59 protein-coding genes (1 of these 59 only partly in view) are annotated in these 55911 nt (G+C 60.2%); 47 read left to right on the top strand and 12 right to left on the bottom strand.

What is annotated here, in order from left to right:
• The 20 genes from D8U71_RS06870 to D8U71_RS06770 form a co-directional block, all read left to right on the top strand.
• Positions 1-378: the final stretch of a DUF2213 domain-containing protein gene (locus D8U71_RS06870; protein WP_130887458.1), read on the top strand. The gene continues 750 nt to the left of window position 1, outside the view; the window shows 378 of its 1128 coding nt (coding positions 751-1128); the start codon falls outside the window, past its left edge; the stop codon is at positions 376-378.
• A gap of 9 nt (positions 379-387) precedes the next feature.
• Entirely contained in the window at positions 388-867 is a 480-nt protein-coding gene (locus D8U71_RS06865) for a hypothetical protein (RefSeq protein ID WP_130887457.1), read from the top strand.
• Position 868: 1 nt separating this feature from the next.
• On the top strand, positions 869-1828 hold the full coding sequence (locus tag D8U71_RS06860; protein ID WP_130887456.1) for a major capsid family protein: 960 nt from the start codon (positions 869-871) through the stop codon (positions 1826-1828).
• Positions 1829-1838: 10 nt separating this feature from the next.
• Entirely contained in the window at positions 1839-2234 is a 396-nt protein-coding gene (locus tag D8U71_RS06855) for a hypothetical protein (RefSeq protein ID WP_130887455.1), read from the top strand.
• Between the two features lie 50 nt (positions 2235-2284).
• Positions 2285-2806 (top strand): DnaT-like ssDNA-binding protein, encoded by a 522-nt coding sequence (locus tag D8U71_RS06850; protein WP_130887454.1) that lies wholly within the window; start codon positions 2285-2287, stop codon positions 2804-2806.
• On the top strand, positions 2803-3843 hold the full coding sequence (locus D8U71_RS06845; protein ID WP_130887453.1) for a hypothetical protein: 1041 nt from the start codon (positions 2803-2805) through the stop codon (positions 3841-3843). The genes D8U71_RS06850 and D8U71_RS06845 overlap by 4 nt, the downstream gene beginning before the upstream one ends.
• Positions 3843-4229 carry a hypothetical protein gene (locus D8U71_RS06840; protein ID WP_130887452.1) on the top strand — a complete coding sequence of 129 codons (387 nt, stop codon included), beginning with the start codon at positions 3843-3845 and terminating at the stop codon, positions 4227-4229. The genes D8U71_RS06845 and D8U71_RS06840 overlap by 1 nt, the downstream gene beginning before the upstream one ends.
• A gap of 11 nt (positions 4230-4240) precedes the next feature.
• The gene (locus D8U71_RS06835; RefSeq protein WP_130887451.1) at positions 4241-4666 is read left to right on the top strand and encodes an HK97 gp10 family phage protein; all 426 of its coding nucleotides are present in this window, start codon (positions 4241-4243) and stop codon (positions 4664-4666) included.
• The gene (locus D8U71_RS06830; RefSeq protein WP_130887450.1) at positions 4663-5079 is read left to right on the top strand and encodes a phage tail terminator-like protein; all 417 of its coding nucleotides are present in this window, start codon (positions 4663-4665) and stop codon (positions 5077-5079) included. The genes D8U71_RS06835 and D8U71_RS06830 overlap by 4 nt, the downstream gene beginning before the upstream one ends.
• Positions 5080-5151: 72 nt before the next feature.
• Entirely contained in the window at positions 5152-5805 is a 654-nt protein-coding gene (locus tag D8U71_RS06825; RefSeq protein WP_130887449.1) for a phage tail protein, read from the top strand.
• A gap of 3 nt (positions 5806-5808) precedes the next feature.
• Positions 5809-6192, top strand: coding sequence for a phage tail assembly chaperone (locus tag D8U71_RS06820; RefSeq protein ID WP_122602516.1), 384 nt, complete (start codon positions 5809-5811; stop codon positions 6190-6192).
• A gap of 62 nt (positions 6193-6254) precedes the next feature.
• Positions 6255-6503: a DUF1799 domain-containing protein gene (locus tag D8U71_RS06815; protein ID WP_130887448.1), complete on the top strand. Its 249-nt coding sequence runs from the start codon at positions 6255-6257 to the stop codon at positions 6501-6503.
• Between the two features lie 10 nt (positions 6504-6513).
• Positions 6514-9489 carry a phage tail tape measure protein gene (locus tag D8U71_RS06810; RefSeq protein WP_130887447.1) on the top strand — a complete coding sequence of 992 codons (2976 nt, stop codon included), beginning with the start codon at positions 6514-6516 and terminating at the stop codon, positions 9487-9489.
• The gene (locus D8U71_RS06805) at positions 9489-9827 is read left to right on the top strand and encodes a phage tail protein (RefSeq protein WP_130887446.1); all 339 of its coding nucleotides are present in this window, start codon (positions 9489-9491) and stop codon (positions 9825-9827) included. Before D8U71_RS06810 ends, D8U71_RS06805 begins: the two co-directional genes overlap by 1 nt.
• Before the next feature lie 9 nt (positions 9828-9836).
• Entirely contained in the window at positions 9837-10586 is a 750-nt protein-coding gene (locus D8U71_RS06800; protein ID WP_130887445.1) for a phage minor tail protein L, read from the top strand.
• A gap of 1 nt (position 10587) precedes the next feature.
• Complete coding sequence (locus D8U71_RS06795) at positions 10588-11370, top strand: C40 family peptidase (protein WP_130887444.1); 783 nt, start codon at positions 10588-10590, stop codon at positions 11368-11370.
• Between the two features lie 492 nt (positions 11371-11862).
• On the top strand, positions 11863-12294 hold the full coding sequence (locus tag D8U71_RS06785; protein ID WP_241664207.1) for a transcriptional regulator: 432 nt from the start codon (positions 11863-11865) through the stop codon (positions 12292-12294).
• Between the two features lie 104 nt (positions 12295-12398).
• Positions 12399-12743 (top strand): hypothetical protein, encoded by a 345-nt coding sequence (locus tag D8U71_RS06780; protein WP_130887442.1) that lies wholly within the window; start codon positions 12399-12401, stop codon positions 12741-12743.
• Positions 12744-12822: 79 nt separating this feature from the next.
• Positions 12823-13386 (top strand): tail assembly protein, encoded by a 564-nt coding sequence (locus D8U71_RS06775; protein WP_130887480.1) that lies wholly within the window; start codon positions 12823-12825, stop codon positions 13384-13386.
• Positions 13383-13649 carry a hypothetical protein gene (locus D8U71_RS06770; protein WP_130887441.1) on the top strand — a complete coding sequence of 89 codons (267 nt, stop codon included), beginning with the start codon at positions 13383-13385 and terminating at the stop codon, positions 13647-13649. Before D8U71_RS06775 ends, D8U71_RS06770 begins: the two co-directional genes overlap by 4 nt.
• On the opposite strand, the gene D8U71_RS28560 is transcribed toward D8U71_RS06770, so the two are convergent.
• Positions 13606-13851, bottom strand: a complete 246-nt coding sequence (locus tag D8U71_RS28560) for a hypothetical protein (protein ID WP_130887440.1) — start codon at positions 13849-13851, stop codon at positions 13606-13608. The genes D8U71_RS06770 and D8U71_RS28560 overlap by 44 nt on opposite strands.
• 129 nt (positions 13852-13980) lie before the next feature.
• On the opposite strand from D8U71_RS28560, the gene D8U71_RS06760 reads away from it, so the two are divergent.
• The 5 genes from D8U71_RS06760 to D8U71_RS06740 are packed head-to-tail and all read left to right on the top strand — an operon-like array spanning position 13981 to position 20213.
• The gene (locus tag D8U71_RS06760; protein ID WP_130887439.1) at positions 13981-17547 is read left to right on the top strand and encodes a phage tail protein; all 3567 of its coding nucleotides are present in this window, start codon (positions 13981-13983) and stop codon (positions 17545-17547) included.
• 8 nt (positions 17548-17555) lie between these two features.
• Positions 17556-17867: a hypothetical protein gene (locus tag D8U71_RS06755; RefSeq protein ID WP_056786843.1), complete on the top strand. Its 312-nt coding sequence runs from the start codon at positions 17556-17558 to the stop codon at positions 17865-17867.
• On the top strand, positions 17867-18547 hold the full coding sequence (locus tag D8U71_RS06750; RefSeq protein WP_130887438.1) for a hypothetical protein: 681 nt from the start codon (positions 17867-17869) through the stop codon (positions 18545-18547). The genes D8U71_RS06755 and D8U71_RS06750 overlap by 1 nt, the downstream gene beginning before the upstream one ends.
• Before the next feature lie 20 nt (positions 18548-18567).
• Positions 18568-19818, top strand: coding sequence for a hypothetical protein (locus D8U71_RS28555; protein ID WP_241664206.1), 1251 nt, complete (start codon positions 18568-18570; stop codon positions 19816-19818).
• Positions 19815-20213, top strand: coding sequence for a tail fiber assembly protein (locus tag D8U71_RS06740; RefSeq protein ID WP_130887437.1), 399 nt, complete (start codon positions 19815-19817; stop codon positions 20211-20213). The genes D8U71_RS28555 and D8U71_RS06740 overlap by 4 nt, the downstream gene beginning before the upstream one ends.
• A gap of 66 nt (positions 20214-20279) precedes the next feature.
• Here the strand turns inward: D8U71_RS06740 and D8U71_RS06735 are convergent, their stop codons facing one another.
• Entirely contained in the window at positions 20280-21020 is a 741-nt protein-coding gene (locus D8U71_RS06735) for an FkbM family methyltransferase (RefSeq protein ID WP_122707025.1), read from the bottom strand.
• A 161-nt stretch (positions 21021-21181) separates the two neighbouring features.
• On the opposite strand from D8U71_RS06735, the gene D8U71_RS06730 reads away from it, so the two are divergent.
• Entirely contained in the window at positions 21182-21604 is a 423-nt protein-coding gene (locus D8U71_RS06730; protein WP_130887436.1) for a cell wall hydrolase, read from the top strand.
• 12 nt (positions 21605-21616) lie between these two features.
• Here the strand turns inward: D8U71_RS06730 and D8U71_RS06725 are convergent, their stop codons facing one another.
• The 3 genes from D8U71_RS06725 to D8U71_RS06715 form a co-directional block, all read right to left on the bottom strand.
• On the bottom strand, positions 21617-21949 hold the full coding sequence (locus D8U71_RS06725; protein WP_130887435.1) for a hypothetical protein: 333 nt from the start codon (positions 21947-21949) through the stop codon (positions 21617-21619).
• Positions 21950-22038: 89 nt separating this feature from the next.
• Complete coding sequence (locus tag D8U71_RS06720; RefSeq protein WP_130887434.1) at positions 22039-23211, bottom strand: tyrosine-type recombinase/integrase; 1173 nt, start codon at positions 23209-23211, stop codon at positions 22039-22041.
• Between the two features lie 268 nt (positions 23212-23479).
• Positions 23480-24559, bottom strand: a complete 1080-nt coding sequence (locus D8U71_RS06715) for a patatin-like phospholipase family protein (RefSeq protein WP_130887433.1) — start codon at positions 24557-24559, stop codon at positions 23480-23482.
• A gap of 291 nt (positions 24560-24850) precedes the next feature.
• Between D8U71_RS06715 and D8U71_RS06710 the strand changes: the two genes are divergently transcribed.
• Genes D8U71_RS06710 through D8U71_RS06695 form a run of 4 tightly spaced genes read left to right on the top strand, consistent with a single transcriptional unit; the run spans position 24851 to position 27452 of the window.
• The gene (locus tag D8U71_RS06710; RefSeq protein ID WP_024013515.1) at positions 24851-25159 is read left to right on the top strand and encodes a PepSY domain-containing protein; all 309 of its coding nucleotides are present in this window, start codon (positions 24851-24853) and stop codon (positions 25157-25159) included.
• Positions 25159-25470: a PepSY domain-containing protein gene (locus tag D8U71_RS06705; protein WP_016775413.1), complete on the top strand. Its 312-nt coding sequence runs from the start codon at positions 25159-25161 to the stop codon at positions 25468-25470. Before D8U71_RS06710 ends, D8U71_RS06705 begins: the two co-directional genes overlap by 1 nt.
• Before the next feature lie 3 nt (positions 25471-25473).
• On the top strand, positions 25474-26142 hold the full coding sequence (locus D8U71_RS06700) for a response regulator transcription factor (protein WP_110603823.1): 669 nt from the start codon (positions 25474-25476) through the stop codon (positions 26140-26142).
• Positions 26139-27452, top strand: a complete 1314-nt coding sequence (locus tag D8U71_RS06695; protein ID WP_122699451.1) for a sensor histidine kinase — start codon at positions 26139-26141, stop codon at positions 27450-27452. The genes D8U71_RS06700 and D8U71_RS06695 overlap by 4 nt, the downstream gene beginning before the upstream one ends.
• A 200-nt stretch (positions 27453-27652) precedes the next feature.
• On the opposite strand, the gene D8U71_RS06690 is transcribed toward D8U71_RS06695, so the two are convergent.
• Complete coding sequence (locus D8U71_RS06690) at positions 27653-29800, bottom strand: methyl-accepting chemotaxis protein (RefSeq protein ID WP_016775410.1); 2148 nt, start codon at positions 29798-29800, stop codon at positions 27653-27655.
• Between the two features lie 503 nt (positions 29801-30303).
• Between D8U71_RS06690 and D8U71_RS06680 the strand changes: the two genes are divergently transcribed.
• Together D8U71_RS06680 and D8U71_RS06675 are read left to right on the top strand one after the other, a co-directional pair.
• A complete protein-coding gene (locus D8U71_RS06680; RefSeq protein ID WP_056791374.1) occupies positions 30304-31620 on the top strand; it encodes a Na+/H+ antiporter NhaC family protein in 1317 nt (438 codons plus the stop codon).
• 201 nt (positions 31621-31821) lie between these two features.
• A complete protein-coding gene (locus D8U71_RS06675; RefSeq protein WP_016775408.1) occupies positions 31822-33504 on the top strand; it encodes a methyl-accepting chemotaxis protein in 1683 nt (560 codons plus the stop codon).
• Positions 33505-33638: 134 nt separating this feature from the next.
• Here D8U71_RS06675 and D8U71_RS06670 read toward each other — a convergent pair whose 3' ends face one another.
• Positions 33639-34574, bottom strand: a complete 936-nt coding sequence (locus tag D8U71_RS06670) for a LysR family transcriptional regulator (RefSeq protein WP_130887431.1) — start codon at positions 34572-34574, stop codon at positions 33639-33641.
• Between the two features lie 113 nt (positions 34575-34687).
• On the opposite strand from D8U71_RS06670, the gene D8U71_RS06665 reads away from it, so the two are divergent.
• The 3 genes from D8U71_RS06665 to D8U71_RS06655 all read left to right on the top strand — a co-directional run bounded on the left by D8U71_RS06665 (position 34688) and on the right by D8U71_RS06655 (position 36362).
• Positions 34688-35173, top strand: coding sequence for a DMT family transporter (locus tag D8U71_RS06665; protein ID WP_122508353.1), 486 nt, complete (start codon positions 34688-34690; stop codon positions 35171-35173).
• 3 nt (positions 35174-35176) lie between these two features.
• The gene (locus D8U71_RS06660; RefSeq protein WP_016775406.1) at positions 35177-35629 is read left to right on the top strand and encodes a DMT family transporter; all 453 of its coding nucleotides are present in this window, start codon (positions 35177-35179) and stop codon (positions 35627-35629) included.
• 565 nt (positions 35630-36194) lie between these two features.
• Entirely contained in the window at positions 36195-36362 is a 168-nt protein-coding gene (locus tag D8U71_RS06655; RefSeq protein ID WP_016775405.1) for a metallothionein, read from the top strand.
• 22 nt (positions 36363-36384) lie between these two features.
• On the opposite strand, the gene D8U71_RS06650 is transcribed toward D8U71_RS06655, so the two are convergent.
• A complete protein-coding gene (locus D8U71_RS06650; protein WP_041477230.1) occupies positions 36385-36657 on the bottom strand; it encodes a hypothetical protein in 273 nt (90 codons plus the stop codon).
• Between the two features lie 49 nt (positions 36658-36706).
• Complete coding sequence (locus tag D8U71_RS06645) at positions 36707-36934, bottom strand: DUF6555 family protein (RefSeq protein ID WP_016775403.1); 228 nt, start codon at positions 36932-36934, stop codon at positions 36707-36709.
• Positions 36935-37080: 146 nt separating this feature from the next.
• Here D8U71_RS06645 and D8U71_RS06640 point away from each other — a divergent pair, with 146 nt between their 5' ends.
• The 10 genes from D8U71_RS06640 (at position 37081) to mnmH (ending at position 50523) form a co-directional block, all read left to right on the top strand.
• Positions 37081-37845: a helix-turn-helix transcriptional regulator gene (locus D8U71_RS06640; RefSeq protein WP_130887430.1), complete on the top strand. Its 765-nt coding sequence runs from the start codon at positions 37081-37083 to the stop codon at positions 37843-37845.
• Positions 37846-37984: 139 nt separating this feature from the next.
• Entirely contained in the window at positions 37985-38158 is a 174-nt protein-coding gene (locus tag D8U71_RS06635) for a DUF1427 family protein (RefSeq protein ID WP_073471384.1), read from the top strand.
• A 31-nt stretch (positions 38159-38189) separates the two neighbouring features.
• Positions 38190-39146, top strand: coding sequence for a zinc-binding alcohol dehydrogenase family protein (locus D8U71_RS06630; RefSeq protein ID WP_130887429.1), 957 nt, complete (start codon positions 38190-38192; stop codon positions 39144-39146).
• 172 nt (positions 39147-39318) lie between these two features.
• Positions 39319-41322: a type VI secretion system tip protein TssI/VgrG gene (gene tssI, locus D8U71_RS06625; protein WP_130887428.1), complete on the top strand. Its 2004-nt coding sequence runs from the start codon at positions 39319-39321 to the stop codon at positions 41320-41322.
• Positions 41319-42185 carry a DUF4123 domain-containing protein gene (locus D8U71_RS06620; protein WP_130887427.1) on the top strand — a complete coding sequence of 289 codons (867 nt, stop codon included), beginning with the start codon at positions 41319-41321 and terminating at the stop codon, positions 42183-42185. The genes tssI and D8U71_RS06620 overlap by 4 nt, the downstream gene beginning before the upstream one ends.
• Positions 42182-45766, top strand: a complete 3585-nt coding sequence (locus tag D8U71_RS06615) for a toxin VasX (RefSeq protein ID WP_130887426.1) — start codon at positions 42182-42184, stop codon at positions 45764-45766. The genes D8U71_RS06620 and D8U71_RS06615 overlap by 4 nt, the downstream gene beginning before the upstream one ends.
• Positions 45756-46871, top strand: coding sequence for a hypothetical protein (locus tag D8U71_RS06610; RefSeq protein WP_130887425.1), 1116 nt, complete (start codon positions 45756-45758; stop codon positions 46869-46871). Before D8U71_RS06615 ends, D8U71_RS06610 begins: the two co-directional genes overlap by 11 nt.
• 201 nt (positions 46872-47072) lie before the next feature.
• Positions 47073-48212: a hypothetical protein gene (locus D8U71_RS06605; RefSeq protein WP_241664204.1), complete on the top strand. Its 1140-nt coding sequence runs from the start codon at positions 47073-47075 to the stop codon at positions 48210-48212.
• A gap of 173 nt (positions 48213-48385) precedes the next feature.
• On the top strand, positions 48386-49420 hold the full coding sequence (selD, locus tag D8U71_RS06600) for a selenide, water dikinase SelD (RefSeq protein ID WP_125927237.1): 1035 nt from the start codon (positions 48386-48388) through the stop codon (positions 49418-49420).
• Complete coding sequence (gene mnmH, locus D8U71_RS06595) at positions 49420-50523, top strand: tRNA 2-selenouridine(34) synthase MnmH (protein WP_125927236.1); 1104 nt, start codon at positions 49420-49422, stop codon at positions 50521-50523. Before selD ends, mnmH begins: the two co-directional genes overlap by 1 nt.
• 109 nt (positions 50524-50632) lie before the next feature.
• Here mnmH and D8U71_RS06590 read toward each other — a convergent pair whose 3' ends face one another.
• Positions 50633-51307 (bottom strand): hypothetical protein, encoded by a 675-nt coding sequence (locus D8U71_RS06590; RefSeq protein ID WP_024013504.1) that lies wholly within the window; start codon positions 51305-51307, stop codon positions 50633-50635.
• Positions 51308-51589: 282 nt separating this feature from the next.
• On the opposite strand from D8U71_RS06590, the gene D8U71_RS06585 reads away from it, so the two are divergent.
• Positions 51590-52288: a glutathione binding-like protein gene (locus D8U71_RS06585; protein ID WP_125927235.1), complete on the top strand. Its 699-nt coding sequence runs from the start codon at positions 51590-51592 to the stop codon at positions 52286-52288.
• Positions 52289-52538: 250 nt separating this feature from the next.
• The gene (gene hemB / locus D8U71_RS06580; protein WP_130887424.1) at positions 52539-53513 is read left to right on the top strand and encodes a porphobilinogen synthase; all 975 of its coding nucleotides are present in this window, start codon (positions 52539-52541) and stop codon (positions 53511-53513) included.
• A 96-nt stretch (positions 53514-53609) separates the two neighbouring features.
• Here the strand turns inward: hemB and D8U71_RS06575 are convergent, their stop codons facing one another.
• Complete coding sequence (locus D8U71_RS06575; RefSeq protein WP_024013501.1) at positions 53610-54053, bottom strand: hypothetical protein; 444 nt, start codon at positions 54051-54053, stop codon at positions 53610-53612.
• A 122-nt stretch (positions 54054-54175) separates the two neighbouring features.
• Positions 54176-55702, bottom strand: coding sequence for an FAD-dependent oxidoreductase (locus D8U71_RS06570; protein ID WP_024013500.1), 1527 nt, complete (start codon positions 55700-55702; stop codon positions 54176-54178).
• Between the last annotated feature and the right edge of the window lie 209 nt (positions 55703-55911).

Here is a 55911-nt window from a genome sequence, read left to right as displayed (position 1 = left end):
AAGAAAGACGCCGAGATCGACGCCCTCAAAGCCAGGCAGCTCAGCGATGCCGACATCGACAAGCGCGTCACCGCCCGCGCTGACCTGATCAGCAAGGCCAAGTCGATCGCTGACGCCGACTACACCGGGAAGACCGACGCCGACATCCGCAAGGCTGTCGTGGTCGCCAAGCTGGGTGATGCGTCCGTGGCCGGCAAGGCTGATGCCTACATCGATGCGCGCTTCGAGATCCTGGTCGAGGACGCTGCCAAGAACCCGGCCAATGATCCGTTCCGGCAGCACATGATCCATCAGGACAGTAAGCCAGGCGAAAACCCGGCTGAAGCCGCCCGCGCGAAGATGCTGGCCGACTTCAACTCCACTCAGCCCGCCAAGTAAGGAGCTATCATGGCCGCTTATCAAACGACTTACCCTGATCGTCCAGCCAAGGGCCTTCATGGCGCCTCGGCGAACGAAGAGATCAAGAACGACATCAGCCGCACCATCGAAAACGCTGCCGGCGTCCGCTTCGGCGAACCAGTCCAGCGCGGCGCCGGCGACCATGGCGTTGTTCCATTCGCAGCCGGCGGCAAGTTCGTCGGCATTGCCAAGCTGACCCCGGCCGTCCCGGCCGTGAAAGCAGGCTCGACACTGGTCGACGGCTACCCGCAGTACTTCACCGCGTCCATTCGTGAGCGCGGCCAGATGTACGTGACGGTCAGCACGCCGGTGGTCGATGGCGATCCGGTGTACTACGTGACCGCCACCAACACCTACACCAACGCTGCCGGCGCCGGCATTGTTGGCCCGATCCCGAGCGCGTTCTTCGACACCACTGGTGCCGCCGGCGACATCGTGGAAATCTCCCTCAAGAACCGGAGCGCATAACATGCGACAAGCATTCGCAGACGCTCAAGCAGCGTTGCCATTCGTTGTAGCCCAGGGCCGCAACATCGAAACCGCGATCTATGAAGCTCGCTACCCGGAATACAGCTATCGCGACCTGATGCCTGTCGTCACTGAAGGCAACCAGTGGGCGATCGGCACCCAGTTCTACAGCATGCAACTCGCGGGCGAAGCCAAGTTCCTGTCCGGCGCCGCCAATGACATGCCGTTCAACAACGTTTCGTGGGGCGAAGGCTCGCACGACTACGCAATGATCGGCTCCGGCTGGGAGTGGAATCTGGAAGAGGTCAACCAGGCCGCTCTGTATGGCCGCAACCTGAATGACCTGAAAGCCATGTCGGCAAGTCGCTCCACCGAGCGCCTGCTCTACGACATCGCCACCACCGGTAGCACCGAGAAAAACTGGCGTGGCTTTGTCAACCAGTCCAACGTGCAGACCATCACCGCTGCGGCCACCGGCACTGGCAGCTCCACGCTCTTCGTCGACAAGACACCGCAGCAGGTCCTGAACGACCTCAACACTTTGCTCAAGGTGGTGCCGCAGGCGTCGAACAACGTCGAGCTGGCCGATACCCTGGCCTTGCCTCTCGAAGTGATGGACTACATCTCGACCACCTTCGTCGGCACCGAAGCGAACAGCCCGACCATCCTGGAGCGCTTCCGCACTTCCAACGTGTACACCGCGCGCACCGGTCGCCCGCTGACCATCCTGACGGCCGACTCGCTGTCGACCGCAGGTGCTGGTGGCGGTGGTCGTATCGCCGCGTACCGTCGCGCTTTGGACGTGATCCGCTTCCACCTGCCAATGCCTCGTATGGTGCTACCGGTTCACCAGAAGACCATCATGGGCTTCGAGACCGGCATCATCGCGCGTACCGGCGGTGTTGAAGTTCGCCTGCCAGGCGCCATGGCGTACATGGACGGCGTGTCCGAGCCTGCCTAAGGGGGTTGTCATGAAAGTGAAAGTCACCAACAGCGGTACCTGCCCGCGCGGCCTCTGGTCCATGGGCGCGATCAAGATGATCGGCATCGGTGCAAGCCGGGAACTGACCCTGACCGAGGCAGAGCTCGAGCAGGCCAAGAAAATCGATGTCCTCAGTTTTGAGGCTGTCGAGGCTCCGTCCGGCGACGAAAAGGCTGAACTGCTCGCCAAGCTGAAGGCGCTGGGCATTGATGCCGCTGGCAACAGCAAAGTCGAAACCCTGCGCAAGAAGCTGGAAGAAGCCGAGACTGCTGCCGCTGCCGAAAAGCAGAAGGTCGTCGACGAGCTGAAGGCGCTGAACGTTGAGTTCGACGCCGAAGCAAATCTGGAAGCCCTGCAGGCCGCACTGGCCGCCGCCAAGGCGTAACACCCCGCAAAACCGGAGCGCATGACGCTCCACCTATTCGAGATATCCCGATGCCAGACTTTTACGGAACCGTCGCAGCTGCCGACGCCTATCACGCTGCGCGCGCGAATGCCGCGTGGACAGGCGATGACGTGGTGAAGCAGGCCGCGCTGATTCGGGCATCGGTCTACATCGACGGCCGCTACCGGAAGCTGCTGGCTTCTGGTGTGTGGCAGTCATTGTTCCCCGGCGTGAAGACCGAGGGCAGAGGGCAAGCCAGGGAGTGGCCGCGCACCGGTGCTGAGGATTACGAGGGGCATGCAATCCCATCCGATCAAGTGCCGGTTGAGGTTGAGCAGGCAACGTACGAAGCCGCACTGCGTGAATTGGTCGAGCCGGGAAGCCTGAGTCCTGACTTCGTGGCCGCGTCCACGGTGAAACGTCAGAAGGTCGGCCCGGTTGAGGAGGAATTCTCTGTCGCGGCGGGCGCAGATGGCGCGGCGTCGGTCAGGCCGGTGATCAGCATCATCGACGAGATGATCTCGCCTGTGCTGGTGGCCCGCTACACGCTTCCTGCGGTGTTTGTGGTATGACCCCGGCGCAGATCATCCAGGCCATCGAGGGGATGGAGCCTGCGATGCAGAAGGCCTACCTGGACCAGATCAAGCTGGTGGTAGGCGCAGCAACGGTGGCTGAAGTTGAGCGACTGATTACCGAAGAGGACGAAAACGGGCTGGCAGCGCTGCTGAGCCTGGGAGCGCTGGCGGCCTTCCTCGAGCTGGCTCGAAATGTGTACATCGCAGGCGCCAAGTTCGAGATCAAGGCAATCGCGATCCCGAAAGATCTGGGGCGATTTGAATTCGACGTCCGCAAGCCTGAGCCAGAGCAGTGGCTGGTGGAAAAAGCCGCCGAGATACGACGCGACGCCGATGTGAATGTGCGGGAGGCGATTCGGGCTGTTATGGGTTCGCGCAGTCGCGCTGTTGCTACGCCGTCGCTGCAGGTCGAAGTAGGCGCCACGCCAATGACCCGAAGCCCACGGCAGGCGGCGCTCGATTTACTTGGACGAGTAAGCGCGCAAACAGGATCCCGCTCAGGCGGTGTGATTGGCCTACCCGGAAACTACGCGCAATACGTCATCAATGCCCGCCAGCAGTTGCTGAGCGGAAACCCTGACGAAATGCGCAGCTATTTGCAGCGCAAGCGCCGGGATCGCCGCTTCGATGGCATCGTGAATCGCGCGATCAATGCGGGCCAGCCTGTTGCTCAAGCTGACGTCGACAAGATCGCTGGTCGGTACGCAGATCGTCTTATGAAGACCTACGCCGAAATGCTTTCCAAGGCTGAGGCGCTGGAATCCTTCGGTGCCGGCCGGGATCAGGTTTACGAGCAGTTGATTGCTCAGGGGCTTGATCGAGATTCGGTGACTAAGACTTGGCGCGATCGGGCTGACAAGAAGGTCCGGCACACGCATTCGGTCATGGGCGGGCAGGAAGTGCAGAAGGATCAGCCATTTCAGAGCCCGAACGGGGCCCTGTTGCGGTACCCAGGTGATTCTGCACTTGGTGCTGGCTGGAGTGAGCGCGCCAACTGCCGGTGTTCAGCCATCTACAAAATAAGGCGGAAGTGATGCCAGACATTTATGACCGCGCCAAGGCTACGGCAACCCGCATGCTCGCGCCCCGCAGCAAGGGTGGGAAAGGCCTTGAACTGGTCTTGCGCCGCGAGATCATCGGCGAATACGACCCAGACTCACCTCAGATTCCCGGCGAGCTGGTGGTAAATGGCTCCGGCTTCCGCGAGGAGTACGACAACCAGTACATCGATGGGACGCTGATCGTTCGCGGTGACGTGAAGCTCCTGGTGTCGCCGGTTCAATTGACTGGCGAAGACATGCCTGCACCGCAGAGCAACGACAAGATCACATTCGACGGCACGGTGTACACGGTGATAGCCGTCGCTCCGTGGAACTTCGCCGGCCTCACGGTCGGCTTCGAGCTACAGGTGCGCAAGTAATGGCGAATCACATGACCAGCCGCTACGGCGGCCAGCAGGGCAGCTTCGCTGAGAGCCTGGCGGCGTTCGCCGAGCAGGCCAAGGAAGCGATTGATGACGTGTTCCGCGAGGTAGTGATCGAGATCGGCTCCTCTGTGATTCGACTGTCACCGGTGGACACCGGGCGCTTCAAGGGCAACTGGCACCTGTCAATCGACAATATTGAGAGCGTCACCTTTGATGAGGTTGACCCAACCGGCCAAGACACCATCGCGTCACTGATCGCCTCGGCTAGCGACCTTCGGGCAGGCCAGGCGGCGTACATCATCAACAATCTCGAATACGCGATACCGCTTGAATATGGCCACTCGGCAAAGGCGCCGGCCGGCATGGTGCAAATCACTCTTGCCCGCTTCCAGCAGATCGTCGAAGAAGCCATCAGGAACAACCAGGTATGAGCCACAACATCATTGCTGCGGCTTTCGAATCGCGCCTGCTGGCCTGGGCCAAGGCCCGCACCAAGCCGATCAAGGTTGTCGTTGAGAACGAGACCTACACGCCGGCAGCCGGCGAGACGTACCTGAGAGCGTTCACGCTGCCAGCGGTCACCGGGAGCAACACGCTGAGCGGCGATCACCGGGTCTACACCGGTGTGTTTCAGGTCAACATCGTGACTGCATCCGGCAAGTACCGCACCGAGGCGAGCGGCATCGTTGACGAGCTGGCCGCGCTGTTCCCGCTGAACCTTCGCATTCCCCGCGCCGGACTTGTCGCACTGGTGATGACGCCGGTTGCGCCCGGGCCGGGAATACCAGACGGCAACACCTTCACGGTATCGGCTTCGTTCCAATACCGGTCCGACACCAACTAATCCGCCCGTTGGGCAAACCCAGAACCCGCCATTGAGCGGGTTTTGTCATTTCTGCACAGAGGAACATTCTCAATGAGCGCCATTCTTCCCAACGGCTCCATTCTCGAAATCGCAGCTACTTTCAGCGCACTGAAACCTGTAACTGCCATCAGCAACGCGAATCCGGCGGTTGCTACGGCCGCCGCGCACGGCCTTGCCGACGGCGACATTATCGTCGTGAACTCCGGTTGGACCCGCCTGAACGATAAGGTCGCCCGCGTGGCCGAATCCGACACTGGCACCTTCGAGCTGGAAGGCATCAACACCACCAACACCATTGTGTACACGGCTGGTGCAGGCGCGGGTTCGGTTCGTGCGGCGAGTGGCTGGGCTCAAATCAGCCAGATCACCGGCAGCACCAGTGCGGGCGGCGAGCAGCAATTCACAACCTTCGGCTTCCTTGAAGAATCCGACGACCGCCAACTGCCGACCACCAAGTCGCCGATGAGCATGAGTATCACTGTGGCGGACGACCCAAGCTTGCCGTACGTGGCGGCTGTTGAAGCGGCCGACGATGATCGAGCGCCTCGCGTATTGCGTTTGACGCTGCCGAACGGCTCGGTGATTTATTACAACGCATACGTCTCCATCACTGCCACCCCGACACTCGACCGCAACAACATCATGACCCGCACCATCACCCTGTCGCTGGCCTCCCGTCCAACTCGTTACGCGGCGGCGGTGTAAACCATGGCCAAGATCAAGATCTCCCAGAACCCGACCTTCAAGGCGAAGGTCGCGATCCCGCGCGTCGGCGCTGATCCGGTCAGTGTTGAATTCGAGTTCAAGTACATGGACCGGCTGGCCTTGGCCGCGCACTTCGATAAGTGGAACGCGGCGCGCGACGAGCATGCGAAGAAGGTGCAGGAAGACGACATGAGCTGGCAAGAAGCGACCGGTGCCGAAATCGCGCTCCAAGTTGGTCAGCTCAAGGACATCGTTGCGAGCTGGGCTTTCGACGAGAAGCTGTCGGACGAATCTCTGACTGCGCTGGTCACCACCTGCATCGGCGCGCCTCAGGCCGTGCTGGAAGCGTACCAAACTGCCTATCAGCCGGCCCGCTTGGGAAACTGACCGGCGCCGCCCGTGCCATTTATGAGCCAGGCCCATCAGAAGCTGCGCTGGCGGCGTTCGGCTTGACCTTAGCCGACATTCCCGCCGTCGAGTACGAGGTCTGGCCAGACAACTGGCCGGCCTTTCTGCTGTTCGAGGCGATGTCGACGCAGTGGCGTGTGGGCATGGGTGGAGCGACCGGGCTGGACTACAGCGCCCTGCCGCCGGTGGCCTCGATGCTGGGCATGAAGCGGCGCGAAATCCCTGAAGTCTTCCACGACATTCGAGTCATGGAAGCAGAAGCCATGCTCGTGATGAGCGAATCGAAATAACGGAGCCCGCATGACTTCTATTGCTGAACTCGGCATCAAGGTCGATTCGACCGATGCTGCGCAGGCGAGCTCCGACCTCGACAAGCTTACGGCGGCGGGCGCACGGGCTGAGAAAGCCGCAGAAGGCGTCTCTAAAGGTGCTGACAAGGCCTCGACATCGATCAAGAATCAAAGGGACGAGCTGAGCGATCTGCTTGGGCAGATTGACCCGACCGTTAAGGCGTTGGGGCGTCTGGACGAGCTCGAAAGCAGACTGGCGAAGCACAAGGGCATCGGTTTAGATGCTGCGACGTTCAGCGAGTACCAGGCCAAGATCAATCAGGCTCGCACCGAGCTGACGCGCTTTGATGACTCGCTTTCGCGAACTGGGAATACTGCGAAACAAAATGCCGCAGCGTTGCGTGGCGTTCCTGCGCAATTTACCGATATTTTCACGTCTATTGCCGCAGGCCAGCCGATCACAATGGTTGCCTTGCAGCAAGGCGGACAGCTTAAAGACATGTTCGGCGGGATCGGCCCTGCGGCTCGAGCTCTCGGCGGCTACATCCTTGGACTCGTAAACCCTTACACCGTTGCTGCTGCTGCGGTGGGTGCGCTGACCCTTGCCTATTACAAGGGGAGCCAGGAGGCCGACGAGTACAACAAGGCGATCATCTTTACCGGCAATTCCGCCGGCACAAGCGCCACTCAGCTTGCATCAATGGCTGAGCAGGTAAGCGCAACGGTCGGCACCACAGGCGCTGCTGCCGAGGTGCTGGCCAAGCTGGCAGGCAACGGCAAGATTGCCAGTGGCAGCTTCGAAGAGATCACCGAAGCCGCCCTGCAGATGGAGAAGGCCACCGGCAAAGCCATCGACGAAACGATCGCCGAGTTCGCAAAGATCGCCAAGGACCCGGTCGCCGCAGCGAAGGAGCTCAACGACCAGTACAACTTCCTCACTGCCTCAGTCTACTCGCAGATCGTGGCGCTGAAGGAGCAGGGCGACACCATCGGGGCGGCGAAGCTACTCACCGACACCTATGCTGATACGATCAAAAATCGAACCGGTGAGGTGACAGCGAATCTCGGCCTGATTGAGGGCGCCTGGCAAAAAATCAAAGCAGCAGCGGCCGACGCGCTGGACGCGACTCTGGATGTTGGTCGTACCCAGTCGATTGATTCTCAGATCGCCAACTACCAGAAAATCCTTGATGGGCGTAAGTCCGGCGGCTTCCTCTCGTCGTTTTTCGGCGACGAACTGGGCGCCAATAGCCAGTCCACCAAGTTCCTTGAGCAGCAGATCGTCCTGCTGCGAAAGCGCAAAGAGGAAATCACCGCAGGCGCCAAGGCTGACGCTGACCGGGCGAAAACCGAGCGCGACGGTATCGACGCAAGCCTGCGACTCAAGGCAATCAGCGATTCGAACCTCACCAACGAGGAGAAGCGCAACAAGCTGATCAAGGAGTACAAGCGAGACGTCGAAGCGCTGCGTAAGGCGAATCCGAATGATCCGCTGGTGCAGGAAGCGGTCGTCACGAAGACGATCCAGAACATCAAGGACAAGAACAAGGACCCGAAGGCAGCGACCTCGGCGGTCAATCTGACCGAGTTCAACGACTCGAAAAACCAGCTGTCGCTGATCCTCGGCGAATACGAAAACGCCCAGAAGGAACTGGAAGCCGCGCAGAAGGCCGGACTGGTCACGCAGGAAGATTACCTGCTCAAGCGCCAGGCACTGATTGGCAACGAGCGCGACGAGGTAACCGCCGCGTATCAGGCTGAAATCAGTTCGTTGGAGGCGGCGAAAGGCAAGGCCAGCACCTCGGCAGAGCAACGCATTCAGCTCGACCAAAAGATCGCTGATGCCAGGGCCAACATGGTCAAGGCTCAGAAGGAAGCCGACAGTGAGCTCGAAGTCATCGCGACGAACGAGCAGGGCCGGCTCGCCAAGCAGGCGCAGGCGATCAAGGTCTACACCGATGCCCTCGACCAGCAGAACGTCGCCCTGCGGCGCGCTGGCGGTCGTGCGGCCGAAGGTGTTGGTCGTGGCGATCGTGAAAACGCGATCAACGGCGAACTGAACGGCATTGCCGATCGAGCCAACCAGCAGCGTCTGGATCTGGCGCGTGACCGGGCCGATAAGGCGCGCAACATGAGCGCCGAGGAGTACCAGGCCAAGCTGGATGCGATCAACAGAAGCGAGACGGACCTGAGCAAAACAGTGCTCAGCAACTACGAGCAGATGTCGGCCGCGCAGAGCGATTGGCGCAACGGGGCAACCTCGGCGTTCAGCAACTATCTGGAGCGCGCGCGCAACATCGCCGGCCAGACTCGCGACCTGTTCAGCAATGCCTTCAGCTCGATGGAAGACGCAGTCGTCAACTTCGCCATGACCGGCAAGCTTTCGTTTGCTGACTTCACCAAGTCGATTCTGGCGGACATGGCGCGCATCGCGACCCGCCAGGCCAGTTCGGCGCTGCTGAGCAGTCTGGTCGGCGCTGGTGCGAGTTACTTCGGTGGTGGCGGCGCGGCAACCTCGGCAGGCTCCACTGCAGCGGGCTACAGCGGTGACTTGTCAGGCTTCACGCCGGGCAGCATCCAAGCGAATGGTGGTGCATGGTCTGGTGGCGTTCAGATGTTCGCCAATGGCGCGGCGTTCACCAACTCCGTTGTGAGCAAGCCGACAGCCTTCGGCATGACAGGCGGGCAGACCGGCGTCATGGGCGAGGCAGGGCCAGAGGCAATCATGCCACTGACCCGCACCGCTGGCGGCCAGCTGGGGGTGCGCGCGATCAGCGGCGGCGGAAGTGGTGGCAGCAACGTTTACAACTTCCCCGTCGCGGTATCGGTACAAACCCAAGGCGCTGGCGGCGCGGCCAGCACAGAGGACACGACGCAGCTTGGCAAAGGCATTCAGCAGGCGGCGAAAGCCGAAGCTGAAACCGCGATCGCCCGAGCGCTGCAGCCTGGCGGCTCAATCTGGAAACTCACGAACGGGAGGGGCTGATGGCCATCGAGACATTCAACTGGCCGACCCAGCACGGTGACTCGCCCGAGATTTCCTATCGGGTGCGCACCTCGCAGTTTGGCGGCGGCTACAAACAGGAAGTTGGCGACGGGCCGAACAACAAGGAAGACGCGTACCCGATCACCTACAGCGGCCCTCAAGCCAAGGTGCTGGAGATCATGGCGTTCCTTGATCGGCACGCCGGCGCGAAAGCCTTTCTGTGGACCACGCCCTTAGGACAGCTTGGCCTGTTCACCTGCAAGAACCCCGTGCCCACTCCGGTGGGCGGCGGCGTTTTCAAACTCACCGCCACTTTCGAGCGGGCATTCCATCCATAAGAGGCAATCATGCCGCTGATCAGTGATATCCAGGTGCTTGAGCCTGGCAGCGAAGTGCTGCTGTTTGAATTGGACGGCACGGACTATGGCGCGGATGTTCTCCGCTTCCACGGGCACGCGATACCGCACACGCCGGCCGAGTTGATTGCCGCCGGCGCCAATGCGGACCAACTGTCGGCGAAGGCGATCTACTGGCAGGGCAACGAGTACAGCTCCTGGCCGATGCAGATCGACGGCATCGAGGCGAACGGCGACGGCACGGCTGTTCGGCCCACGCTCTCAGTGGGCAACGTGAATGGGCGCATCACCGCGCTCTGTCTGGCATTCGAGGATCTGCTCGAGTTCAAGTTGACCATGCGCCACACGCTGGGCACGTATCTCGACGCGGCGAACTTTCCCGCCGGCAATCCGTCGGCAGACCCAACTCAAGAAACGATCGAAGTCTGGTACATCGACCAGAAGACGAACGAGGACGGGGAGACGGTCAGTTGGGAGCTGGCAAGCCCGGGCGACGTTGGCAATGAGTCGATCGGCCGCCAGGCCACGACGCTTTGCCATTGGTGCCTCACCGGCGGATATCGCGGGCCGAACTGTGGCTACACCGGGCCCTACGTCACGAAGGACGGCGTCATTACCGACAATCCCGAGCTTGACCAATGCGACGCCACGCTGGGCAAGGGTTGCATCCCGCGCTTCGGCGAGGGTAACCCGCTGCCGTTCGGCGGCTTCCCGGCTGTTTCCCTGATCGCACGGAGCTGACATGCGAAAGCACATCTTGAACGCGATCCAGGTGCACGCGGAAGCCGAGTACCCGAAAGAATGTTGCGGGCTGCTGCTGGCGATCGGGCGCAAGCAGCAATACTTTCCCTGCATCAATGTCTCGACCGAGCCGAACGACGAGTTCCGCATCGATCCGGAGGAATACGCGGCAGCCGAGGACATCGGCGAAGTGATCGGGGTTGTTCATTCGCACCCAGACGCAACCAGCAGGCCGTCGCCGCGTGACCTTGCCATGTGCGAAGCAACGGCGATGCCCTGGCACATACTCAGTTGGCCGGAGGGCGATCTGAGAACTGTCATGCCATCTGGCGACGTGCCTCTGCTGAAGCGGCCATTCGTGCACGGGGCCTGGGACTGCTGGCAGGTGTGCGCCGACTGGTACAAGCGCGAGTGGGGGCTGGAATTCGAAGCCTTCAAGCGCGCCGATGGCTGGTGGGAAAGCAAGGACAACGCCAGCCTGTACGAGGCGAACTACGAGGCCGCCGGCTTCTACCGCGTCGATCAACCGCAGCGCGGCGACATGATCGTGATGGAAGTGGGGCGCACGGTTTATCCGAACCACGCCGGCATATTCCTCGGCACCGATCCGTCTTTGCCAGGTGAGGATGCGGCAACGTTCGGTCCGGGTCCTTTCCTGCTGCACCACCTGTACGGCAGGCCGTCAGAGGTCATTGTCTTCGGCGGGCCGTGGCTCGAACGCACGCGACTGGTGCTGCGTCATAAAAATTCGTCTCTGACGAGCGCGACAGCGCTTAAAAATTGACTATTCTCAGCAAAGTAATTTACCGCCTGTCGCGTCGTGATCGCTTATGGATCGGCGAACGCCGCGTTAGACGGGCACTTGAGAACTGAGCAGCGCGGGGCTCCTCACACAAATATTGACAATGTTTTGTTGCGCACTAGTATTGCGCAACCTATAAATATTATAGGTTCATATGAGCACTAATTCACCGTTGTGGACGCCGCGGCAGCTTGAGGATCTTGTGCATGTGCTTGCTCGGGACTCTTCAAAAGTGGTTTTTACTGATCATTTTCTCCTGAGGTTGGCTCAACGAGGGGTGACAGTTGGTGAGGCGCTGAGGTGCTTGCAACGCGGGGCCATAATCAAAGGTCCAACGTATAGCGCAGAACATAAAAGCTTTGAGTTCAGAATGTGCGAGCCTCCGCCGAGGGATATCGTCTGCGTGGTTGCGGCGGTCAAGCCTGTTCTTGATCCTGGCGAGGTGTTCGCCGTCACCGTATGGGAGGTGAACTAATGTACGAATATACAGGGAGCGGCCTGGAGGGCATCTACCTGAAAAACGGCTATACGATCGTTGAATCATCGTATGGCAAGGGTGTGAAAATCCAGGACGTGGAAGGTCTGCATCGCGCGATTGCAGTCGACATTGTTAAGCAAAAAAAACCCATGACGGGGCACCAGTTCCGGTTTCTACGGAAAGAACAGGATTTGGTGCAGGAAGAAGCGGCAGCGCTTTTTCGAGTTGACGTGCAAACGATCGCGAACTGGGAAAAGAAGGGCAGCGAACCGGTGCCTGGCGCGTCGGATATCGCGATGCGCGCGTGGTACTCGGCATATATTCATGCCAATTACGGTCCGGTCAAAGTGGAAGCCGGTGCGGCGCCTGATGAGGGCGGCACATTTCAGCACTGCAAAGACCAATGGATCGAGGCTCACGCCGCTTGATTAAGTCAGTGAACAAAATTTCTGAAGCCCGGCCCAGCGCCGGGCTTTTTCTTTTCTGCCCGCGCCAGTGATATCGTGCACCCTTTCCCACAGGAGTGACCTGCATGAAATTGATCGTAGGAGCGCTCGCGGTAGCGCTGTTGGCTGGGTGTGTATCCCCTGGGGATCTTCAGAAAAATGACCCGAGCTTCAAGGCAACAACCGCGAAAGATCCCAAGCGTTATGCGCTGTGTGTTTTCCCGAAATGGCAGGACGCCAGAAGCGATGCCTCAATGTCCGAGACAGAAAACGGATACAGATTGCTGGTCGCAAGCAATAATATGACCGACGAGCTGCTGGATATACGCAAAGCACCGAAGGGCAGTACCGTAACGCTGTATCAGCGCATGGCATGGTCGCCGGGCTATGGCCGCGGAGACATGAAGCAGGCGATAAAAGATTGCCTTTGAACACCCAAAAAACAGCCGCCGAAAGGCGGTTTTTTTATGTCTGGAGAAAACCGTGACAGCAACTTCACATCGCCGCCCAATGATGACAACCATTCTTCTATCGGGTCCGCTGATTAAGCTGTTCGGCCGAGTTCACTACCGCGAACTGGGCAGTCGTTCCGTAGGGGAGGCGTTAAAGGCGCTGAAGTACACGCTGGAGGGGTTCGACGCAGCGATCAAAGACTTGGAGCGGCGCGGTCTGCGCTTCGCCATTTTCCGGAACAGAAAGAACGTACCTGAGAAGGATTTTGCGCTGGGCGGCGCTCAGGAAATCCGCATCGTGCCGGTGGTTGGCGGCAGCAAGCGTGCCGGCCTGCTTCAAACGATCATCGGCGCAGTCCTGATTGCTGCATCGTTCATTCCGGGGTTTCAGGCTTTGGCCCCGGTGGGCATTGCACTCGCTGCCGGCGGTGTCATCCAAATGCTCAGCCCCCAAGCGTCTGGCTTGAAGCAAAGCGCATCCCCCGAAAACTCCCCGTCCTACGCCTTCGGTAGCGCCAAGAACACCACTGCCAGCGGCAACCTGGTACCAATTTGCATCGGCGAACGCCGGTGGGGCGGGATGATCATCTCAGCATCGATCCTGGCAGAGGACAAAGCATGACCAGGGTGACCTACAGCATCACCATCCACGACCTGCATCGACTTGAAGGTGGAGTGGTTTGTGGCGACGAATCGGTGGTGGCCGTTCTGGACAACGGGCGCGAAATCCATCGAGAGCGCTTCTTTGGCAAATGCACATCGCCAAGCGGCTACACGCGAAAGTATTGCGGCAAGCCAGGCCTTACCGCCACTCTTATCTCTGGCAACTGCCGCATGGGTTTTAGCTTGAGTGAGCCGACAGCGGCTGCTCCAGCCCACCCATAAAATCATCTGAACCAAGCCGGTGAGATCCGTATTCGACGTGATACCTAGGCCCTCGAGATTTGGCCTCGGCTTCAGCAGCCTCTTTTGATGCGTAGATGTCGACGAATCGCCATGGCGAGCTTTGCACGACACCCCAACCCAGCACGCAGTCTGCGTTGTCCGGGTCTTTCGGAAGGTTTACTGCGAGGCTTCTGATTGACATGGCAGCTCCTTGTTTGTGAGAGGTCAGAAAATTACTCTCCCAAAGCACGTGGTCGCTACTGGCATTTCATCCACGCTGTATGGACACCCACACCGCCCGCGAGGCGGTTTTTTATGCCTGGAGGAAAACATGGGCGCAGCAGCACAGATCGATATCCACGGCGAGAAGGGCGGCAGCAGCAAGCCGAAGTCGCCGACCGAAGCCAGCGACAGCCTGCGCTCGACCAACCTTGCGAAATTGCTGATTGCCGTGGGCGAGGGCGAATTCGACAGCGTTCCGACCGATTACGACATCTACCTGGACAACACGCCGATCCGCGATGCCAGCGGCAACTACAACTTCCCGAACGTGAAGTGGGACTGGCGGCCGGGCTCGGTGGATCAGACCTACATCCCGGGCATTCCGTCTGTTGAGAACGAGACGTCGCTGAACATCGAACTGCGCAGCGATTCGCCGTGGGTACGCTCGATCACCAACACCCAGCTTTCGGCCGTGCGCATGCGCTTGGCCTGGCCAGCGCTGCAACGCTCCGATGACCAGGGCAATGTCGGCGGTTACCGCATCGAGTACGCAATCGACGTGGCCACCGATGGCGGCGCCTATCAGCAGGTGCTGGTGGACGCAGTGGACGGCAAGACCACCACGCGCTACGAGCGCTCGCGCCGCATAGATTTGCCGGACGCCACCACTGGCTGGCAGATCCGTGTGCGCCGCCTGACGCCGAACCAGAACACCAACAAGATCGCCGACACGATGCTGGTGGCCGGTTACACAGAGGTCATCGACGCCAAGCTGCGCTACCCGAACACTGCGCTGCTCTACATCGAATTCGACGCTGAGCAGTTCACCAACATCCCGGCCGTCACCGTGAAGTGCAAGGCGCGCCGCTGGATGGTGCCGAGCAATTACGACCCGATCGCCCGCACCTACACCGGGACGTGGGACGGCTCGATGAAATCGGCCTGGACCAACAACCCGGCGTGGATCACCTACGGCATTTGCACCGAAGACCGGTTCGGCCTGGGCAAGCGCATCAAGCCGTTCATGGTCGACAAGTGGGAGCTGTACCGCATCGCTCAATACTGCGACCAGCTGGTGCCGAACGGACTGGGCGGGCAGGAGCCGCGCTTCCTCTGCGACATGAACCTGCAGGGCAAAGCGGATGCCTGGTCGCTGCTGCGCGACATCTCGGCGATTTACCGGGGCATGACGTACTGGGCGCAGGGTCAACTTGTGATGCAGGCCGACATGCCACGCGCGCAGGATTTCGACTACGTGTTCACCCGGTCGAACGTGATCGACGGCAAGTTCTCCTATGGCAGTGCATCTGCGAAGACCCGTTACACGCGTGCGCTGGTCAGCTACGACAACCCGGCGAACAACTACGACACCGATGTAATCCCGTTCGCTGACCTGGATCTGCAACGTCGCTACGGCGACCGGCCGACCGAGCTGAGCGCCATTGGCTGCACCCGCGCATCAGAGGCCCAGCGCCGTGGCAAGTGGGCGATCCTCAGCAACAACCAAGACCGCACGGTTTCGTTCAAGACTGGCATGGAGGGTGTAATCCCGCTGCCCGGTCACATCATCCCGGTGGCTGATTCTCTGCTGGCTGGCCGTGAAGTTGGCGGCCGGATCTCGGCGGTGGCGGGGCGGGTTATCACGCTCGATCGCGACACCCAAGCCAAGGCCGGCGACCGGCTGATTATCAACCTCCCGGGCGGCCGCGCCGAAGGCCGCACAGTGCAGAGCGTCAGCGGACGTGCCGTGACCGTCACAGTCGCCTACAGCGAACCGCCGGTTGCACAGTTGCAATGGGCGCTCGATGCCGATGATCTGGCGATCCCGCTGTATCGCGTGCTGCGCACCAAGCGCACCACCGAGGGCGATTACGAAATCAGCGCGCTCCAGTTCGAGCCGAGCAAGTTCGCTTTCATTGACACCGGCGCACGCCTGGAAGAGCGCCCGATCAGCGTGATCCCGATCACCGTCGTTCCGGCGCCGGCGAGCGTATCACTGTCGTCGACGTCGTCGGTGGTGCAGGGGCTGGCCGTGGCCACCATGACGATCAGTTGGCCAGCTGTCGATGGCGCGGTCGGCTACGACGTGGAATGGCGCAAGGACAGCGGCAACTGGATCAAGCTGCAGCGCACCGGCATGACCAACGTGGACGTGGTCGGCATCTACGCCGGTGCTTATGTGGCCCGGGTGCGCGCGGTGAGCGCGTTCGATATCACATCGCCGTGGCGAAACTCGATCCTGACCAACCTCAGCGGTAAGCAGGGGCTGCCCCCGGCGCTGGCGTTCCTGACTGCCACGCCGCTGCTGTTCGGCATCTACCTCAAGTGGGGATTCCCTGCTGGCGCCGAGGACAGCCAGCGCACGGAGATCTGGTACGGGCCGACGACCGATCTTGAGGCCGCGACCAAGCTGACAGACCTGGCCTATCCGCAGAGCGATTTCTCCATGCTCGGCCTGCGCGCCGGCGTGACCTTCTATTTCTGGGGCCGCATCGTTGACAAGATCGGCAACATCGGTCCGTGGTATCCGATCGGTCTTGGCGTGCAGGGGCAATCCAGCTCCGATGCTGCTGCCATTCTGGAGATGATCGCCGGGCAAATCACCGAAACGGAACTGGGACAGGATCTGCGAGACGAGATCGACAAGATCCCTGGCCTGCAAGCTCAAATCGATGCGCTTGACGGCTTGAAGGGGTACGACCCCGAAGCCACCTACGACGAGTATGACCTGGTGGTGCAGGGCAAGCGGATCTACCAGGCCACCGGGCCGGTGCCTATCGAAACCCCACCGCCGAATCCGCTCTACTGGCTCGACGTTGGGCAGACAGTGGAGACGGCGAACGGTCTTGCCCAGCAGGTGGCGACCAACACCGCCGAGATCATCGAACTCGACGGGGAGGTCACAGCTCAAGCCACAGCCTTCGAAGCCCTTCGCGCCTCCTATCGAGACGATGACGGCGCTGGCGATCTCGCGGATGCGATCAAGAGCCACGCCAGCACCGCAGCGATTGCCTCCGAATCGAAGGTTCGAGCTTCCGAGAACGAAGCAACGGCAAGGCGCATAACAACCTTCGACGCAAAAATCGGAGAGAACGCGGCGAACATCACCGAGCTTGAGCAGGTGGTGGCCACGAACGAATCGGCGACCGCGACGAAGATCGACCAGTTGAATGTTTCCGTCGGGGAGAACTCGGCAGCGATTCAACAAACCTCGACCGCCTATGCGGACACCGCTGGCAAGCTGAGCACGATGTGGTCGGTGAAGATGCAGGTCACGGCGAATGGGCAGTACGTCGCGGCGGGCATTGGCCTCGGCATCGAGAACACCGGTGCTGGGCTGCAAAGCCAGTTCTTGGTCAGCGCAGACCGCTTCGCCATCGTCAACACCATTGCCGGCGGCGCCATATCGGTGCCGTTTGCGGTGGAGGGTGGGCAGGTCTTCCTGAATACCCTGTTTGTGAAAGATGCCTCGATCGGAAACGCCAAGATCGGTTTCTTCATCCAGTCGGACAACTACATCGCCGGCGTTCAGGGCTGGCGCATCGACAAGGCTGGAAACTTCGAGTTGAACAGCCCGCTGGGCGGTGGCGCTCGCCAAGTCATCAACAACAACGGCGGCAAAGTGTTCGACGAGAACGGCGTCAAGCGCTACCAGTGGGGGAACTTGAACGCATGAGCTTCGGCATAAGGATATGGGGCGCCGATGGGGCGCTCCAGCTGGACGAGAACTCATTCACGATTCGCGTCGTGCTTTCAGTGCAAGTGACTTTCGCGCTTGGAGCCAGCAAAGGAACGCAGGATTTCGCCGTTCCCGGCGTAGGCCCTGGCAACGGAACCGCAATCGTGATCCCGATCGGTACCTATTCGCAGAACCAAATGCAGTTCGAAACCGAGATGCTCGACGGAGTCGTCCGCGTCTACAACTACACCCGGACGTACGCGGCGAGTACCACGTCCTCCGGAACCATGCGCTTGATAGTAATGAGGTGGAGTTGATGAGCTACGGCGTTCAGTTCACAAACAACAATAACGTCGTCACTTTGGACTCAGAATTTGCGCGACTGATGGTCATCGCTTCAGGGCGATACGCACCAAACCAAGAGTCTGGGCTTGGCTCGGTTACCACGTTTGCACGCCCCGTCACCTCGCAAGAACCTCCGCTCGTATTCGTGCGACCTGACACTATCAACGGGGTAGCAGGACTTTGCCGGATGAGTCTTCTCGGTTCTGCGGGTAACTGGACTGGCTTTTATGTCAGGGCATACGACGTCAGTGTTGCCGGCCTGAATGGGCGTTATTTCGTCGCCGCCTTTGGTGCCCAGCCTGTTGCTCAATACGGGATGCGTTTGTGGGACGGCGCCGGGAAGCTGCTGTTTGACTCCGGCACGCCGAACGCAACGTTTACCCGCGCGTTTCAGAACTGGACGTATGTTCGCTATGACACCACTCCTCAGGGCCTCACGCGAATCTTCTATAGCGTTCCGTTCAACTTCCCTGAGAACGAGTACATGTTGCTCAACACATTCGGCATGCCGATGACTTCCGGAAGCGGTATCCCTCGCGATCTTTATTGCTGGTGGGATTTCCCAAACAACACGCTCTACGCCATCACCATTGCGGCATCGAACCCCTTCGCTTTCTTCCTGCCGGCAGTGTTCGCAAAACAAGCCGCATAACTCTTTTATAGGATGCACCCATGCCCTGGTACAAAACGGGAACGGTCTCTGTCACCCAAAATTCCAATGCGGTGATCGGCACAGGTACGGCTTTTATTGCCAACAGTCGGGTTGGTGATGGTTTTCGCGGCCCGGACGGTCGTTGGTACGAGGTGACCAACATCGCCAGTAATACCGCGCTGTCGATCTCGCCGAACTACGAAGGCCCGACAGTGGCTGGCGGCTTTTACGCCATCATGCCGGTGCAGGGATACCAGAAGGATCTGTCCGACCAGGTGCGCGCCATCCTCAATGACTACGGCGACAAACTGGCGGCACTCGGGACTACCGGCAATTACGAAATTCTTCCGCTGACCAAAGGCGGTACCGGAGCTACTGATCTTGCAAGCGCGCGCGAGGCGCTTCAGATTGATGACGTGCAGCCCATCAGCAAAGGCGGCACTGAGTCGAATACCGTCGCCGGTGCTAGGGCCAAGCTTCAGGTTGGGCCACGCCGCAACCTGATCATGAACCCGCTCTTCAACGTCAATCAGCGTATTTACGCCGCCGAGGCAACCACGGCCGCTGGTCAATACACGTTCGACCGCTGGCGCATTGTCACCTCTGGACAGAGCCTTTCCTCCCAAGTCAACAAGAATGGTCGAACTGTAAATCCGCCATCAGGTGGGCTGGAACAGGTAATAGAAGGGAGCTTCATTAGCGGGGGGATTTACACCTTGTCCTGGGAAGGGACTGCTACAGCAACAGTCAACACTGTAGTGGTCGCAAACGGCGCTCAGGTAACACTGACCGCCGGATCAAACTGCACGATCAGGTTCATCGGCGGAACGCTGTTCTATCCGAAGCTTGAGCTGGGCAGTCTGCCAACGGGGTACGAGGACCGGAGTTATGGGGAAGAGTTGATTCTCTGTCAGCGCTACTACGAGAAGTCCTATCCGACGGACATCAAGCCAGGAACAATTTCTGGATTTGCCCCCCCAAACATTTCCAACGGTATGACCCTTTCTTGCTCAGGATCAGGGACTCGGGCGATGGGGCGCACGAAGTTCTCGGTTGAAAAGAGATCCACCCCAACTCTGCGATATTGGGATCAGCAGGGGATCGTAAATGCTTTTACTGTAGGTAATTCCGATGGCGGAGTTCAGACCAATGGATTCACGGGAGATACATTTCGCACTGTACAGGCAAGCACGGCGTACATCTGGGCGCACTGTGCTCGTAATGCTGGTGAAACATTTCTTTGCCACTGGGAGGCGTCTGCCGAGCTATGAATTACAAGCAATCAGAAGGCGAAAGTGTCACCACTGACACCGGGTTCTGGATTCCAGCGGACCCGGAAAATACGGAATGGCAGGCCTACCAGCTATGGCTGGCTGCAGGTAATGCGCCGGAGCCAAGGTTCAGCGAGGAAGAGTTGAAAGTTCAGAAACTTATTGAGGCTTCGCTTGAAATTTCGCGGCTGCGCGCAATCGCAGATTACAACATCAAGCCTTTGCAGGATGCTGTCGATATTGATGAGGCTGATGCAGAAGTCTTGGCTAGCCTGAAGCTCTGGAAGAAATACCGAGTCGATCTCAGTAAGGTCGAAGCGCAGATGGGATATCCACTCACGATTGCGTGGCCTGTCTCCCCACTGGAAGCCAAGCCAAACTCAGATCCATATTGAGCGGCACTGCAATTTCACAAAAGGGGTATTGGGGATTCTGGTTGGAATGCCCAATACAGTTTTTGGTTATTTAAGGAAAAATAATTTCTTTATGGATTCACCTAGGCTGCGGCCTTCGTGAATGTAAAACGTGTTTGTGGTGGGTCCATTCATTGGTAATAACTTATTCTCAGCGTGGTCATAGCGACGCGCAACATATCCCAAGGACTTCATAATTGTAGATACATTGTGCCAGTCTGAGTTTTCTACCATTATCACTGGCTTAGAGCGCTCAATTGTTCTTCTCAGTCCGCGAAGAACCAATGACTCGGCGCCTTCGACGTCAACCTTGATCAAGTCAGGAGATAATTTTAAATCGTCACCAACCCTCAAGTCGCATTTGACTTTTTCAAGTCTTGTAAGTCCGCCTCGCTCCAAGAATTTTTGCTTGACCCAAGGCAGTTCGTAATATGAGTCAGTGATAGAGGCCTCTTCTATGAACGCCTCATCATTTGAATATGGTATGTTTAGATAAAAGCTACCGCCTGTATCGGCTAAGCCGTAGGCGTTTATTTGTATGTTTCCGGGTACTTCGCTCGCTAGGCTATTTAATTCCCCTATGAGTATGGGGTTTGCTTCATACGAGTGAATTGTCGCGTCTGGAAAAAGGATTCGGAAAGATATGATGCTTTGGCCAAGATTTGCACCTATGTCGAGTATTGTGTTGATGCGTCTTGAGCCTATTGTGAAACCATAAAAATCAGTGTCATGAACTTCTTTGGTTTTCCATCGATGCATCACTGCTTCTGATAAGTGCTTTAGTTCCATGAGCGACTCAATCCTATTTTATTTAACAGAATAAACCTCAGAGTGCCACTGTACGTCTAATTCTTGCTGGTGAAAAGAATGTCTATCACAACGCAGCAGCTGCTGCAGATCTTTTTCTATGCTCGCCAAGCCGCGGGCTTTTTTTCGTCTGGAGAAAAGCGATGCCTGTTACCGAAAAAGACCGCGACATCCTCGCCCGCACACTTTGGGGTGAGGCGCGCGGCGAAGGCACGGCGGGGCAGATTGCCGTCGCCTGGACGATCCGCAACCGCGTGTTCGATGGAAAGGAGAAGTCGTGGTGGGGTGAAGGCTACGCTGGCGTCTGCCAGAAACCGTACCAGTTCAGCTGCTGGAACAAGACCGACCCGAACTACCAGTTCCTGATCGGCGTGAAGCAGATCCCGTTCCGTGAGCTGGCGCAGTGCCGTCTCGCTGCTGACCAAGTGATCGACGGCAAGGTGCCGGATCCTACCGGCGGCGCCACGCACTATTACGCCACCAGCATCAAGGCGCCGGCCTGGGCAGCGAAGGCCAAGCAGACGTTGAAACTCGGTCACCACGTCTTCTTCAAGGACGTGCCGTAATCCGAATCCGGCTCACTCTTCCTCCTCGCTATCGCGAAGCTCCCGTAGCAGGCGCTGGTTTTCATTGAACAGATGGCTTCTGTTGTGCTCAACGTTGGCGAATCTGCGCCTTTCGCTCAATAAATCACCATCGGCGCGGTGCAGCTTCGCCTTGAGAGAATTCCTCTCCTGTATTAGTGCGTCATTGTCACAGATCAGACCCCGAACGTTTTCCAGTGCGCGCTCGAGCTGGAGGGCGAGGGCTTCGAATTCATTCTCATACATCCGCAGCTGATGCCGACAGGTTTCGAGCGGGGTCGGATTGCCGAGCCAATCATCTGTGTCTTCTATATAAAGGGGGTCCACGGGCATGCCTTGCTGGATACTGTTTGCATATACAGTAATCGAGGCGCTGCCAGCGGGCGAGGTTTAGGCGACGGGCTGCAGTCCTGTAATCATTTCGGGGTAACTAGATCGGCCCATTCTTGCATCATGGCTCTGCGTTGCTCCAAGTATGCTGCGTGGTTGTAAACGTCGCGGATGAAGCTGCTGTCTGCGTGCGCAAGCTGACGCTCGATCCAGTCTCGGTTATAGCCCCTACCGTTCATCTCGGTTGAAAAGAGATGGCGGAAACCGTGTGGAGACTGCTTTCCGGTCAGGCCGCAGGCATCCAGAACGTTGTTGGCATAGTTGGTGCCGATCGGCATTGTCGAGTCACTGCGATTGACGAAAACGTAACGAAGGTGGCCCGTGATCGGCAGCATTGCTTTTAAAAGATCGACCGCTTGAGTAGGCAGGGGCACCGAGTGGTCTCTGCGCATTTTCATTTTGGCGGCGGGGGTCGTCCATACAGCAGCATCGAGATCGATCTCCGACCATTCGGCGCGACGCACCTCTCCCGGGCGTGACGCGGTGTAGATCATCAGCATGAATGCCGCTCGAAGCTGCTGACCTGATGATGATTCTTGAACGGCCGCTATCGTTTTCGGCATTTCGCTGAAAGGCAGGAAGGGGTGAGGCTTGTGCTGGCCCATGCGCTCAGTGACTGCGTGCATCTCTGCGGTAGGGTTTACGTCGATCAACCCAATTGCAATGGCATAGCTGAAAACCTGGCCTGTTCGCTGACGCACCTTGACGGCGGTGGCCACCGAGCCGCGCTTCTCAATCTTGCGTATCAAGCTGATGACGTCAGCGCGCTTGATGGAATCGATCTGCCGCGCGCCAAACACCGGCAGCACATCCAGTTCCATGAGGTTGCTGATGATTCGGTATGTCCCAGGCGAAATGCTCCCTTTCCTGAATGCCAGCCACTCGTCGTAAACACGACGAAAGGTCCGGCCCCCGGCCTCGATCATCTCGGCCTTTTTCTCCCTTCTCGAATTGCGCGGGTCAATCCCGCTGGCAATGTCTTCCCGTGCGGCGTCTCGACGCGCGCGCGCTTCCTTAAGGCCTGTATCCGGGTAAGTCCCGAATGAAATCCGCGCCTGTTTACCAAGCCAAGTGAATCGAAAGTGCCAGCTTTTTATGCCGCTGGTGGCTATATAGAGGGAAAGCCCAAGGGAGTCGGCGATTGTGTATGCCTTGTCCTTCGGCTTGGCCTGCCTGGCCGCTGTGTCCGAGATCGCCACTAGTACATCCTCTGCTTTCAATTCTCAATGTACTGGATGATGTACTAAGTCTTTGCCACTGGGAAGGTATCGCGTGGTACGCGGTGATACTCGAATGCGGCCAGTTACGGTGGGTTTGAGGTTGTTCTTGAAACGGAGGGGTTTTAGGCGGGAGGCTACCGTGGAATCTTTGAAGATTTCCACGGTATTTTCGGCTCTGTTCAGATGGCGTTCGCCGCAGCGATTCGGGCAGGCGGCGAGTTTATCAGCTTGTCTTTGGCCGTGCTGACTAAAGGGTCAGCAAGCGCTCGGCGAGGCGACCATTGGCCGTCAGTTCGAGAAATTCGTCGCCCAGTCGGCGGCTCTCGTCCATCGCCGTGTGCCAGTATTTCTGTCGGCTCGGCGCATCGCCCATGAAGCGTTTGAAGTCGTTGCGATCGGGCAGTTTGCCGTAGGGCAGGCGCGCCAGATATTCCTTCGACGGCGCGACCAGCAGCACATCCTGCAGACGCTGCACCGAAGCGCGGCGCCATGGCAGGGTCTTGTCGAACCAGCCGGGAATCACTCGATCGGTGAAGTGCGGATAGAGCACGATACCGTCGCCGCTGTAGGGCAGGTCGAGGTGGTAGTCGAGCAGGCCGCCGTCACGGAACGTACCCGCGCCGGCGCCGGGCAGGTCGCGCACGCCTTCCATGACCATCGGGATCGATCCGGAAGCGAGCAGGGCCTGGCGCAGGTTGCCGGTGTTGAGGGCAACGAAGCGCGAGGGGAAATCGGTCAAGGCATCAAGCGGCGGCGCCAGGCGCGGATCGTGGATGATCAGCCGTTCGAAGTGCCGCGACAGCCGTGCACGACCGCGCAGGTTGTCGGCGATCACCGAACCCAGCGCCAGACCGAGGCGCCCGCGATGGTCTTCGGCGAGGCGGCCCTGGCTTTTCACCACCATGATGTTCAGTCGGTAATCGGCGTTTTCGAGGATGCTCGCATCGCGGCCGTCGAGCAGATCATTGAGCATGCGCTGCGAGCTCTGGCTGATCTCGGCCATGCTCACGCCTTTGTTGAAATGCTGCTCGGCGTACAGCTCACCGAGGCGGCGAATGCCCTCGGCGGCGTCCGGCAGGCAGGCGCTGGCGAAGCGCCAGGAACCCACCGAGGCGCCGATCAGCGAACGCTCGCGCGGCGCACTCGGCAGCCACTCGCCGAACAACGCCAGATCGAGCCCCTGAATCCCCAACGCCTTCGGCCCACCGGCTGCACCGGGCAGGGTGCCGACGTCCGCGGCGTGCAAACCCTGCGCACGAATCCGCGCCATGGCCCGTGGGCCGGCCTTGAGGGTGAGGGCGGGAAACTTGATGTGGATGGCGGTCATACCGGTCTCGATCGTTAGCAAGCTGGCGATTATAAGCACATGTTGCAGGCCCATGCAGGAGTGAGCCTGTCCCACAACGGGGCAGACGCAAAACCAGTGTGGGAGCGAGCCTGCTCGCGAAAGCGGCGGGTCAGAAACATCGTTGCAGCTGACACTCCGTCTTCGCGAGCAGGCTCGCTCCCACAGGGGACCTTGCCAGCAATGGGGCACAATGATGGCCATTCAGTTTCAGTTAAGTTGACCCCGCTATGGTGCCCACCGTAAGCAACATATAAGAATTCGGAGACACCCATGAAAACCCTGACTGCCCTGACCACTGCCTCGATCATCTGCCTCACCGCCAGCACCGCATACGCGCGCGATCTCGGGCCTGACGAAGCGCTTCGTTTGCGCGACGCTGGTACTATCGTTTCCTTCGAGAAGCTCAACGCCATCGCCCTGGAAAAACATCCCGGTTCGGAAATCACCGAAACCGAGCTGGAGGAAGAGTACGGCAAGTTCATTTACCAGATCGAACTGCGCGACCCGAAAGGGCTGAAGTGGGATCTGGAGTTGAACGCGGTCGATGGTGAAGTGCTCAGGGATCATCAGGATACGTAATGAAGCTGAATAGTCGCGCCACCCGCCTGACGGCGCTGGCGCTGGTGTTGTTGTGCAGCACGGCCATGGCTCGCGACCTCGATCAGGACGAGGCGCTGGCCCTGCGTCGCGATGGCGTGATCCTGCCGCTGGAGCAAGTGCTGCAGCAGGCCATGGATCGCTACCCCGGCGCCAAACTGCTGGAAGTCGAGCTGGAAGAAAAACACGACGTGTACATTTACGAAGTCGAATTGCTGACGGTCGAAGGCGTGGCGCGCGAGCTGCACCTGAAGGCCGATACCGGCGAGTTAGTCAAAGACAAGGAAGATTGATCGATGCGCTTGCTTCTGGTGGAAGACCACGTACCGCTGGCCGACGAATTGCTCGCCGGTCTGCAGCGCCAAGGCTACGCGGTGGATTGGCTGGCCGATGGTCGTGACGCGGTGTATCAGGGCAGCAGCGAGCCCTATGACCTGATCATCCTCGACCTCGGCCTGCCCGGCGTGCCGGGGCTGGAGGTGTTGGCGCAGTGGCGCGCCGCCGGTCTGGCGATTCCGGTGCTGATCCTCACCGCGCGTGATTCCTGGGCCGAGCGCATCGAAGGGCTGAAGGCCGGCGCTGACGATTACCTGACCAAACCGTTCCACCCGGAAGAACTGTACCTGCGCATTCAATCGCTGCTGCGCCGCTCCAAGGGCCAGGCCAACCAGCCGACCTTGCAAGCCGCCGGCCTGCATCTGGACGAAGGCCGCCAGTGCGTGGTTCGCGATGGCGCCGACATCCAGCTGACCGCCGCTGAATTCCGTCTGCTGCGCTATTTCATGCTGCACCCGGAACAAATCCTCTCGAAAAGCCACCTCGCCGAACACCTCTACGACGGTGAGACCGAGCGTGACTCCAACGTCCTCGAAGTCCACGTCAATCACCTGCGGCGCAAGCTCGGCAAAAGCGTGATCGAAACCCGTCGCGGTCAGGGTTACCTGTTCGGCGGGCAAGCTTCATGAGATCAATCCAGCGCCGTTTGAGCCTGGGTTTGATCAGTGTGATGGTGATCGTCGGTCTGGTACTGGCGCAAACCAGCCTGTGGTTGTTCGAAGTCGGTTTGCAGCGCTACCTCGAAGCCGGCCTGCGCAACGACAGCGAAAGCCTGCTGGTGGCGCTGGTGCGCGGCCCGCAAGGTTTGCAATTGGATGAGCGGCATCTCTCGCCGGCCTATCAGCGGCCGTTTTCCGGGCATTACTTTCGCATCGATTTTTCCGACAGCCACTGGCGTTCGCGCTCGCTGTGGGATCAGGAACTGCCGCTGCTGCAACACCCGGGGCTGCACAGCAACCTGCAACTGGGCCCGGGCGGGCAACGCTTGCTGATACTGCGCTCGGACTATCGGCGCCTGGGTCAGTCGATCTCGATCAGCGTCGCCCAGGATTACACGCCGGTCAGCGACAGCTTCCAGCGCATGCGCCAGATCGGCCTCGGCCTGGGGCTGGCGGCGTTGCTGCTGATCCTGTTCCTGCAACGCCTGACCGTGCGCCGCGCGCTGAAACCGCTGGAACGCGCGCGCGAGCAGATCGCTCAGTTGCAACAGGGCCAGCGCTCGCAACTCGACGATCAGGTGCCGGTGGAACTGGAGCCGCTGGTGGCGCAGATCAACCACTTGCTCGCCCACACCGAAGACAGCCTCAAGCGCTCGCGCAATGCCTTGGGCAACCTCGGCCACGCGCTGAAAACCCCGTTGGCGGTGCTGCTCAGCCTGGCCTCCAGCGACAAGCTCGATGACCATCCCGAGCTGCGCAGGATTCTCAAGGAGCAATTGGAACAGGTGCAGCAGCGCCTCAATCGCGAACTCAATCGCGCGCGGTTATCCGGGGATGCGCTGCCCGGCGCGTTGTTCGATTGCGATGCCGAGTTGCCGGGGTTGCTGGCGACCTTGAACATGATTCACGGCGAGCATCTGGCCTTGAGTTACGTCGCACCGCCGGGCTTGCAACTGCCGTGGGACCGCGAGGATTTGCTGGAACTGCTCGGCAACCTGCTCGACAACGCCTGCAAATGGGCCGATGCCGAGGTGCGCTTGAGTGTGATCGAAAGGTCTGACGGCTTTGCCCTGAGCGTGGAAGATGACGGCCCGGGGATTCCCGAAGAGCAGCGCACTCAGGTGTTCAGCCGTGGCACGCGACTGGATGAGCAGACCCACGGGCATGGGCTCGGCCTTGGGATCGTGCGGGATATCGTCGATACGTGGGGTGGCTTGCTGGTGCTGGGCGAAAGCGAGTGGGGCGGGTTGAAAGTGGTGATTGAACTGCCTAAGCGGTGAGCCCTTGAAAAGCCCCTCACCCTAACCCTCTCCCAGAGGGAGAGGGGACTGATTGTGTTGTTCTTGAGAGATGCACCCACTTGAAATCCGAGTCGAACTCAGGACTTGAATGGCATGAAGATCGGCTCCCTTTCCCCGTCGCCCCCCTTGGGGGGAGAGGGCTGGGGTGAGGGGGGATTGCAACTGACACCCCGCACTTGTCAAACGCGAAACTGATCCATCAACCGCTGCTGCTGATTCGCCAGGCTGTTGAGTGACTGACTGACCCGCGCCGACTCGTTCGCCTGTCCGGACAGCGATTCGGTCACATCGCGAATCGTCGCCACGTTGTTATTGATCTCCTCAGCCACCGCGCTCTGCTCTTCGGCAGCACTGGCGATTTGCAGGTTCATGTCGCTGATCACCGTCACCGCATCGCCGATCTGCCGCAGCGCCGTCACGGCCTGGCCCACCTGCTCAACGCTGCCCTGGGCCTGACGATGGCTGTTGCCCATCGAGCCGACCACTTCCTGCGTGCCGTTCTGCAGTTGCTCGATGACCTGGCGGGTTTCCTCCACCGACTCCTGAGTGCGGCGCGCAAGGTTGCGCACCTCATCCGCGACCACGGCAAAACCGCGTCCGGCTTCACCGGCGCGGGCGGCTTCGATGGCGGCGTTGAGCGCCAGGAGGTTGGTCTGCTCGGCGATGGCGCGGATGGTTTCCAGCACCGTGCCGATCTTCTCGCTGTTCGCAGCCAAGCCTTCGACCTGAACCATCGCTGCGCTCATGTCGGCGGCGAGGGTGTCGATGCTTGCGGTGGTGCGGTCGATCACGGTCAGGCCCTGACGGGTGGCGCGGTCGGCGTCCTTGGCAGCTTCGGCGGCCTGCGCGGCACTGCGCGCAACGTCTTGCGCGGTGGCGCTCATTTCGTGGGACGCGGTGGCGACCTGATCGACCTGACGATATTGCTGCTCCATGCCGGCGCTGGTCTGGGTGGCGATGGCCGAGGACTGGTCAGCGGTGTTGCGCGCATCCTGCACCGAGCGCTTCACCTCGGCGATGATCGGCTGCAACTTGTCGAGGAACTTGTTGAACCAACCGGCCAACTGGCCAAGCTCGTCCTGCTTGTCGTAGGCCAGGCGCCGGGTCAGATCGCCTTCGCCGCTGGCGATGTCTTCAAGCATGTGCGCCACACCGAGGATCGGCTTGGTCACGCTGCGCGCCATCAGCCACACCAGCAGCAGACCGATCAGCGCGGCGAGCAGGCCCAGGCTCAGTTCGATCAGTGTGCCCGAGGTATTGCTCGCATCCAGTTGCTGTTTGAGCGCTTCGGCGCGGCTGACCAGGACTTTCTCCGGCACATCGAGCAACACGCCCCACGCCGGTCCGTCGGGAATCGGCTGGAACGGCGACAGCACTTTCAACTGGCCGTTGCTGTGCAGGCTGCTCACGCCAGTGCTCGCGGCGAGCAGGCGCAGCAACTCGCTGCCGCTGGCCTGATCCACCGCATCCAGGCGCTGGCTGAGTTTGCCGGCATCCGGGCTGTAACCGGCGAGCAGGCCGGCGGGGCTGACAATACTCACGGCGGTCTGCCCGTCGTAAAGCTTGCGGCTGGCGTTCTGGCTGATCGCTTGCAGGCTGTTGAGATTGATGTCGACCGACAGCGAGGCGATGACTTTGCCGTTGACCTGCAGCGGGAAGACGATACTGGTCATCAGCACTTTGTGGCCGTCGATGACATAGAAGTACGGCTCGATCACACACGGTTTGAGCGTGGTGCGCGGGCAGGTGAACCAGGCGTTGGCGGCCTGACCGCTGGGGCCGGTGCTGGTGTCGCTCATGTCGCTTTCCGGCAGCGCCATCGAGGTGACTTTGCCCGGGGTCGGCTGCGACCAGTACAGGGCAAAACGGCCCTTGTCGTTGCTGCCCAGCTCAGCCTGATCGGCGAACAGTTCGTCCTTGCCGTCCAGCGCATTGGCTTCGAACACCAGCGACAGGCCGAGCAGGTCCGGGTTGGCTTGCAGCGCGGATTTGACCTGACGGGTCATGTCCTCGCGCAGATCGAAGGCATCGAGAAAACGCTTCTCGGCCTGCTCACGCAAAAACAGTACCTGCCGCGAGAAGCCGTGGCCGTACTGATAGGCGTCCATGAATTGCTGACGAATGCCGGCGGCCTGCACTTCACCTTGCGACTCGATCCGCGCCTGCGCCGACTCGGTGAGCATCTCCATGCTCGAGGCCTTGACCAGCGCCGAGCTGTGTTCCATGCGATACAGCGAAAGACCGACCAACAGGGTCACGATACCGGCCAGGCAGAGGCCGGCGAGCAGGGTGATTTTCCATTGGATGGAAAGTTGTCTGAGCGACATGGAAAACATCCTTATCCGATAAATATCTGAGACTTTGCACTGTAGCGGCCGCGTTTCGGCTTTCTTTATGTCGTGAACGCAATATGACCGATTGCCGCATGCGGGGCCTGTGGTCCTGTGGTCCTGTAGTCCTGTAGTCCTGTAGTCCTGTAGTCCCGTGGTCCCGTGGTCCTGTGGCGAGGGGATTTATCCCCGTTCGGCTGCGAAGCAGTCGTGACACCTGCGTATAGGGTTATGATCGTTCCCACGCGCAGCAAAGGAATGCCTCAACGGACGCTCCGCGTTCGGCTCTGGAAGGGACGCGGAGCGTCCCGGGCTGCATTCCCACGCAGAGCGTGGGAACGATCAATCCCCTCGCCACAGGGCTTTGACAGCGCCGCCACTCTGCGGCACAGTGCGCGCCCTCTAACAAGACCCTCTGTACACCTCCGCCGGCCAACCCCGGGCGGACTCATCCTGTCTGGCGGTGTGTTTTCACCCGCAGTGTTTTTTGAGGTAGTGAAATGAATGCAGTCATAGCAGCCGTCGGCGTCATGCTGATCCTCAGCCTGTCGCGCGTGCATGTGGTGATCGCGCTGATCGTCGGGGCGCTGGTCGGTGGTCTGACCGGCGGTCTGGGCATCGACGCAACACTCAAGGCGTTCAACAGCGGTCTGGGCGGCGGCGCGACCGTGGCGCTGTCCTACGCCTTGCTCGGCGCTTTCGCCGTGGCGATTGCCAAGTCGGGCCTGGCCCATGCGCTGGCCGACAAGGCCCTGGCCATGGTGGATCGGCAGCATGCAACCGGCGGCGGTAACGTCAAATGGCTGCTGATTGGCTTGCTGTGGGTAGTAGCGATTGCCTCGCAGAACATTCTGCCGATCCACATTGCATTCATCCCGCTGCTGGTGCCGCCACTTCTATATGTACTGACCAAGCTGCAACTCGATCGCCGTCTGATCGCCTGTGTCATGACCTTCGGCCTGATCACCCCGTACATGTTTCTGCCGGTGGGCTTCGGCAACATCTTCCTCAACGAAATCCTGCTGGCCAACGTCGCCCGCAGCGGCGTCGACATCAGCGGCATCAATGTCACCCACGCCATGGGCATTCCGGCACTGGGCATGGTTTTCGGCCTGGCGATCGCGTTCATCAGCTATCGCAAGAAGCGCGTTTATGACCTGGCCAAAATCGAACAGGTCGAGCAGACGGCGGTGCACTACAACCCGCTGAGCCTGATGATCGCCGGTGTGGCCATCGCTTCGGCATTCGTGGTGCAGTTGCTGCTGGACTCGATGATTATCGGCGCTCTGGTCGGGTTTCTGATTTTCTCGGTGTCGGGCATCGTCAAGTGGCGCGAGACCGATGATCTGTTCACCGAAGGCATGAAAATGATGGCGATGATCGGCTTCATCATGATCGCCGCCTCAGGCTTTGCCGAGGTGATGAAGGCCACCGGGCAGGTGCAGACGCTGGTCGAATCGTCGGCGGCCTGGATCAATCACAGCAAAGGCGTCGGGGCTTTGTTGATGCTGCTGGTGGGCTTGCTGGTGACCATGGGCATCGGTTCGTCGTTCTCCACCGTGCCGATTCTCGCAGCGATTTTCGTGCCGTTGTGCGTGCAACTGGGCTTCAGCCCGATCGCCATCGTCTGCATCGTTGGCACTGCCGGCGCGCTGGGCGATGCCGGGTCGCCGGCCTCGGACTCGACCCTCGGCCCGACCTCGGGTCTGAACATCGACGGCCAGCATCACCACATCTGGGACACCGTCGTACCGACCTTCCTGCACTACAACCTGCCGCTGCTGGTGTTTGGCTGGGTGGCGGCGATGGTTCTGTAAGAATCCACAACTGCCCCATGTGGGAGCGAGCCTGCTCGCGAAGGCGTCGTGTCAGTCGACACACAGGTTGCTGAGCCAACGCTTTCGCGAGCAGGCTCGCTCCCACAGGGGGGGCGGCGATGTTTCAAGACTCAACTTTTGCTCCGGCGTGCCGTTAAAGCCTTTAACCACGCCAACAAAATCAAAAGAGTGAGTCCCCCGATGCGCCTGAGTCTCAAGGCTAAAGTCCTGTCCCTTGCCGTTCTGCCGGTGCTGCTCTTTGCGCTGGTCATCAGCGTGACCACGCTGTTCATCCTCCAGGAACAGGCGCGCAAGGAGGTCGAACAGACCCGCGAGCGGCTGCTCAGCGACGCCAAGGCCACCCTGCAAAGTTACGTCGCCGTGGCCATGACCACGATCAAACCGCTGTACGACGCCGCCGCACCGGGCGATGACGCGGCGCGGGCGCAGGCGATCAAATTGCTCTCGGGCATCCGCTACGGCAAGGATGGCTACTTCTTCGGCTACGACTCCGAGACCGTGCGTCTGTTCAAGGCCAACGACCCCGACGGCGTGGGCAAAAGCTTCAAGGACAACCGCGATCCGAACGGCGTCTACGTCAACCTCGGCCTGGTCAAAGTGGCCAAGGACGGCACTCACTATCTGCAATACAGCTCGCCGCTGCCGGGTAACGCCAAGGTGCTGGTGCCGAAGCTCGGCTACACCGAATACCTGCCGAAGTGGGACATGGCGGTCGGTACCTCGGTCAACCTCGACGGCATCGAAGCACAAGTGGCGCAGGTCGAGGCGCAAGTGCAGGAGCGCGTGCAAGGCGTGGTGCTGAGCATTGTCGGCGTTGCGGTGCTGGTGCTGCTGGTGATCGCGGCGGCGGGCATGCTGCTGGCCAACACCATTCTGCGCCCGCTGACCCTGATGAAAGCCAACCTCGACGACATCGCGGCGGGCGAGGGCGACCTGACCCGGCGCCTGAACATCACCAGCCAGGACGAACTCGGCGAACTGGCCGGCTCGTTCAACCGCTTCGTCGACAAGATCCACGGCCTGGTGCGGCAGATCACCGAGATGACCACGCAACTCACCGGGCTGGTCACCCAGGTCTCGGAACAGGCGCAGCGTTCCGATCAGGCCATGGAGCGTCAGCGCCACGAAACCGATCAGGTCGCCACGGCGATCAACGAAATGTCCGCCGCCGCCCAGGAAGTCGCCAAGAGCGCACAGAACGCCGCCGTCGCCGCGCAGCAGACCGACGAAGAAGGCCAGAGCGCCAAGCGCGTGGTCGCAGGCAGCATCAAGCAGATTCATGCGCTGGTCGACGATATCCGCAACAGCGGCGTGTCGCTGGACAGCTTGCAGCAGGACGTCAGTTCGATTGTCGGCGTGCTTGGGGTGATCCGTTCGATTGCCGAGCAGACCAACCTGCTGGCGCTCAACGCCGCGATCGAAGCGGCGCGCGCCGGTGAGGCCGGTCGTGGCTTTGCGGTGGTCGCCGACGAAGTACGCGCACTGGCCAGCCGCACGCAGATCAGCACCCAGGAAATCCAGGGCATGATCGACCGCTTGCAGGCCGGCACGCAGCAGGCAGTTGAGGCCATGCGCCGTTCCAGCGAGGCCGGCGACGGTACTTCGCAGCAAGCCAATCAGGCCGGTGCATCGCTGGACGCGATGGCGCAGTTGATCGCCACGATCAACTCGATGAACGCGCAGATCGCCAGCGCAGCGGAAGAGCAGACGGCCGTGGCCGAAGAGATCAACCGCAGCGTGCATCAGATTGCGGTGGCGGTCGACAGCGTCGCCGATGAAACGCAACTGGGCGCGCAAACGTCGCGCAGTCTGGCGGAGCTGGGGCAGCGGTTGGGCAAGCTGGTGGGGCAGTTCCGTATCTGACGCAATTCTGGAGCCCTGCATAAACCCTGTGGGAGCGAGCCTGCTCGCGAAAGCTGTGTATCAGACGCTGCTCTGATATCAGACGGACCGTATTCGCGAGCAGGCTCGCTCCCACAATTGGATTTGTGTGGGGCTTAAGGTCTGTCCCAATAGGGCACTTCGCCAAAGCACTCGACAAAAAAATCAATCACCGTCCTCACGTTCACCGATAGCCGTCGGCTCCCCGGCCACAGCACGGCGATCTGCTGCGGTTCCAGGCTGTTCGACACCTGATACTCCCTCAGCACCGGCACCAGCGTGCCTGCGCGTACCGCTTCGCCAATCAGCCACGATGGAAACATCACCAGCCCGAGGCCTTGCTGGGCGGCCTGGGTCAGGGTGTCGGCGTGGTTGCCGGTGATCGGGCCTTTGACGGTGTACGGCGTCCAGTCCTCGCCATCACGGCGGAAAAACCAGCGCTGCTGACCGGCCGCGCCTTTGTAGGCCAGGCACTGATGCTGCGCGAGTTCGTCCGGATGCTGCGGCGTGCCATGGAGTTTGAGATAGGCCGGGCTGGCGGCGACCTGAAAACGGTGCGGCGCCAGAATGCGTGCCTGCATGCTCGAATCGTGCAGCGCGCCGATGCGAAACAGCAGGTCGGCGCCTTCCTGTAGCGGGTCGACGTAATGGTCGGTTTGCTGGATATCCAGTTGCAGCTTCGGATAGCGCGCGCAGAGCTGGCCCAGCCAGGGCGTCAGATGGCGCTGGCCGAACACCACCGGGGCGTTGATGCGCACCAGTCCGGTGGGTTCGCTTTGCTGTTCCTGCAACGCCTGTTCAGCTTCTTCCAATTGCACCAGCAGTAACCGCGCATGGTGGCCGAGCGTGCGTCCGGCTTCAGTCGGGGTGACGGCGCGGGTGTGGCGGTAGAGCAATTGCTGGTTGAGCGCCTGTTCCATCAATTGGATCTGCCGCGAAATGGAGGAGGGCGCGACCCCTTCGCGGCGGGCGACTTCGGAAAAACTGCCGTGGTCGAGGACCGCCACAAACAGCCTTAACGCTTTGAATCCGAGTTCGTTGAGCCCGTGCATGCTGTGTCTCGCTGTGCGTGTTGCGCAAAAGTGTTGTCCGGATGCTCCCATTTATCGCACAGCGGCGCCAGCCGATAATCCGCGCCATTGTTTTTGAGCGTGGAAGGTTATGTATGCAGACGTTGAATGAAGGCGTGGTTGCTGCACCGGTGAAAAGATCGGTGTTGCGTCTGCTGTTGCTGCCGCTGGTGATTCTCGCTGGCATGGGCTTGTCGGTGGAGGCCGGATTGCTGGGGCCGCTGGGTGAGCAGGTCGGGCATTTGTGGGCGACTTTGAGCATCTTCGGCGTGGGTTCGGCGATCCTGTTTTTGCTCTTGCTGTTCGCCGGCCCACAGAAAGGTCCGGCACTGACCGAGTTGCCGCGCTGGCAGTTGATCGGCGGGTTTCTCGGGCCGATCTACGTGGTGGTGCTGACGCTGGCGACGCCGCATATCGGCATCGCCATGACGATGATTGCGATTTTGTCCGGTCAGGTCGGCAAGAGTGTGCTGATCGACCATTTCGGCTGGTTCGGCGCGACGCGCAAGAAGGTCAACGGCGAGCGCTGGCTGGCGTTGGGCTTGATTGTGGTGGCTTTGGTTCTGATTGCGCGGGGGTGAGTGATGGGTCTGGTGATTTTGTTGGCGGTGGTGGTGTTGGCCGGTGCGGTGTTGAGTGTGCAGGCTGCGATCAATGGGCGTCTGGGTGAAACGGTGGGGGTGCTGCGTAGCAGTCTGCTGACCTTTGCGGTGGGCGCGGTGGTGACCGGGTTGTTGATTCTGTTTTTCGAGCCGGCGCAGGCGGTGAGTCTGCTTGAGGTGCCGAAGTGGCAGTTGACCGGGGCGCTGTTCGGCGTGGTGTACATGATGGTGATGGTGGGTGCGGTGCCGGTGGTCGGGACGGCTGTGGCGACGGTGGCGGTGATTGTCGGGCAGTTGGGGATGGGGATGTTGATCGACAATTTTGGCTGGTTGGGGAATCCGGCGATCGGCTTGTCTCCGAGCCGGATGCTGGCGATGGTGTGTCTGGCGGTGGCTTTGGTGTTTATGTATCGGAGTTCGCGGCAGGCGCAGTGATTTTATTTGTATGACTGTGTACATATCCGTTGCTGCGGGTGTTGCTTCTGGCGGTTGCGCTGTGTACGACTGCGTCGTTCGGTCGCTGCGCTCGCACGTCCGGATCAATCCCTCCACTCAGCCTGCCGACGGGCTCTGAGATCAAGATCAAAAGCGGTACTCGAGCTTGCGCTCATTGTTTTGAGTGGTTAGGAGCGGGTGGTGTCTGGCTTTGGTTTTGTGCTGGGATTCGCCCCTCACCCCAGCCCTCTCCCGGGGGAGAGGGCGCCGATTTTCGGGCTTTTCAAAATTTGCGTTCGACTCGGTATTCCACGTCGGCGGGTTTCTCGCAATCATCTCGGTCAGTTCCCTCTCCCTCCGGGAGAGGGCTAGGGTGAGGGGCTTTTGATGTCTGCGCAGGTCTGTGCTGCGCGCAGTTGTTCTGTGGGAGCGAGCCTGCTCGCGAAAGCCATCTCTGCGTCGCCCAATCTCTCAACAGTTGGCCAGCCTGCAACACCACCTTCTACACTGTCCCATATGGCTAGCTCGCAAGCCTCAGACAACCACCACGCAAGGAGTCTGTCCCATGTCCGATAAAAAATGCGACTGCCCGGGCTGCAACTGCACGATCAAAGAAGGCGAACATTCCTACGCTGTGCACGGCAAACACTATTGCTGCGAGGCTTGCGCTCATCACCACAAACACGGTGAAGAGTGTGCGATGAAGGGTTGCGGTTGCGCTCATCCGAAATAAGCGCGGCAAAAAAAAGTGGAGCCTAATCAGGCTCCACTTCCATTTTCAGACTGTCGTCTTCCTGTCGCTCAAAGTGCCTCACCGTGCCTTGCAGTGTTCGCCCTTCGACCTTGACCACCACAACCTTGGCTTGGTGGAGGTCTTCCGGTACCGGTGCCTGGACGCACAAGGTGAAGCGATAAGGGTCATCCGCGACCGTTTCCAGTGCGACTTGGCAATTCACCGTTTTGGTGATCTGGCCGAAGAAGGTGGTCAGGCCGTAGTCCAGTCGGGCCGGGTGATAAGTGTCGGTCATCGGTCGATTCCCCCTGTCGATTGCCAAGCCTGCGATGAAGGCGGTGGGGTCAGTTGGTCTGGCGCCAGGTAACGTTTTCCAGACCGAATTTTTCTGCCATCGGTTTGCTGGTCTTTTGCACTTTCTCGCGGCCGAAACGCGGGATGCGACCTACGCCCGCGTCGCAGCTTGCCCAATGCCAGGCTTCGGCGTTGTCCATTTTGTCCGAGCGGATAATGAACGACTTGGGGGTGCCATGCAGTGTGTAGTCGATGACGTAAAGTTTTGCGTTGTTCATAAAGCCCGAATTCCTCCCTGTGGTATTAAACGGATCGCGCTGTGCCGGGAAAATTCATTCGGATTGTCCGACGGTAGCTATCGTTGGCGAGGGCGGGGCAGGCTGGTTACCATGGCGGCTTCGCCAACCCCCTGTGAACGCTCGCCATGGCCCTCGCCGCGCCCCCTGATCTGACCGACACCGATGTGCCCGTGCAACCGCTGGCGCGAACCTATCCGCGTGGTTTGTTCATCGAGCCGCACGAGCATGTCTGGGGGCAGTTGCTGTATGCGATGAGCGGAGTGATGTGGGTCGAAACCCCGCACGAAGCGCTGGTGGTGCCGCCGCAGCGGGCGGTGTGGTTGCCGCCGGGAGTGCCGCACGGGATTCGTGTGGTGTCGGATTTGCAGATGCGCAATATCTACCTGCGCCCGGCGCTGGCGGCGACCCTGGATGCGACGGTTCAGGTGATCGAAGTCGGCGGGTTGCTGCGCGAGTTGATCGTCGGGCTGGTGGCGCAGGGCGATGCCGGCGAGGCCGAGTATTACGAGGCACTGGTCGGGCTGGCGTTGCTGGAACTGCGCCGGGCCAGGCGTTCGCAACTGAAGATTCCGCTGCCGGATGAGTCCGACCGGCGTCTGATGAATCTGTGTCAGGCCGTGATGGCCGCGCCGTCGCTGGAGATCCCGTTCGAGCAGCATGCGCAGAACGCCGGGGCCAGCGTGCGTACGCTGGCGCGGCTGTTCAAGGACAGCCTCGGCATGGGCTTCGCCGAATGGCGGCGCCAGGTGCAGCTGGCGACGGCGGCGGCAGCGTTGATTCAGGGCGTGGCGGTGAGCGTCATTGCTCGCGACCTGGGTTATTCACCGAGCAGCTTCAGCGACATGTTTCGCCGAGAGCTGGGGGTAGCGCCTTCGCAATTTGCCGTGTAGGACAAATGTCTGATTTGTGAGCTCCCACAAGGTTCTTTGTGAATTGGGGTTTTTGTCCGAAATTCAGAAGTCCTTGGCCGATACCCCTCCGCCCGTTTCCCTAGACTCTGCCCATCACTTATCGCGGCGGAGTTCCCCCATGAACTACCTCATTTCTCTGGCCATCGGCCTGGGCGTCGGCCTGCTCTACGGCGCGCTCGATTTCCGTTCTCCCGCACCACCGGCGATCGCGCTGGTCGGTCTGCTCGGCATGTTGGCCGGTGAGCAGTTGTGGCCGCTGGGCCGGCAACTGGTCGCTGGCTGGTTGTCCTGAATTTTCCCTTTTCCTTTCGGTGGATGTGCCCATGAAAGCGTTGCAATTCGATCAGACCGGCGACCTGTCTTCCCTGCGTTTCGTCGACGTTCCGACCCCGGTGCCCGGCGCCGATGAAGTGCTGGTGCAGATCAAGGCTGCCGGCCTCAATCCCAGCGATGTGAAAAACGTCCTCGGGCGTTTTCCTTACACCACGCTGCCACGGATTCCGGGGCGGGATTTTGCCGGGGTGGTGGTCGAGGGGCCGCAAGCGTTGATCGGTCAGGAAGTCTGGGGTACCGGGCGCGAGCTGGGCTTCTTCGCCGACGGCGCCCATGCGCAATTCGTCAAATTGCCGGCCAGCGGCGTGGCGCACAAACCGGCGCATTTGAGTTTTGCTCAGGCGGCCAGCCTTGGCGTGCCGTACACCACGGCGTGGGATGCGCTGGAACGCAGCCTGGTCAGCGCCGATACGCGTTTGCTGGTGATTGGCGGCGGGGCGGTGGCCACGGCGGCTTTGGCCCTGGCAAAAGTGCGCGGCGCGCAATTGCTGGCGGCGGCGCGCCGGCCCGAGCAGGTCGCCGATCTGCAGCAGCAGGGCTATCAGACGATTCAACTGGATAAGCCAGAAGACCTCGGTGCCCAGGTCAACGCGGTGTATCGCGGCGGCGCCGATGTGATCTTCGACACCACCGGTTTCTGGCTACCGGCCTCGGTGGCGGCACTGGCCACCTTCGGCCGCATCGCCATCATCGCCGCGCCGGTCGACGGCCACGTGCAATTGCCGGCGCTGGCGCTGTATCGCAAGGGCGGCTCGGTGGTCGGGATCAACTCGTTGTTGTACGGCGTTGAGGCGTGCGCGGCGATGCTCGAGCAGTTCGGGCGCTTCTTCGATGAGGATCGCTTGCCACTGCCGCAGGGCCTGGTGGAGGTGCCACTGGCTGAAGGGCCGGCGCGCTATGCAGAGGTCAATCAGGGTGGTGGCGACAAGATCATTTTGCTGCCCTGACCACAGGGGAAAGGCATAGGATCCGGGATCATTTCCGTAGGATCCCGGCCGTTTCTCTGTGGGCCATGTCCTTTTCGCTCGCAGGCCGGCAAAACAGGGAAAGGTCTGACTTCACCCATTGCAGTGCACCGTTGCACAGTCCCGTCTTTCACTCAGACACAGGGACAGGTGGATGCGCATCGCTGGCAGGCCCGTTGTTTTCACTCTCGAGATAGAAGGCGTTTCCCACGATCTTCAAGTGTTCGGTTTTCGCACCCGGGAAGTGCTCAACCAGACCTACGAACTGGATCTCGAGCTGGTCAGCGAGCGCCCCGATCTGGATCTCGAAGGCTTACTGCATCGGCCGGCCTTTCTCTGTTTCGGTGCCGACGGTAGCGGCATGCACGGGCTGGTCTATCGGGTCGGCCAGGGTGATTGCGGTGTTCGGCTGAGCCGTTACCAGATCACCTTGGCGCCACACCTTGCCTACCTCGCGTATCGGCGCAATCAGCGGATTTTCCAGAACCTGAGCGTGCCGCAGATCATCGCCAATGTGCTGGGCGATCACGGTATGCAGGCCGATGCCTGGCATTTTCAGCTCAGCGCCGAGTACCCGGCGCGGGTGTATTGCGTGCAATACCAGGAATCCGATCTGCACTTCATTCAGAGGCTGTGCGAAGAGGAGGGCCTGCACTTTCACTTCCGCCACCGCCGTGAGGCGCACCTGTTGGTGTTCGGCGACGATCAAACGGCGTTCCTCAAACACGACGTGAAGACGCGCTATTTGCAGGGCAACGGCCTGGTTGCCGATGCGCCGGTTATCGACCAGTTCACTGTGCGCCTGGAGCCACGCTCCAACCTCGTCGAGCGCCGCGACTATCACTTCGAAAAGCCCGCAGTGCAGTTGGACGCCAAGGTCAGTGCAGCGCGGGTTCCGCTGCTGGAAGATTATGAGTTTCCCGGGCAGTTCACCCACCGCGAGCGCGGCAAGCACCTCAGCCAGCGTGCGCTTGAGCGCCATGGTGCCGACTATCGTCTGGCTAACGGGCGCAGCAATCAGGCGCTGATGCGCGGCGGCAGTTTCATGACCATGGCGGATTACTCGCGCGCCGACTGCAACGATTTATGGTTGCTGACCGAGGTCGAGCACATCGGCAAACAGCCGCAAGTGCTCGAGGAAGCGTTCACCGAGCAGGCTGACGCAGATGGTTTCAGTCAGGGCTATCGCAACCATTTCGTCGCGACACCGTGGGCCGTGGTGTTTCGCCCGCAGCTCAGGCATGTCAAACCGCGCGTCAGCGGCAGTCAGCTGGCGGTGGTGACCGGCCCGCCCGGCGAAGAAATCTACAGCGATGCCTACGGGCGCGTGAAAGTGCAAATGCTCTGGGACCGCGACGGCCAGCGTGATGAACAGTCAAGTTGCTGGCTGCGCGTGGACACCGCCTGGGCGCATGACCGCTACGGCAGCGTGCAGATTCCTCGCGTCGGTATGGAAGTGCTAGTGGGGTTCACCGATGGCGATCCCGACAAACCGTATGTGCTCGCCTGCCTGCCCAACGCCGAAACCCCGGTGCCACTGGAACTGCCGGCGCAACAGACGCGCAGTATCTGGCGCAGCCAGAGCAGCCCCGGCGGCGGTGGTTACAACGAGCTGCGCATCGAGGACCGGCAAGGCGCGGAAGAAATCTCCATCAGGGCGCAGCGCGACTTGGTGCAGCACGTGCTCAACGACTTGCGTGTGCAGATCGACAACCTGCACAGCCAAGTGATTGGCGGCGTTTCCAGCCTTGAGTTGCGCGACGAAGAACATCACCTGACCCACGGCAACCGCCTGACTGAACTCAAGCAGGACGATCATCTGTGGGTGCAGGGCGAGCAGCATGTGCGGGTCGCCAGCCAGCGCGTCAGTGCCGCGCAGCAGCTGCATTTCGGCGCGGGCGAGCAGGTGGTTTTCAACAGCGGCCTGCAGATCACCCTGGCTGCTGGCGGGCATTGGCTGACGGTCGGCGCCGCCGGCATTTTCAGCAGTGTGCCGGTGGTGCAGGGCGGGGCGCCGACGGTGTGTCTGCCAGCGGAACCCTTGCTGCCGGGGGCTGCGCCGTTGCTCAAGGCGACGTTCGATGCCGTGCAGCAACGGCATGCGCTGCTGACCACGCGGACCTCGCGTTGCCTGATCTGCGAGGCAGCCCAGGCATGAGCCTTTTGACGGATTGGCCTGAAGGTTTGCCGTGGGCTGAGCAGCGGGCGTTTGTGCTGCTCGATGGTGCGACGATCGCCGATTTGCCGGCGCAACTGCGAAGGCTCGACCCCGCCGCCAACGCTTTTGCGCTGTACGACCAGCCACCGTTTTCGGCCCTGCGTGACGTATCGCCGCTGCTGGTGGCGCTCGCTGACGCTGACGATCCGGTGGCGCGGTTTTATCGCCAGCACGCCCAACAGGAATGGGGCGTGCTGCTGTTCAGCGCCGCGCCGGCGCATGAAATCGTCGCGCATTTGCGCCAGTTGCTGATCGTCGAGTTGCCGGTCGGCTCGCCGGTGTTGTTGCGGCTGGCGGATGCCGCCGTAGCGCAGGCGCTGTTTGCCAGCGGCGATGCGAGTCTGTTCGGGCCGCTGGGGTGCGTGGTCACGGCGGATGGCGCGCGGCAAGTCTGGCACTGTCAGCGACCTCGGCACGGGCAGGGTGGGGCGCTCGTGGCGCCGTTTCGGTTGAGCGCCGAGCAGGATGCCGCGTTGGATCGGGTGGATCGGCGGCGGGTGTTGCTACAAGTCGATGCGTATTTGCTTGAATATTTTCCCCGGTTTCATACCGGGGAAACCATCGCTGAACGTTGGATGCTTCTGGAACAAATCGAGGCAAAAGCCAGCGCGCTCGGCCTGAGCAGCCAATCGGAATGGCTTTACTTCGCCAACCTTGTCGCCTCTCTCAACGGCGCTGATCCGGATGAGCATCCGCAGATCCAGCACTTGCTACACGAGCCCTCCCTGCAACCGATCGGTGAGCGCTTGACGCTGGCCGTTTCAATGGCCCGCCAATGGGCGTCTGAAAGAGTCCGACCATGAACCATCCCGCCGACCTTGCGGCAGCCGCCGCGTCCAAAGCCCCGATCATAGGTCCCGCCGCCTGCCCCTTGCGCAACACCCACGTGCAACTGCTGCCCCTTGCGTACGGCCTGGTGGAAAAACCCTTCGACCCCAGCACCGAAATCACGCTGCCTTACATCCTGACCACGCGTCCCATGGGCATCCGCCGCCTGCGCGACGGTTGGCTGTACATCGTCGACAGCCTCAGCGGCGAGCTCTTTGAATACCGCGTGCTGGAAGGTGTCATCAGCGCATTGCTGCATCGCGGCAAAAGCGTCAGCGAGGATCAGCGCAGCGCCATCGAGGAACGTCCGGCTTTGATCTTCTCGCGCAAAAGCACCCTCTACGTGACCTTCGCCGACGTGCAGTTGAGCGCGGCGAAGTGCCGACAGGTGCTGGACAGCGCGGAGGAGCGCGAGCACTTCATGCAGGCGGTCGATCTCGGCCCGGTGCATTGTCTGATCGGCGGCGAGCATCTGCTCACCGTGGCCCAGGCCAAACAGTGGCTGGCGGAAGTGGCCTGCACAGCGAAACCGCTGGCCGAGGCAGACGCCACGCGGATGCCGACGGTGCAGGTCAGCGATGCGCCGGAGCATGAGCGAGAACCTTATTTGTGGGAAAATCCGCGACGTTTTCGCGAGGCGCATATCGGCGAATTTCTCGGGCGGGTGCGCGGACCATATCAGGACGACACGCTGTTTCTGCTGGTCAACGACGACCTCGGCGTGATGCGCGATCTGGCTGATTATCAGGACCTGGTGGTCGGCTGGATCGAGCAGTGGAGCAACACCGACAACAACGAGCGCGACTATCTGCTGGCCAGTTACATCGAGTCGCTGAGCCAGTTGGGCGCTCAGGATTTCGACACCCTGGCCAAGGCCAGCGACGATCCGCGCGCCCAGGCATTGTTCGCTGAACTGGAGCAATTGCCCGAGCCGGATCGGGAAAATACCCGGCAGGCGCTGCTCGACTATTTGAACAAGGGTGGTGAGGTTGTCCCGACCGATACCCAGGCTCGACCTGAACTGCAGCAACAGCGCGAAAAGGCTTTGGACGAGTCATTGGCGCTGAACCGTTTCGACGGCGTTGCCCCGGATTTCACCGCGCACGCTCGCGTCACCGCCGAGGCGGACCGACGCTTTTACACCCGTGAATATTTTCTCGAAGTGGCCCCGGCCGATTTCGTCGAGCGTCACCTGAGCACACTGGTCGAGCTCGGCAAGGATCAGAGTCGGCGCATGAAAGACGTGCTCGACGGCCCGCTGCTCAGCGGCAAACGCGGCATCAACGACCTGATCGACCGTCCGGCCATGGACGAGGTGCTGAACAGTCATCGCGACAACCTGGGACGCTGGAATCGCCTGCTCGAACGCATCACCGCCGACCGCGCGCAACTGCTGTGCGCCGGGCGTTTCCATCGCTCGGCGTGGTATTTCGACGGCCAACTGCAGATCGATCAGGCTTTCGCCAGCGAATACGCCTGCCTCAAGGACATCGGCCGCAGCGACGCGGCCAACGAACAAATGCTTGGTTACCTCGAGCAACACCCGCAACTGACCCGCCCGCTGTTCTACACCTTGCCGCTGCGCTTGCAGAGCGAACAGGCCGGGCAATATTCAACGCTGTTCAACGCCGGCATGGCGATGTTCAACAACCTGCCGGACTGGCTGGCCAAATTGCAGCGCATCGAGCAGCCACAGCTTCCTGCCCTCGACGATCTGCCGGCACACAGCCGCGTCCTCGCCGATGCCGTGCAAGACACCTACAGCCCGGCGCTGAACCTCGGCCTGAGCCGGGCGCTGGAAGGCTTCGATCTTGCCGGCGAGAAAATCCCCGACCTCGACGAGCTGTTCCAGCGCTTGCCCAAAGCCCTGCGCCTGCGCGTCTTCGACGCCGCGCGAACCAGCGGCGTGACCTTCACTGTGTCCACCCCGGCGGAGCAATCGGCGCTGCAAGCCACGATCAAGGAAGTGCTGCGCGAGCGCGACTACTTGAAAACCCTCAACCGCGAACGCAACCAGCTCACCCACAACAAAAACCGCCAGGGCCACAAAAGCGCCCGGGCGGTGGAATTGCAGCAGGAAATCGTCCGCGTGCGCACGCAACTGGCCGTGTTCGAAGGAAGACTGGCGGCAGCGTTAAGCCCGATTGATGAATTACCTGATCGCTCGGCACGACTGTATGGCGCCACACCGGCGAAAGCGGGCGTGACGGTGGTGTTTCCGCCGGCGCAGCACGGGGAATTGCGCGGGTTGCTGGAGAATATTCGCGCGGGGGTGGCGGGCGTTTCGAAGGCGAGTCTGGTGCGGACGGAGGGGATGGGGTTGTTGGTGGTGTTGGTGCAGGTGGTGAATTTGGTGGGGGCTTATCGAGAGGTGATGAAGCAGACGAGGGACAGGAAGAAACGGGCGGATTTTTTTGCTGCCATTATCGCGACAGGCGCAGCCGGATTTACCGCTGCGCAAGGGCTTGCCGATACAGCGCTCAAGGCTCGAAGCGCGAGTCTTATTGCCGGTATGCAGGTTGAGGCGCTGCAACAGGTTCATGTGCAGATGGGAAAGTTGCATGTTGGGTTGGGCATGTTTACCTATCTTTTGAGTTTGAGAACTTCCTTAACCAGCTTCAGAATAAAAGATCGAAAGTGGCAAGACGCGGTTCGAAGTGGCACTCAATCTGAGCAGAGAGCAGCTGCGATGGCGACCTCGGGCGCGGCAGGCATGATTGCGACTAGTGGCTACGGGTTTGGTAATACAGTATCTGCCACCATTAAAATATTAACTGCACCGAACCGTTCGGCGCGAGCAACTGCTTGGGCCGCCGCTGGCACACGTCTTTCTACTGTATTTTTTCGATTCAATTTGGCTGGTGCGTTGTTCACGGTGCTAGAGTTCGCCGGGACATGGCTGTTCAATCGGTACAATCTTTCTGCCCACGACAAGTGGTTGAAAATCACGCCCTGGAGCCGTGATGAAGAGATGCGCGGTGACCACTCCCTGGATGACTATCAAAATTATCTGGCATTTTTGATACACGCTCCCTACGCCCAATCAGGACCTGATCCCAGTGACACCTGGCTGAAGACTTTATTATTTGGCGCCAAACCCAGTGATATTCATTTGGTTCTGCCGAGGCTGGCGCTAAATGATCTTCTCCCACCGTTAAACGGTAAACCGAGTCAACGCTTGGGAATCGGTGCCCATCGACTTGTCGCACCGCTGTACGGTCGCGGTGTGCCGGAAGTGCGCAAGGAAGTCATCAGTGACGAGATATTGAGCAGTCTGCGAATCGTGAAGTCATCACCAGATGGTTTGGTGCTTTGTCTTCAGTACCCAATCCGTCCCGATTCTGACTATACGCCTGCAAAGGAAACGCTCGAACTTGCCATATGTATCCAGACCGTCAATGGCAAAGGCGAGTCGGAGTCACGAACTCGTGTGATTCATATCGCCCCCCGGGATACCGGCCATTTTGCTGTAGTAGTTCCGGGTTCGGTCAAGGAGAACCCTCCGGTTCTACTGGTAGAAACTCACTATCTCGAATGGGCTGACCATGCTGAATAATCGCAGTAATCCTCTTTCCAGTTCGGAATATGAGGGGATTAAAAAAGCGGGCGATATTGAGCCGTTCCCAAGCGGGAAAATTACCTATCTATCACCTTTGCCATTGCCAGCACCTATACCACCTTATGGGCCTCACATCGGGGAATTGAACCAAGGTTACATGGACTTTGGTCTCGGATTGCCAGAGGCATTTACGTGGCAGTTGATTCTCGGCGGGACGACCGCAGGAACTTTTATGGTTCTCGTTTTATTTCCTTTGTTCACGGGCTTGCTAGGGATTCTTTTTGGCTATGGAAACGAGGCGATTTGGGAATCAATGGTTGGAATATTCGAAGTGGGGTTGGAAAATGAATTAATTTGCGGTCCCTTGATCTTGCTCATCGGTATTGGTGTCTGGCATCACCACCACAAAAAACGTCTCTCCCTCATCCCAACCCGCTTCAACCGCCAACGCCGCGAAGTCTGCTTCATGCCCGAAGGCGCCACCGAGCCGGTCTTTGTCCCGTGGGAGTCGCTCAGCGCGTGGATCATCGAAGCCAAGGGCGCCACCCAGTTCGGCATCCATCGCCAATACGGCATGGGCATCGGTTTCTACCAAGGTGAAAATCTCATAAGCCAGGAATTCCAATGCGCCGGCCTGGAGCTCGCGATCAGCCACTGGGAAGCGATTCGCGGTTACATGGAGTACGAAGTCAACGACCTCAAATCGATCCAGGACCTGCAAGACCTGCAAGGCCCGGACGACCCACCCCACGAAGGCCTGCACACCTTTCGCAATGCCCGCGCGCGAATGCACCAGCAGATTCGTGAAGGCCGGCGCTCGCGGCTTTCGGGGTTCTTCTGGTACCTGTATCACGTCATGACCTTATGGACGATTCCCAATCGCCTGGTTGAATGGGAAGTGCGCCGTCTGGAAAGAATCGGCAAGCAGGCGTTGCCGGAAGTTATGCGTGCCTGGTCCGAGCCGCTGCCGAAAGAGCAATGGGCCAAGCCCAGTGAAGAGCTGTTGCGACTGAGTGAACAAGTGCGGCGGATGCACAAGCGCCAGCCGCATCGGCCGATTACGCAGATTTTTGCTGAGGTTTGCAGGCGGGCTGTGGACTGATGCAGAGCAGTTTTGTGACCAGAGGGAGGGAGGTTTTTTGCCTGTTTGAGCGCCTTCGCGAGCAGGCTCGCTCCCACAGGGGACCGCGCTGGATGCGGATGTTTCGGTTGATCTTGGCCGAGGTGGGAGACCCTCGGGGTGGCGGCCATTTCTCAGTTGTTGCTACCGGGTCGATCAAGCAAAACCCGATGGTTATGCTGGTTGAAACTCAATACCTCGAATGGGCTCACCATGCTGAATAATCACAATGAGCCTCTTGTTGATGCGCAATGTGAGGTGATTAGAAGAGCGGGTGATGTAGAGCCGTTCCCAAGCGGAAAAACTATCTATCTCGCACCGTTGCCATTACCTACAGCAATGCCGCCTTATGGGCCTCACATTGGGGAGTTAAACGAAGCATACATGGACTTTGGGCCTGGACTCCCAGAGGTATTTTCGTGGCAGGTAATTCTCGGCGCGCCAACCGCAGGCGCCTTTATGATCATTGTTTTATTTCCTTTATTTACCGGCTTGCTAGGTATTATTTTTGGTTATGGGAACGGGGCGATTTGGGAATCAATGATTGGTGTATTCGAAGAGGCTTACAAGAACCAATTAATCTGCGGCCCCTCGATCCTTCTTATTGGTCTAGGCGTCTGGCACCACGTCCACAAAAAACGCCTCTCCCTCATCCCAACCCGCTTCAACCGCCAACGCCGCGAAGCCTGCTTCATGCCCGAAGGCGCCACCGAACCAGTCTTCATCCCATGGGAATCGCTTTCCGCGTGGATCATCGAAGCCAAGGGCGCCACCCAATTCGGCATCCACCGCCAATACGGCATGGGCATCGGTTTCTACCAAGGTGAAACCCTCATAAGCCAGGAATTTCAATGCGCTGGCCTGGAGCTCGCGATCAGCCATTGGGAAGCGATTCGCGGTTACATGGAGTACGAAGTCAACGACCTCAAATTGGTCCAGGACCTGCAAGACCTGCAAGGCCCGGACGACCCGCCCCACGAAGGCCTGCACACTTTCCGCAATGCCCGCGCGCGAATGCATCAGCAGATCCGTGAAGGCCGCCGCTCGCCGCTGTCGGGATTTTTTTGGTACCTGTATCACGTCATGACTTTATGGACGATTCCAAACCGTTTGGTCGAATGGGAAGTGCGCCGTCTGGAAAGAATCGGCAAGCAGGCGCTGCCGGAAGTCATGCGTGCATGGTCCGAGCCGCTGCCCGAAGAGCAATGGGCCAAGCCCAGTGAAGAGTTGTTGCGACTGAGTGAACAAGTGCGGCGGATGCACAAGCGCCAGCCGCATCGGCCGATTACGCAGATTTTCGCTGAGGTTTGCAGGCGGGGCTGACTGGACGGTGCAGGCAGGTTCGATTGCTTTCGCGAGCAGGCTAGCTCCCACAGGAGACCACCGTACGAATGTGGGAGCGAGCCTGCTCGCGAAGGGGGCCGCTCGGTCAGCACAAAAATCTGCGCGCTCGCGCTCTGCTAGAATCCGCCCCATTCATTGCCAGAGACTCTCCCATGAGCGAGCCGATTCGTCTGACCCAATACAGCCATGGCGCCGGTTGTGGCTGCAAGATTTCCCCACAGGTGCTGGAAGTGATCCTCGCCGGCAGCGGCGCACAGAACCTCGATCCGAAACTCTGGGTCGGCAACGCCTCGCGTGATGACGCGGCGGTGTATGAGATCGATGCCGAGCGTGGTGTGGTGTCGACCACCGATTTTTTCATGCCGATTGTCGATGACCCGTTCGACTTCGGCCGCATTGCCGCAACCAACGCGATCAGCGACATCTACGCGATGGGCGGCGATCCGTTGATGGCGATCGCGATCCTCGGCTGGCCGGTGAATGTGCTGGCGCCGGAAGTGGCGAGGGAAGTGATTCGTGGCGGTCGCTCGGTGTGTGACGCGGCGGGTATTCCACTGGCGGGCGGGCATTCGATCGATGCGCCGGAGCCGATCTTCGGCCTCGCCGTCACCGGGCTTGTGGAAAAGCGCCACATGAAACGCAACGACACCGCTACCGCTGGTTGCCTGTTGTACCTGACCAAACCGCTGGGCATCGGCATCCTCACCACCGCCGAAAAGAAGGGCAAGTTGCGCGCCGCCGACGTCGGTGTCGCCCGCGACTGGATGTGCACCCTGAACAAGCCTGGCAGCCGCTTCGGCAAACTCGCCGGCGTCACCGCGATGACCGACGTCACCGGTTTCGGCCTGCTCGGGCACTTGGTGGAAATGGCCGACGGCAGCCAGTTGACCGCGCGCATCGCCTACGACCGCGTGCCGCGTCTGGACAGCGTCGAGTACTACCTCGATCAGGGCTGCGTGCCGGGCGGTACGCTGCGCAACTTCGACAGCTATTCGAGCAAGGTTGGCCGCGTGCAGGAGTTGCACAAACGCGTGCTGTGCGATCCGCAGACCAGCGGCGGTCTGCTGATTGCGGTCACGCCTGAAGGCAATGACGAGTTCCTCGGTCTCGCCGCTGAACTGGGCCTGAACCTTGCGCCGATCGGCGAACTGGTTGAGCGACAGACGAACGCGGTCGAGGTGATTTGATGCTCCGCGACTGCACCGACTACCGCGATATTTTCCTCAACGACCGGCCGATGATGGATGCCCGCGCGCCGGTCGAGTTTCACAAAGGCGCGTTCCCCGGCGTGGTCAATCTGCCGCTGATGAATGATCTGGAACGGCAGAAGATCGGCACTTGCTACAAGCAGCATGGCCAGCAGGCGGCGATCGAGCTGGGCCACCAACTGGTGTCCGGCTCGGTCAAGGTCGAGCGCATCCAGGCCTGGGCCGACTTCGCCCGGGCTCATCCCGATGGTTATCTGTACTGTTTTCGCGGTGGCTTGCGCTCGCAGATCACCCAGCAGTGGCTGCGCGACGAGGCGGGCATCGACTATCCGCGCGTCGGCGGCGGCTACAAGGCGATGCGCAGTTTTTTGATCGACACCCTTGAGCAAGCCATCGCGCAGTGTGATTTCGTTTTGCTCGGCGGCATGACCGGCACCGGCAAGACCGAAGTGCTGGTGCAGTTGCGCAACGGTGTGGATCTGGAAGGCCACGCCAACCATCGCGGCTCCAGTTTCGGCAAACGCGCGACCGGGCAGCCGTCGAACATCGATTTCGAGAATCGCCTGGCCATCGACTTTCTGAAGAAACGCGATGCCGGGATCGAGCAGTTTGTGCTCGAAGACGAGAGCCGTGTGGTCGGCAGTTGCGCCTTGCCGCTGCCGCTGTATCAGGGCATGCAGCAGCACCCGATGGTCTGGCTGGAAGATCGCTTCGAGGATCGCGTCGAACGGATCCTGCGTGATTACGTCATCGATCTGTCGGCGGAGTTCGCCTCGGTGCACGGTGAAAACGGTTTTGCCTTGTTCTCCGAACGTCTGCTGGAAAGCCTCAACAACGTACAGAAACGCCTCGGCGGTGAGCGCCATTCGCGGATGCTGGTGTTGATGGAGCAGGCGCTGGCCGAACAGGGCCGCAGCGGCACGGTGGAGCTGCATCGTGGCTGGATCGAGGGTTTGCTGCGTGAGTATTACGACCCGATGTATGTGTTCCAGCGCGAGAAGAAGGGCGGGCGGATCGAGTTTGCCGGGGAGCGGGGGGCGGTGATCGAGTATTTGCGCGCGAGGGTGAGTCAGAAGGCTTGAGGCGCAAGCGACTGGCCTCTTCGCGAGCAGGCTCGCTCCCACAGTTGAAATGCGGTTCCCTGTGGGAGCGAGCCTGCTCGCGAAGACGTAAGGTCAGGCGCTACAAATATCAGGTCGGGCAAGTGTCCTTGCCGTTATCCAGCCCCTGTTTGTAGACATGGCTCTGCAAACTGGCCTTGCCGTTGTGCCACTTCAGGGTCAGTACATACAGCGAGTCGAAGTCATCGCCGGCCCAGTCATCGGTGATCTTCTGCCGCTCGCCCACTGCGTTGCCAGCGACCTTGTTGATCAGATCCGGCAGATAACCGTGGGACCAGGCGGTGTAGATCGTCGAGTTGTGGTACTTCTCGTCCAGCAGCTCGCGGGCCAGATCGCTGGTGTCGTTGGCGGAGAACTCGATGTTCACTGGCAGGCCGAGCTTGATCGCGGCCGGGCTGATGGTCATCAGCGGACGAATGTAGCTGTAGGAATTGTCCAGTTCGCCTTCCTCGACGTTGCGCGTCGGGTTGGCGGCGAACACGTAGTCGGCCTTGCCGAATTTTTCCGGCAGCAGCGTCGACAGGTCGATGGCGCGGTTCAGGCCCTGGCAGTTGAGCTGGCCGAGGCCGCCTTCGGGCTTTTCCGCGTGGCGCAGGAACACCAGCGTCTGCGTGCCGTCCGCTGGTTGTGCGCGGCTTTCGCTGGATTCGAGGGACAGAAACAGCGCGCTGACTGCCAGCAGGGAGGGCAGGGCCACGTACGCGCGATGTTTGAAGCGTTTGGCGAAACTCATCAGGTTCGTCATCAATTCGAAGGTTCTTCAGCAAAAGCGGTTAAGGCTGACAAACCTTGGCACCGCGGGCTCCCAGCACCGGGTGTTTCCCTGTCATGAACAGCTTCCTCTGCGAGAAAGGCATAACTCAGAGTCCTGTAACGCCGTTTGGTTCGTTCCAGGCCAGTGCGCAGCACTCTAGCGGCAACCTTTGCGGGCATGCAGGCAGGTTAGCGACAGGATGTTACGGTTCGTGTAGGCGCAGCGGCAGGCCTACTTTATGATCGGTTTTCAATTTGTGACTGGATGCTTCCAATGACCGATCTGTCTGCATTCCCGATTACTCAGAAATGGCCGGCGCAGTACCCGGACTGGATTCAGCTCTACTCCCTGCCGACTCCCAACGGCGTCAAAGTGTCGATCATGCTCGAAGAGATCGGCCTGCCGTACGAGCCGCACCGCGTCGGTTTCGACACCAACGACCAGACCTCGGCGGAATTTCTCTCGCTGAACCCGAACAACAAGATCCCGGCGATCCTCGACCCGCATGGCCCGGAAGATAAACCGCTGCCGCTGTTCGAATCCGGCGCGATCCTGATTTATCTGGCCGACAAGAGCGGTCAGTTGCTCGCTCAGGAAGGCGCGCTGCGCTACGAGACCATCCAATGGCTGATGTGGCAGATGGGCGGCATTGGCCCGATGTTCGGCCAGCTCGGTTTCTTCAACAAATTTGCCGGCAAGGATTACGAGGACAAGCGCCCACGCGATCGGTATGTCGAGGAGAGCAAACGCCTGCTTAATGTGCTCAACACTCGCCTCGAAGGCCGCGACTGGATCATGGGCGAGCGATACACCATCGCCGACATTGCCACGTTCCCGTGGGTGCGCAATCTGCTTGGCTTCTATGAGGCCGGGGATCTGGTCGGGATTCAGAGTTTCCCCAATGTCACACGGGTGCTGGAGCGGTTTCTCGCGCGCCCGGCGGTCATTCGTGGCCTGACCATCCCGTCCTGACCCAACACAGTCGCCACTGTGGGAGCGAGCCTGCTCGCGAAAGCGTCGTATCAGACAACATTTCTATGTCTGACCCGGCGCATTCGCGAGCAGGCTCGCTCCCACAGGGGGAAATGCGCGATCAGCAGCAGGATTATTACAAGCCCGGTAACGCTCTCTTGATTGATCCAGGTTTGTCCCGCACCCGCCGCAAGGCATAAGCTTCGCCCCTACGACTTTCGTCTCATCCGCTGTTTTCAGGAAAGGCCCCATGTCCAGTCAGTTCCCCGAAGCACGTCCCCGCCGTCTGCGCCGCAATGCGAGCCTGCGCAGTCTGTTCCAGGAAACCGAGTTCAGCCTGAACGATCTGGTCCTGCCGATCTTCGTCGAGGAAGACATCGACGACTTCGTGCCGATCACCAGCATGCCCGGCGTGCAGCGCATTCCCGAGCGCAAACTGGCCAGCGAAATCGAGCGCTATGCCCGTGCCGGCATCAAGTCGGTGATGACCTTTGGCGTGTCCCATCATCTCGATGCCAACGGTAGTGACACCTGGCGCGAAGACGGGCTGGTCTCGCGCATGTCGCGCATTGCCAAGGACGCCGTGCCGGAAATGATCGTGATGTCCGACACCTGCTTCTGCGAGTACACCGATCACGGCCATTGCGGTGTGATGCACAACCACGAAGTCGACAACGACCAGACTCTGATCAATCTCGGCAAGCAAGCCGTGGCCGCCGCCCGCGCCGGGGCTGACGTAATCGCACCGTCGGCAGCAATGGACGGCCAGGTGCGCGCGATTCGCCAGGCGCTCGACGCTGCCGGCTTCACGCAGATTCCGATCATGGCCTATTCGACCAAATTCGCCTCGGCGCTGTACGGTCCGTTCCGCGAGGCCGGTGGCAGCGCGCTCAAGGGCGACCGCAAAAGCTATCAGATGAACCCGATGAATCGTCGCGAGGCCCTACGCGAATCGCTGCTCGATGAGCAGGAAGGTGCCGATGCGCTGATGGTCAAACCGGCCGGCGCCTACCTCGACATCATCCGCGACATTCGCCAGGCCTCGAACCTGCCACTGGCGGCGTATCAGGTCAGCGGCGAGTACGCGATGATCAAGTTCGGCGCCCAGGCCGGTGCGATCGACGAAGAGCGCGTGGTGCGCGAAAGTCTTGGCGCAATCAAGCGTGCCGGGGCGGATCTGATCTTCACCTACTTTGCGATGGATCTGGCGTTGGCGGGGATCTGAGAAAGGAATCGCAACTTGCAGCATTGCCTGTATGGAATGGTTGCTCCTTGTAGGCAGAGGCGTCAGGTTGCGATCGTCTCCATGACTCGATTTTTATCAGAAAAGAGCTTTGCTGAGTTTGACACCTAGCGACGCAGTGACATACAGCGTTGGAGCACCAGTTTTGTGTTCGATTGGATCGAATTCAGCTTTGATTCCTCCACTGAAACGAGTTTTATTTTCAGAAATCGTTAGATGCAAGATTGATTGATTGGGCGATGCGTACGTCCAACCTGCATGATTTGCAAAGTACACTGCGGCGTACTGGTAGTAGGTCGAAGGTATTTCATATGTTCCATCTTCCAGATCTCTGAAAATTTGAAATATAAAAGACCTGTCGTTGGCCTCCGTTCTCCCTCGGAACTCATATTTTACCCGCTGGGTTGAACGCAACTCGATCAAAGCAGCATTTAAAGGTTGGTGGTCGGCGACTTCGAACAGTGCGTTTAATGTTCCAGTGACCTCTATGTCTTGCACTTGGTCTGCGGTGGACAGTTCCATCTTGATTGCTCCTTGAAAACGGTGAGCAATGATTAGAGGTGGCGCTGCGCAATGCGTCTACTGTCAGAGTTGACAGGTGTTCAGGTCTTTCCGACGAATGGCTGGCCAACGAGGTGTGAAGGTCACTGAAAAGGCCGGATACCGTGATCGCGGAAGTAGCGTTCGATCACCTTCGGATCGGCACTGTTGTCGGCAATCGCCACATAGGTATCCGGCCGCAACAGATAAAATCCGTTGCGCCCCAATCCCGCCGTTTCAAACGCCGGGCGCCAGTCGAAGACGTGCAGCGGCAAGTGGTGTTCGGCGCACCAGGCGATCATCTCGTCGCTGGTGTCGCCGTACACATGCACCTGCCAGCACGGCTGCCGTAGCGGCTCGAAATTATCTCCTTCGCCATCATGCGCCCACGGCAAGCGGTCGCCGCCGTGCACGTGGCCGGCTTCACCCTGGCTCAGTGGCATGCCGCGATAGTTGAGGGTGACTTGCGAGACCGTGCGAAACAGGAATTCGCGGCTGGCTTCGAACCCGGCCATTTTCGGCAGCAGAAACGGCGCCACACGCATCCGTAGCAGATCGGCCATACGACCCTGCGCGGTGACGAAACTGAAGACCTTGTCGGTGGTGGAGACCAGTCGGCGAGCGAAGGCGATGCGCTCGGATTCGTAGGTGTCGAGCAGCCTCGGCTCGGCGCCACCACTGAGCACGGCAGTGAGTTTCCACGCCAGATTGATTGCATCGCCAATGCCCGTGTTCATGCCCTGGCCACCGGCCGGACTGTGTACATGGGCGGCATCGCCGAGCAGAAACGTCCGGCCGTTGCGAAAGTGCTCGGCCACGCGGTGATGCACGCGGTAAGTGGAGAACCAGTGTACGTCTTCGATGTGCACTTTCAGCTGCTCGATGGCGCGGCTGCTGACGTCGGCAAATTGCAGGGTTTCGGCACGCTCGGCGCGTTCGTCACGCACCGTGCCGATCAGTCGCGCGCGGCCTTCGCCGGCCAGTGGAAACACCGCGAGAAAATCCGCTTGGTCCAGGTCCAGATGCAACTCGCCATTCAGCGCCGGGCCGCTGGCCGTGATATCGGCGACGTAGAAAATCTGCTGATAGGTGCCGCCGGGGAAGTCGGTGTCGAGGGCTTTGCGCACCACCGAACGGGCGCCGTCGCAACCGGCCAGATAGCAGGCCTGACAGACTTCCTGCCGGCCATCGGGCAGGCGCAGGTGGGCGGTGAGGGTGTCGCCGGTTTCCTCGAAGCTGTCCAGTGCGGTATTGCGCTCGACACTGACGCCGTAGTCTTCGAGGCGCTCGAGCAACAGCCGTTCGTGCTCGTCCTGCGGGAAAATCTCGACGAACGCGTAGGGCGTCAAGCCTTCGCCGATGCGCTTGAGCGGCAAGTGCGCGACCGGTTTGCCGTTGACCCAGAAATTCGCCGCCGCGACCTGATGGCCGCGACGCACAATGGTGTCGGCCAGATCGAGTTGGCGATACAGCTCGAGGGTGCGTGCCTGCACGGCCAGAGCGCGGGAAGTGGAGCCTGGCGCCGAGGTCTTGTCGATGATGCGCACGCGCACGCCGAGTTTGCTCAGCCACAGCGCCAGGACCAGACCGGTCGGGCCGGCACCGATGATCAGCACGTCGCTGCGGTTCATGGGGCTGTCCTCCTGTGGCTGTGCAGCAAGTATGGATCAGCGGGAGAGGGTGGCCAGTGTGGTCGGCCAGACGGAGTAAGGCTGCGTGGTAGTCAGGCGAGTGGGGCTGTTCGGTGTTCGGCTGAAGATGTTCGGTGTTGCCCGAATCGATCCCCCTCACCCCAGCCCTCTCCCCCAAGGGGGCGAGGGGGAAAGGGAGCCGATCTTCA

The organism is Pseudomonas sp. Sample_21 (assembly GCF_004307525.1).
Taxonomy (GTDB): Bacteria; Pseudomonadota; Gammaproteobacteria; order Pseudomonadales; family Pseudomonadaceae; genus Aquipseudomonas; species Aquipseudomonas atacamensis.
The sequence above is the reverse complement of the archived record's forward strand: the minus strand, read 5'-3'. Positions and strand labels throughout refer to the sequence as shown.

Coding starts and splice junctions, on each gene's coding strand:
- D8U71_RS06590 (WP_024013504.1), bottom strand. CDS start 51,307: ATGACGAACCTGATGAGTTTCGCCAAACGCTTCAAACATCGCGCGTAC.
- D8U71_RS06705 (WP_016775413.1), top strand. CDS start 25,159: ATGAAGCTGAATAGTCGCGCCACCCGCCTGACGGCGCTGGCGCTGGTG.
- D8U71_RS06800 (WP_130887445.1), top strand. CDS start 9,837: ATGCCGCTGATCAGTGATATCCAGGTGCTTGAGCCTGGCAGCGAAGTG.
- D8U71_RS28555 (WP_241664206.1), top strand. CDS start 18,568: ATGCCCTGGTACAAAACGGGAACGGTCTCTGTCACCCAAAATTCCAAT.
- D8U71_RS06655 (WP_016775405.1), top strand. CDS start 36,195: ATGTCCGATAAAAAATGCGACTGCCCGGGCTGCAACTGCACGATCAAA.
- D8U71_RS06810 (WP_130887447.1), top strand. CDS start 6,514: ATGACTTCTATTGCTGAACTCGGCATCAAGGTCGATTCGACCGATGCT.
- D8U71_RS06700 (WP_110603823.1), top strand. CDS start 25,474: ATGCGCTTGCTTCTGGTGGAAGACCACGTACCGCTGGCCGACGAATTG.
- D8U71_RS06585 (WP_125927235.1), top strand. CDS start 51,590: ATGACCGATCTGTCTGCATTCCCGATTACTCAGAAATGGCCGGCGCAG.
- D8U71_RS06845 (WP_130887453.1), top strand. CDS start 2,803: ATGACCCCGGCGCAGATCATCCAGGCCATCGAGGGGATGGAGCCTGCG.
- D8U71_RS06575 (WP_024013501.1), bottom strand. CDS start 54,053: ATGGAACTGTCCACCGCAGACCAAGTGCAAGACATAGAGGTCACTGGA.
- D8U71_RS06570 (WP_024013500.1), bottom strand. CDS start 55,702: ATGAACCGCAGCGACGTGCTGATCATCGGTGCCGGCCCGACCGGTCTG.
- D8U71_RS06730 (WP_130887436.1), top strand. CDS start 21,182: ATGCCTGTTACCGAAAAAGACCGCGACATCCTCGCCCGCACACTTTGG.
- D8U71_RS06805 (WP_130887446.1), top strand. CDS start 9,489: ATGGCCATCGAGACATTCAACTGGCCGACCCAGCACGGTGACTCGCCC.
- D8U71_RS06695 (WP_122699451.1), top strand. CDS start 26,139: ATGAGATCAATCCAGCGCCGTTTGAGCCTGGGTTTGATCAGTGTGATG.
- D8U71_RS06865 (WP_130887457.1), top strand. CDS start 388: ATGGCCGCTTATCAAACGACTTACCCTGATCGTCCAGCCAAGGGCCTT.
- selD (WP_125927237.1), top strand. CDS start 48,386: ATGAGCGAGCCGATTCGTCTGACCCAATACAGCCATGGCGCCGGTTGT.
- hemB (WP_130887424.1), top strand. CDS start 52,539: ATGTCCAGTCAGTTCCCCGAAGCACGTCCCCGCCGTCTGCGCCGCAAT.
- D8U71_RS06615 (WP_130887426.1), top strand. CDS start 42,182: ATGAACCATCCCGCCGACCTTGCGGCAGCCGCCGCGTCCAAAGCCCCG.
- D8U71_RS06795 (WP_130887444.1), top strand. CDS start 10,588: ATGCGAAAGCACATCTTGAACGCGATCCAGGTGCACGCGGAAGCCGAG.
- tssI (WP_130887428.1), top strand. CDS start 39,319: ATGCGCATCGCTGGCAGGCCCGTTGTTTTCACTCTCGAGATAGAAGGC.
- D8U71_RS06670 (WP_130887431.1), bottom strand. CDS start 34,574: ATGCACGGGCTCAACGAACTCGGATTCAAAGCGTTAAGGCTGTTTGTG.
- D8U71_RS06775 (WP_130887480.1), top strand. CDS start 12,823: ATGATGACAACCATTCTTCTATCGGGTCCGCTGATTAAGCTGTTCGGC.
- D8U71_RS06620 (WP_130887427.1), top strand. CDS start 41,319: ATGAGCCTTTTGACGGATTGGCCTGAAGGTTTGCCGTGGGCTGAGCAG.
- D8U71_RS06855 (WP_130887455.1), top strand. CDS start 1,839: ATGAAAGTGAAAGTCACCAACAGCGGTACCTGCCCGCGCGGCCTCTGG.
- D8U71_RS06825 (WP_130887449.1), top strand. CDS start 5,152: ATGAGCGCCATTCTTCCCAACGGCTCCATTCTCGAAATCGCAGCTACT.
- D8U71_RS06650 (WP_041477230.1), bottom strand. CDS start 36,657: ATGACCGACACTTATCACCCGGCCCGACTGGACTACGGCCTGACCACC.
- D8U71_RS06710 (WP_024013515.1), top strand. CDS start 24,851: ATGAAAACCCTGACTGCCCTGACCACTGCCTCGATCATCTGCCTCACC.
- D8U71_RS06675 (WP_016775408.1), top strand. CDS start 31,822: ATGCGCCTGAGTCTCAAGGCTAAAGTCCTGTCCCTTGCCGTTCTGCCG.
- D8U71_RS06840 (WP_130887452.1), top strand. CDS start 3,843: ATGCCAGACATTTATGACCGCGCCAAGGCTACGGCAACCCGCATGCTC.
- D8U71_RS06665 (WP_122508353.1), top strand. CDS start 34,688: ATGCAGACGTTGAATGAAGGCGTGGTTGCTGCACCGGTGAAAAGATCG.
- D8U71_RS06820 (WP_122602516.1), top strand. CDS start 5,809: ATGGCCAAGATCAAGATCTCCCAGAACCCGACCTTCAAGGCGAAGGTC.
- D8U71_RS06680 (WP_056791374.1), top strand. CDS start 30,304: ATGAATGCAGTCATAGCAGCCGTCGGCGTCATGCTGATCCTCAGCCTG.
- D8U71_RS06715 (WP_130887433.1), bottom strand. CDS start 24,559: ATGACCGCCATCCACATCAAGTTTCCCGCCCTCACCCTCAAGGCCGGC.
- D8U71_RS06830 (WP_130887450.1), top strand. CDS start 4,663: ATGAGCCACAACATCATTGCTGCGGCTTTCGAATCGCGCCTGCTGGCC.
- D8U71_RS06645 (WP_016775403.1), bottom strand. CDS start 36,934: ATGAACAACGCAAAACTTTACGTCATCGACTACACACTGCATGGCACC.
- D8U71_RS06785 (WP_241664207.1), top strand. CDS start 11,863: ATGTACGAATATACAGGGAGCGGCCTGGAGGGCATCTACCTGAAAAAC.
- D8U71_RS06835 (WP_130887451.1), top strand. CDS start 4,241: ATGACCAGCCGCTACGGCGGCCAGCAGGGCAGCTTCGCTGAGAGCCTG.
- D8U71_RS06780 (WP_130887442.1), top strand. CDS start 12,399: ATGAAATTGATCGTAGGAGCGCTCGCGGTAGCGCTGTTGGCTGGGTGT.
- D8U71_RS06750 (WP_130887438.1), top strand. CDS start 17,867: ATGAGCTACGGCGTTCAGTTCACAAACAACAATAACGTCGTCACTTTG.
- D8U71_RS06735 (WP_122707025.1), bottom strand. CDS start 21,020: ATGGAACTAAAGCACTTATCAGAAGCAGTGATGCATCGATGGAAAACC.
- D8U71_RS06635 (WP_073471384.1), top strand. CDS start 37,985: ATGAACTACCTCATTTCTCTGGCCATCGGCCTGGGCGTCGGCCTGCTC.
- D8U71_RS06660 (WP_016775406.1), top strand. CDS start 35,177: ATGGGTCTGGTGATTTTGTTGGCGGTGGTGGTGTTGGCCGGTGCGGTG.
- D8U71_RS06630 (WP_130887429.1), top strand. CDS start 38,190: ATGAAAGCGTTGCAATTCGATCAGACCGGCGACCTGTCTTCCCTGCGT.
- D8U71_RS06640 (WP_130887430.1), top strand. CDS start 37,081: ATGGCCCTCGCCGCGCCCCCTGATCTGACCGACACCGATGTGCCCGTG.
- D8U71_RS28560 (WP_130887440.1), bottom strand. CDS start 13,851: ATGTCAATCAGAAGCCTCGCAGTAAACCTTCCGAAAGACCCGGACAAC.
- D8U71_RS06850 (WP_130887454.1), top strand. CDS start 2,285: ATGCCAGACTTTTACGGAACCGTCGCAGCTGCCGACGCCTATCACGCT.
- D8U71_RS06860 (WP_130887456.1), top strand. CDS start 869: ATGCGACAAGCATTCGCAGACGCTCAAGCAGCGTTGCCATTCGTTGTA.
- D8U71_RS06690 (WP_016775410.1), bottom strand. CDS start 29,800: ATGTCGCTCAGACAACTTTCCATCCAATGGAAAATCACCCTGCTCGCC.
- D8U71_RS06760 (WP_130887439.1), top strand. CDS start 13,981: ATGGGCGCAGCAGCACAGATCGATATCCACGGCGAGAAGGGCGGCAGC.
- D8U71_RS06770 (WP_130887441.1), top strand. CDS start 13,383: ATGACCAGGGTGACCTACAGCATCACCATCCACGACCTGCATCGACTT.
- D8U71_RS06740 (WP_130887437.1), top strand. CDS start 19,815: ATGAATTACAAGCAATCAGAAGGCGAAAGTGTCACCACTGACACCGGG.
- mnmH (WP_125927236.1), top strand. CDS start 49,420: ATGCTCCGCGACTGCACCGACTACCGCGATATTTTCCTCAACGACCGG.
- D8U71_RS06610 (WP_130887425.1), top strand. CDS start 45,756: ATGCTGAATAATCGCAGTAATCCTCTTTCCAGTTCGGAATATGAGGGG.